General features: G+C 47.5%; 56 protein-coding genes (2 of these 56 cut by a window edge). 16 read left to right on the forward strand and 40 right to left on the reverse strand.

The genetic code is table 11. The features are described 5' to 3' along the window. Positions 1-54 carry the 5' end (the start) of a glycerate kinase gene (locus AC3B4V_RS08550; protein ID WP_214858316.1) on the reverse strand. Its footprint begins 1020 nt before the window's first position, so only the first 54 of its 1074 coding nucleotides appear in the window; its start codon is at positions 52-54; its stop codon lies off the left edge, out of view. A gap of 131 nt (positions 55-185) precedes the next feature. Here AC3B4V_RS08550 and AC3B4V_RS08555 point away from each other — a divergent pair, with 131 nt between their 5' ends. Together AC3B4V_RS08555 and AC3B4V_RS08560 are read left to right on the forward strand one after the other, a co-directional pair. Then, positions 186-875 carry a hypothetical protein gene (locus AC3B4V_RS08555; protein WP_064299334.1) on the forward strand — a complete coding sequence of 230 codons (690 nt, stop codon included), beginning with the start codon at positions 186-188 and terminating at the stop codon, positions 873-875. After that, positions 872-1492, forward strand: coding sequence for a hypothetical protein (locus tag AC3B4V_RS08560; RefSeq protein ID WP_290721398.1), 621 nt, complete (start codon positions 872-874; stop codon positions 1490-1492). The genes AC3B4V_RS08555 and AC3B4V_RS08560 overlap by 4 nt, the downstream gene beginning before the upstream one ends. Before the next feature lie 65 nt (positions 1493-1557). Here the strand turns inward: AC3B4V_RS08560 and AC3B4V_RS08565 are convergent, their stop codons facing one another. Continuing rightward, a complete protein-coding gene (locus AC3B4V_RS08565) occupies positions 1558-2469 on the reverse strand; it encodes a Gfo/Idh/MocA family protein (RefSeq protein WP_488378132.1) in 912 nt (303 codons plus the stop codon). Positions 2470-2641: 172 nt separating this feature from the next. On the opposite strand from AC3B4V_RS08565, the gene AC3B4V_RS08570 reads away from it, so the two are divergent. Together AC3B4V_RS08570 and AC3B4V_RS08575 are read left to right on the forward strand one after the other, a co-directional pair. Next, the gene (locus tag AC3B4V_RS08570) at positions 2642-3895 is read left to right on the forward strand and encodes an SH3 domain-containing protein (RefSeq protein ID WP_058704503.1); all 1254 of its coding nucleotides are present in this window, start codon (positions 2642-2644) and stop codon (positions 3893-3895) included. Between the two features lie 146 nt (positions 3896-4041). Then, the gene (locus AC3B4V_RS08575) at positions 4042-4647 is read left to right on the forward strand and encodes an AmiS/UreI family transporter (RefSeq protein ID WP_347355380.1); all 606 of its coding nucleotides are present in this window, start codon (positions 4042-4044) and stop codon (positions 4645-4647) included. Positions 4648-4933: 286 nt separating this feature from the next. Here the strand turns inward: AC3B4V_RS08575 and AC3B4V_RS08580 are convergent, their stop codons facing one another. Genes AC3B4V_RS08580 through AC3B4V_RS08640 form a run of 13 tightly spaced genes read right to left on the reverse strand, consistent with a single transcriptional unit; the run spans position 4934 to position 19377 of the window. Then, positions 4934-5830: an LCP family glycopolymer transferase gene (locus AC3B4V_RS08580; RefSeq protein WP_373952047.1), complete on the reverse strand. Its 897-nt coding sequence runs from the start codon at positions 5828-5830 to the stop codon at positions 4934-4936. A gap of 29 nt (positions 5831-5859) precedes the next feature. After that, complete coding sequence (locus AC3B4V_RS08585) at positions 5860-6630, reverse strand: hypothetical protein (protein WP_251138124.1); 771 nt, start codon at positions 6628-6630, stop codon at positions 5860-5862. Then, positions 6627-7778: an aminotransferase class I/II-fold pyridoxal phosphate-dependent enzyme gene (locus AC3B4V_RS08590; RefSeq protein WP_488378133.1), complete on the reverse strand. Its 1152-nt coding sequence runs from the start codon at positions 7776-7778 to the stop codon at positions 6627-6629. The genes AC3B4V_RS08585 and AC3B4V_RS08590 overlap by 4 nt, the downstream gene beginning before the upstream one ends. After that, positions 7775-8848, reverse strand: a complete 1074-nt coding sequence (locus AC3B4V_RS08595) for a lipid II:glycine glycyltransferase FemX (protein ID WP_488378134.1) — start codon at positions 8846-8848, stop codon at positions 7775-7777. The genes AC3B4V_RS08590 and AC3B4V_RS08595 overlap by 4 nt, the downstream gene beginning before the upstream one ends. Then, on the reverse strand, positions 8829-9449 hold the full coding sequence (locus AC3B4V_RS08600; RefSeq protein ID WP_214858329.1) for a sugar transferase: 621 nt from the start codon (positions 9447-9449) through the stop codon (positions 8829-8831). Before AC3B4V_RS08600 ends, AC3B4V_RS08595 begins: the two co-directional genes overlap by 20 nt. A gap of 15 nt (positions 9450-9464) precedes the next feature. Beyond that, positions 9465-10574, reverse strand: coding sequence for a glycosyltransferase family 4 protein (locus AC3B4V_RS08605; RefSeq protein ID WP_488378135.1), 1110 nt, complete (start codon positions 10572-10574; stop codon positions 9465-9467). Then, positions 10562-11905 (reverse strand): nucleotide sugar dehydrogenase, encoded by a 1344-nt coding sequence (locus AC3B4V_RS08610; protein WP_488378136.1) that lies wholly within the window; start codon positions 11903-11905, stop codon positions 10562-10564. Before AC3B4V_RS08610 ends, AC3B4V_RS08605 begins: the two co-directional genes overlap by 13 nt. A gap of 12 nt (positions 11906-11917) precedes the next feature. Further along, on the reverse strand, positions 11918-13267 hold the full coding sequence (locus AC3B4V_RS08615) for a phenylacetate--CoA ligase family protein (protein ID WP_488378137.1): 1350 nt from the start codon (positions 13265-13267) through the stop codon (positions 11918-11920). Next, a complete protein-coding gene (locus AC3B4V_RS08620) occupies positions 13257-14291 on the reverse strand; it encodes an NAD-dependent epimerase (protein ID WP_488378138.1) in 1035 nt (344 codons plus the stop codon). The genes AC3B4V_RS08615 and AC3B4V_RS08620 overlap by 11 nt, the downstream gene beginning before the upstream one ends. Further along, positions 14281-15567 carry a hypothetical protein gene (locus AC3B4V_RS08625; RefSeq protein WP_488378139.1) on the reverse strand — a complete coding sequence of 429 codons (1287 nt, stop codon included), beginning with the start codon at positions 15565-15567 and terminating at the stop codon, positions 14281-14283. Before AC3B4V_RS08625 ends, AC3B4V_RS08620 begins: the two co-directional genes overlap by 11 nt. A 12-nt stretch (positions 15568-15579) precedes the next feature. Further along, complete coding sequence (locus tag AC3B4V_RS08630) at positions 15580-16839, reverse strand: oligosaccharide flippase family protein (RefSeq protein WP_023469399.1); 1260 nt, start codon at positions 16837-16839, stop codon at positions 15580-15582. A gap of 15 nt (positions 16840-16854) precedes the next feature. Continuing rightward, a complete protein-coding gene (locus AC3B4V_RS08635; protein WP_488378140.1) occupies positions 16855-18720 on the reverse strand; it encodes a polysaccharide biosynthesis protein in 1866 nt (621 codons plus the stop codon). Positions 18721-18741: 21 nt separating this feature from the next. Beyond that, positions 18742-19377 (reverse strand): YveK family protein, encoded by a 636-nt coding sequence (locus AC3B4V_RS08640; protein WP_231884634.1) that lies wholly within the window; start codon positions 19375-19377, stop codon positions 18742-18744. A 338-nt stretch (positions 19378-19715) separates the two neighbouring features. Between AC3B4V_RS08640 and AC3B4V_RS08645 the strand changes: the two genes are divergently transcribed. Beyond that, positions 19716-20984 carry an O-antigen ligase family protein gene (locus AC3B4V_RS08645; protein WP_488378141.1) on the forward strand — a complete coding sequence of 423 codons (1269 nt, stop codon included), beginning with the start codon at positions 19716-19718 and terminating at the stop codon, positions 20982-20984. 28 nt (positions 20985-21012) lie between these two features. Beyond that, positions 21013-21771, forward strand: a complete 759-nt coding sequence (locus AC3B4V_RS08650; RefSeq protein WP_029342637.1) for a homing endonuclease associated repeat-containing protein — start codon at positions 21013-21015, stop codon at positions 21769-21771. A 64-nt stretch (positions 21772-21835) separates the two neighbouring features. Here the strand turns inward: AC3B4V_RS08650 and AC3B4V_RS08655 are convergent, their stop codons facing one another. Beyond that, positions 21836-22831 (reverse strand): ATP-grasp domain-containing protein, encoded by a 996-nt coding sequence (locus AC3B4V_RS08655; RefSeq protein WP_215147127.1) that lies wholly within the window; start codon positions 22829-22831, stop codon positions 21836-21838. A gap of 16 nt (positions 22832-22847) precedes the next feature. Then, positions 22848-23372 carry a VanZ family protein gene (locus AC3B4V_RS08660; RefSeq protein WP_488378142.1) on the reverse strand — a complete coding sequence of 175 codons (525 nt, stop codon included), beginning with the start codon at positions 23370-23372 and terminating at the stop codon, positions 22848-22850. A 208-nt stretch (positions 23373-23580) separates the two neighbouring features. Between AC3B4V_RS08660 and AC3B4V_RS08665 the strand changes: the two genes are divergently transcribed. Beyond that, positions 23581-24000 carry a helix-turn-helix domain-containing protein gene (locus AC3B4V_RS08665; protein ID WP_488378143.1) on the forward strand — a complete coding sequence of 140 codons (420 nt, stop codon included), beginning with the start codon at positions 23581-23583 and terminating at the stop codon, positions 23998-24000. 39 nt (positions 24001-24039) lie between these two features. On the opposite strand, the gene AC3B4V_RS08670 is transcribed toward AC3B4V_RS08665, so the two are convergent. From AC3B4V_RS08670 to AC3B4V_RS08680, 3 genes are all read right to left on the reverse strand, one after another. Then, a complete protein-coding gene (locus tag AC3B4V_RS08670; RefSeq protein ID WP_488378144.1) occupies positions 24040-24351 on the reverse strand; it encodes a hypothetical protein in 312 nt (103 codons plus the stop codon). Between the two features lie 141 nt (positions 24352-24492). After that, on the reverse strand, positions 24493-25230 hold the full coding sequence (locus AC3B4V_RS08675) for a hypothetical protein (protein ID WP_488378145.1): 738 nt from the start codon (positions 25228-25230) through the stop codon (positions 24493-24495). Further along, positions 25223-26428 (reverse strand): hypothetical protein, encoded by a 1206-nt coding sequence (locus AC3B4V_RS08680; RefSeq protein WP_488378146.1) that lies wholly within the window; start codon positions 26426-26428, stop codon positions 25223-25225. The genes AC3B4V_RS08675 and AC3B4V_RS08680 overlap by 8 nt, the downstream gene beginning before the upstream one ends. 370 nt (positions 26429-26798) lie before the next feature. Between AC3B4V_RS08680 and AC3B4V_RS08685 the strand changes: the two genes are divergently transcribed. Beyond that, on the forward strand, positions 26799-27662 hold the full coding sequence (locus tag AC3B4V_RS08685; protein ID WP_488378147.1) for a helix-turn-helix domain-containing protein: 864 nt from the start codon (positions 26799-26801) through the stop codon (positions 27660-27662). A gap of 17 nt (positions 27663-27679) precedes the next feature. Here AC3B4V_RS08685 and AC3B4V_RS08690 read toward each other — a convergent pair whose 3' ends face one another. Next, positions 27680-28114 (reverse strand): hypothetical protein, encoded by a 435-nt coding sequence (locus tag AC3B4V_RS08690; RefSeq protein ID WP_488378148.1) that lies wholly within the window; start codon positions 28112-28114, stop codon positions 27680-27682. A gap of 292 nt (positions 28115-28406) precedes the next feature. Then, entirely contained in the window at positions 28407-28580 is a 174-nt protein-coding gene (locus AC3B4V_RS08695) for a hypothetical protein (protein ID WP_214805510.1), read from the reverse strand. A 79-nt stretch (positions 28581-28659) separates the two neighbouring features. Here AC3B4V_RS08695 and AC3B4V_RS08700 point away from each other — a divergent pair, with 79 nt between their 5' ends. Continuing rightward, positions 28660-29241 (forward strand): LOG family protein, encoded by a 582-nt coding sequence (locus tag AC3B4V_RS08700; protein WP_488378149.1) that lies wholly within the window; start codon positions 28660-28662, stop codon positions 29239-29241. Positions 29242-29390: 149 nt separating this feature from the next. Here the strand turns inward: AC3B4V_RS08700 and AC3B4V_RS08705 are convergent, their stop codons facing one another. The 3 genes from AC3B4V_RS08705 to AC3B4V_RS08715 all read right to left on the reverse strand — a co-directional run bounded on the left by AC3B4V_RS08705 (position 29391) and on the right by AC3B4V_RS08715 (position 31617). Then, the gene (locus AC3B4V_RS08705; RefSeq protein WP_214805514.1) at positions 29391-30344 is read right to left on the reverse strand and encodes an ABC transporter ATP-binding protein; all 954 of its coding nucleotides are present in this window, start codon (positions 30342-30344) and stop codon (positions 29391-29393) included. A gap of 15 nt (positions 30345-30359) precedes the next feature. Further along, entirely contained in the window at positions 30360-31157 is a 798-nt protein-coding gene (locus AC3B4V_RS08710; RefSeq protein WP_230088492.1) for an ABC transporter permease, read from the reverse strand. A 337-nt stretch (positions 31158-31494) separates the two neighbouring features. Next, positions 31495-31617: a hypothetical protein gene (locus AC3B4V_RS08715; protein WP_255359374.1), complete on the reverse strand. Its 123-nt coding sequence runs from the start codon at positions 31615-31617 to the stop codon at positions 31495-31497. A 371-nt stretch (positions 31618-31988) separates the two neighbouring features. Between AC3B4V_RS08715 and AC3B4V_RS08720 the strand changes: the two genes are divergently transcribed. Beyond that, complete coding sequence (locus AC3B4V_RS08720) at positions 31989-34097, forward strand: 5'-nucleotidase C-terminal domain-containing protein (RefSeq protein ID WP_488378150.1); 2109 nt, start codon at positions 31989-31991, stop codon at positions 34095-34097. Between the two features lie 60 nt (positions 34098-34157). Here the strand turns inward: AC3B4V_RS08720 and AC3B4V_RS08725 are convergent, their stop codons facing one another. Next, positions 34158-35594 (reverse strand): ankyrin repeat domain-containing protein, encoded by a 1437-nt coding sequence (locus tag AC3B4V_RS08725; RefSeq protein ID WP_488378151.1) that lies wholly within the window; start codon positions 35592-35594, stop codon positions 34158-34160. Positions 35595-35968: 374 nt separating this feature from the next. On the opposite strand from AC3B4V_RS08725, the gene AC3B4V_RS08730 reads away from it, so the two are divergent. Further along, positions 35969-36163 carry a hypothetical protein gene (locus tag AC3B4V_RS08730; protein WP_488378152.1) on the forward strand — a complete coding sequence of 65 codons (195 nt, stop codon included), beginning with the start codon at positions 35969-35971 and terminating at the stop codon, positions 36161-36163. A 52-nt stretch (positions 36164-36215) separates the two neighbouring features. Here AC3B4V_RS08730 and AC3B4V_RS08735 read toward each other — a convergent pair whose 3' ends face one another. The 3 genes from AC3B4V_RS08735 to AC3B4V_RS08745 all read right to left on the reverse strand — a co-directional run bounded on the left by AC3B4V_RS08735 (position 36216) and on the right by AC3B4V_RS08745 (position 39681). After that, positions 36216-36728: a VanZ family protein gene (locus AC3B4V_RS08735; protein ID WP_488378153.1), complete on the reverse strand. Its 513-nt coding sequence runs from the start codon at positions 36726-36728 to the stop codon at positions 36216-36218. 170 nt (positions 36729-36898) lie between these two features. Continuing rightward, positions 36899-37918, reverse strand: coding sequence for a Delta(5) desaturase DesA (gene desA / locus AC3B4V_RS08740; protein ID WP_488378154.1), 1020 nt, complete (start codon positions 37916-37918; stop codon positions 36899-36901). 236 nt (positions 37919-38154) lie between these two features. Continuing rightward, positions 38155-39681 carry an FAD-dependent oxidoreductase gene (locus AC3B4V_RS08745; RefSeq protein WP_488378155.1) on the reverse strand — a complete coding sequence of 509 codons (1527 nt, stop codon included), beginning with the start codon at positions 39679-39681 and terminating at the stop codon, positions 38155-38157. A 204-nt stretch (positions 39682-39885) separates the two neighbouring features. On the opposite strand from AC3B4V_RS08745, the gene AC3B4V_RS08750 reads away from it, so the two are divergent. Further along, a complete protein-coding gene (locus AC3B4V_RS08750; RefSeq protein ID WP_488378156.1) occupies positions 39886-40332 on the forward strand; it encodes a hypothetical protein in 447 nt (148 codons plus the stop codon). A 42-nt stretch (positions 40333-40374) separates the two neighbouring features. On the opposite strand, the gene uhpT is transcribed toward AC3B4V_RS08750, so the two are convergent. The 5 genes from uhpT to AC3B4V_RS08775 all read right to left on the reverse strand — a co-directional run bounded on the left by uhpT (position 40375) and on the right by AC3B4V_RS08775 (position 45731). Further along, positions 40375-41784, reverse strand: a complete 1410-nt coding sequence (uhpT, locus tag AC3B4V_RS08755; protein ID WP_488378157.1) for a hexose-6-phosphate:phosphate antiporter UhpT — start codon at positions 41782-41784, stop codon at positions 40375-40377. 35 nt (positions 41785-41819) lie between these two features. Beyond that, positions 41820-42809 carry an ABC transporter substrate-binding protein gene (locus tag AC3B4V_RS08760; protein ID WP_488378158.1) on the reverse strand — a complete coding sequence of 330 codons (990 nt, stop codon included), beginning with the start codon at positions 42807-42809 and terminating at the stop codon, positions 41820-41822. Then, the gene (locus AC3B4V_RS08765) at positions 42806-43582 is read right to left on the reverse strand and encodes a DUF3919 family protein (RefSeq protein ID WP_488378159.1); all 777 of its coding nucleotides are present in this window, start codon (positions 43580-43582) and stop codon (positions 42806-42808) included. The genes AC3B4V_RS08760 and AC3B4V_RS08765 overlap by 4 nt, the downstream gene beginning before the upstream one ends. Before the next feature lie 95 nt (positions 43583-43677). Then, the gene (locus AC3B4V_RS08770) at positions 43678-45063 is read right to left on the reverse strand and encodes a sensor histidine kinase (protein ID WP_488378160.1); all 1386 of its coding nucleotides are present in this window, start codon (positions 45061-45063) and stop codon (positions 43678-43680) included. After that, positions 45060-45731: a response regulator transcription factor gene (locus AC3B4V_RS08775; protein ID WP_488378161.1), complete on the reverse strand. Its 672-nt coding sequence runs from the start codon at positions 45729-45731 to the stop codon at positions 45060-45062. Before AC3B4V_RS08775 ends, AC3B4V_RS08770 begins: the two co-directional genes overlap by 4 nt. A 383-nt stretch (positions 45732-46114) precedes the next feature. On the opposite strand from AC3B4V_RS08775, the gene AC3B4V_RS08780 reads away from it, so the two are divergent. After that, on the forward strand, positions 46115-46549 hold the full coding sequence (locus AC3B4V_RS08780; RefSeq protein ID WP_029342674.1) for a sigma factor: 435 nt from the start codon (positions 46115-46117) through the stop codon (positions 46547-46549). Further along, positions 46546-47379, forward strand: a complete 834-nt coding sequence (locus AC3B4V_RS08785) for a tyrosine-type recombinase/integrase (RefSeq protein WP_488378162.1) — start codon at positions 46546-46548, stop codon at positions 47377-47379. The genes AC3B4V_RS08780 and AC3B4V_RS08785 overlap by 4 nt, the downstream gene beginning before the upstream one ends. Here the strand turns inward: AC3B4V_RS08785 and AC3B4V_RS08790 are convergent. Then, positions 47360-48178: a tyrosine-type recombinase/integrase gene (locus tag AC3B4V_RS08790; RefSeq protein ID WP_488378163.1), complete on the reverse strand. Its 819-nt coding sequence runs from the start codon at positions 48176-48178 to the stop codon at positions 47360-47362. The two genes, AC3B4V_RS08785 and AC3B4V_RS08790, sit on opposite strands and share 20 nt — an antisense overlap. 239 nt (positions 48179-48417) lie before the next feature. On the opposite strand from AC3B4V_RS08790, the gene AC3B4V_RS08795 reads away from it, so the two are divergent. Further along, positions 48418-48861, forward strand: coding sequence for a hypothetical protein (locus AC3B4V_RS08795; RefSeq protein ID WP_488378164.1), 444 nt, complete (start codon positions 48418-48420; stop codon positions 48859-48861). Positions 48862-48997: 136 nt separating this feature from the next. Continuing rightward, positions 48998-51328, forward strand: coding sequence for a bifunctional diguanylate cyclase/phosphodiesterase (locus AC3B4V_RS08800; RefSeq protein ID WP_488378165.1), 2331 nt, complete (start codon positions 48998-49000; stop codon positions 51326-51328). A gap of 272 nt (positions 51329-51600) precedes the next feature. Here AC3B4V_RS08800 and AC3B4V_RS08805 read toward each other — a convergent pair whose 3' ends face one another. From AC3B4V_RS08805 to rfbD, 5 genes are all read right to left on the reverse strand, one after another. Then, on the reverse strand, positions 51601-52071 hold the full coding sequence (locus AC3B4V_RS08805) for a hypothetical protein (RefSeq protein WP_488378166.1): 471 nt from the start codon (positions 52069-52071) through the stop codon (positions 51601-51603). A 140-nt stretch (positions 52072-52211) separates the two neighbouring features. Continuing rightward, on the reverse strand, positions 52212-54623 hold the full coding sequence (locus AC3B4V_RS08810) for a hypothetical protein (protein WP_488378167.1): 2412 nt from the start codon (positions 54621-54623) through the stop codon (positions 52212-52214). A 434-nt stretch (positions 54624-55057) separates the two neighbouring features. Then, a complete protein-coding gene (locus AC3B4V_RS08815; protein ID WP_488378227.1) occupies positions 55058-56224 on the reverse strand; it encodes a nucleotide sugar dehydrogenase in 1167 nt (388 codons plus the stop codon). Between the two features lie 14 nt (positions 56225-56238). Then, on the reverse strand, positions 56239-57261 hold the full coding sequence (locus tag AC3B4V_RS08820) for an NAD-dependent epimerase (protein WP_488378168.1): 1023 nt from the start codon (positions 57259-57261) through the stop codon (positions 56239-56241). Positions 57262-57267: 6 nt separating this feature from the next. Further along, positions 57268-57671 carry the 3' end of a dTDP-4-dehydrorhamnose reductase gene (gene rfbD, locus AC3B4V_RS08825; protein WP_488378169.1) on the reverse strand. The gene runs 445 nt beyond the window's last position, so 404 of the gene's 849 nt are visible here — the last part of the coding sequence; the start codon falls outside the window, past its right edge; the stop codon is at positions 57268-57270.

Consider the following 57671-nt stretch of genomic DNA (forward strand, 5'->3'; position numbering starts at 1 on the left):
GCTCGAAGAAATACTCCCTTTGAATGCATCCATCAAAATCAAGTGACGTCCCATCTGTACGTTCCCCCTAAAAAACTCATATCAAGTTTTGATTGCGTTTCCAATTAATGTTACGATGATACTAATTTTAAATTACCATTACCTTATCTGACATTTCATTTTACATACACAGGAGGTCTTATTTCATGGAACGCTGTTCGTTATGTGGTACACCACTTCGTCAACACGATACGACTTGTTCTCATTGCCAACATCCTGTCATTAAGAAAGAACGACCAGCTGAACCACCCGCTCCGTCCTCTTCACGCACTTGGCTCATTAGCACCTGTCTTTTGCTCTTTCTCGTCGGAGGAGCCGGTTTCCTGTGGTATTCGTTAAAAGATCCCGTTTCGCCGGAAGCCAATCAGACGCCTAGCGTCGAAGCACTCGCTCTTTCTGAATGGTCCGATGAACAAACGGCTTACAATCAAACGTATTCGAAAGATCGGCCACCGACGTCCTATGATGTCCTTCGTTTCGTCCGCCAATACACACGAACGATTCCAGAACTAGCGACGTATTCGAAGAAATACGATTCCATCGAGACATTTTCCGCCATCCAGTTTACGACCTTGAAGGTGTTCGAATCCGAGTTCGACCATCTCGAGCGATTGACGAATGCCGCTGATGCCCCTGTCGCTCCAAGTGTTCTTGCCGTGACATTCCAAAAATTTACGTCAAAAGGTACCACGTATCACTTGCGTACACAGGAAACGTACCAAATCGCGACAGCAACGGGTTCAAAGCCTGTGACCTACCGCGTTCATTATCGTTTGAAAGTGCATACGGATCATCTGCAAATCATTGATGTCAATCGAACGGAGGTGACCTCATGAAACGAGTGCTCCTCTGTCTGCCCCTTTGTCTCCTGATGGCGTGTTCGCCCGAAACATCCAAAATTCAAGATCAGTTCGAACAGCAAACTTACACCCGCGCCGTCGAACAATCGAAACAAGACATCGACGAACCGGCTGCTCGGCTAATGGTTCAGCTTGAGCGACAGCTTGCCGGTTATCAACTGCGTGATGTCTTAAAAACGGCGGAGGCGATCGAACGTCTTCAACTCGCAACGGATCACCCTGTCCGAAAACGAGCAGAAGCCATTGCCCTCAGTGCAAGAGAGACGTTGCAACAGGTCAAACAGTTCGAAGGTACGTATGAAGTTGAACGAAGCACGCTCGAAGATGAGCCGTTCGACGGAACCGGGCGCATCCATGTCTCTTTTGACGAGCAAGATACGTTCATCGCGACGCTTCGCTTTGATCAGTTCGGTCTCCCGGACGCACTCCGAAACGACGAAGAAATCATTCGTTTTGAACCGGATCTCTCCGCTCGTGTCAGTTTATCTGGAGGACAAGTCAGCTATCGCTTCGTCCGTTCGACACTCCGCATGACGTTCGAAGGACCAGGCGGTAAGCGAATCTATCAACTCAAACAACTGTCAGATAAATAACCAGTAAAACGCCGCTTTACTTGAGACGATCCTCGAGTGAAGCGGCGTTTTTTTATGATTTAAATTTAACGTGCTGCTTGAACTTGCTCATACACCTGTTGACATAATTCATGTGTCGCGAGGCTATCAGAAGCTACGACCGACTCGGACGGTTCCCCTTTGACCGTCCGAAGGAACGCATCCAGCATATCGACGAATCCACGGCGCTTTAGCGTCGCTTCCCAGTTATCGAGCGGATACCGAAGCGTGCCTTGTTTCGTCAATTGATCGAGTGTCGTCACGTCCGTTGCGATTCGTTTTTCTTCCGGTCCCATCACCTCGACGCGTTCTTCCGTGATGCCGTTATTGCGGTTCATGACACCGATTGCCGTGATACCGTTTGAGATGAATTGAATCGTTACGTGATGCAGACCGCTTGCGTCTTGCTTACTCTTGACGTGTAGGTCTTCAATTTCACCGCGTCCTGTCAAGAAACGCAGCGTATCCGCGACATGAATGAAGTCGTCGAACAGAAACGGCTTAGCGTCCTCGATGAACGACGTCCGATTCTTTTGCATGAGGACGAGATTCGGATCGTTGACCTCAAGCAAGCGCTGATGCGCTGATGCGAAGCGTCGATTGAATCCCGTGATGAACGGTAGCTGTTTCTCCTCTGACAGACGTGTGAGTTCACGAATCTCTTCGATTTCCATCGAGACCGGCTTATCCACGTAGACGGCGATTCCTGCTTCAAGCGCTTGCCGTGCTTGCTCCGCATGGACGACAGTCGCTGAATGAATCATGACCGCATCGATTCCCTCCTGTACGGCGTCAGCAAACGTCGCGTATGTTCCTGCAAAGCGATAAGCTGCTTGCAACCGTTTTGCTTTCTCGGCATCTCGCGAGATCAGATACACCTCGATATCGGATCGTTCGGCATAGACGGGTAAGTAGGCTTTTTGAGCGATGTCCCCTAGACCAATGACTGCTAATTTCATCTGAACTCCTCCTTTTCCTCTGTTGCTTACATTCCCTATGATACGTCAATTGACACGAAAAGATGGAAATCGGCTCGTTACAGGATTCGAATTCCTTTTTTTGAAAAGAAGTGAATTTCCTTTTTTTGTTTTATGATAAAACCATATTTGAACAAGGAGGGAATGAGTTTTTATGAAGCGCTTGCTCCGTACTAGTCTTACGCTCTTATTATTGTTCGCTTTATGTCTCCCTGCCATACCGGCTCAGGCAGCCAGTTACCAAGTCGTCGTCACTTCGACGATTGGGGCGAACATCCGCTCAAAGCCGAGTACAGCCTCGTCTGCGACGATTGTCCGACGTGCCGCGTACAAGGCAAAATTCACAGCCGTCTCGTATACGAATGGCTGGTATAAGATCAAGGACGGAGGTACATATCGTTATCTATCGAACCAAGTCGCTAAAAAAGTGTCGAGTAGTTCCGTGAAGACGTACAAAATCGTCGTCTACTCGAAAGCTGGAGCGAACGTCCGGACATCACCAAGCACGGCCTCATCAAAGAACATCAAACGACTCGCATCTTACAACTCGAAGTTCAATGCAGTCTCGTACTCGAACGGTTGGTATAAGGTCAAAGGGAAAGTCAATTATTATTACGTCTCTAGCCAAGTCGCCCGAAAAGTGACGACGAGCAGCCCTAAACCGTCAAGCGGCAGTTATCCGGTTGCCTCGATGCGGTACTTCAAGCTTGGATCGTCAAGTTATCAATTGACGAAAGAAAGCTTCGTCCGCCGTTATCCAGCGAGTACGACGAAACTGTTGACGGGAATCGTCGCGTACGATGAAGCAGCACGTAAAGGCACGCTCGATCAAACGTTCACTCTGACGTCTTCGATGTTATCCGTTCCTGCAGGTAGCAGTGTCGCTGGCTTCCGTGCTGGCGATAAAGTCACGATGCGTCAACTTTTGAACGGGATGCTGATCCGCTCTGGTAATGATGCAGCAAAAGCGATCGCTGTCCGGACAGCAGGTTCTGAATCGAAGTTCGTCTCGTACATGAACAGTCGTGCCCGTTCGATCGGGATGAGTGCGAGCCATTTCATGAACCCACACGGCTTCTATCATCCAAGTCATTACACGACGGCTGCTGATATGCAAAAACTCGCGAATACATATGCGAAGTACAGCGCGCTCATGACGATCAGTGGACGAAAATCATACCAGACGACTGTCAAAGGACCGTATGCACGGACATTGACGTGGTATCACACGAACACCTCACTTCCAGGTGATACGCGTGTTTATGCGAGCAAGACCGGTTACACTCCGGAATCTGGCTACACACGTGTCTTCTTCATCAAAAAAGGCTCGACGCGATATGGTCTTGTCACACTGAAAGGATCGTTGTCTCAAACCGAGACGACACTCCGTTCTGTCTTGAACCAATGATCTTTTAATCAACAACCTGATTCCCTTTCCGGGAGTCAGGTTGTTTTTCATTTTGTCTCTAAAATTATGCTTGCGCTGAAAACGAATTCATCTTAGAGTTAAGTTTAGAATCAGACGTCTGACGTCTTAATGAAGGAGAGTTTTACGTGGGAAATGTCAGTTTGTTATTTGGGGGTGTCGCGCTCTTTTTAAATAGTTTGACCTTGTTCGGAAAAGTCGATCTCCGTAGCGCGGGTGTCTTCAGTCTCATCACCGGTTTATTGCAGACGTTCATCGCAACCTATCTCGTCATCGGTGCCGCTGGTGATCCGGCGTTAACGTTCGGATACGCGAGCATCTATCTGTTTGCCTTTACGTACGTTTACGTCGGGATCACGTTCTTGTTCAATCTCGACGGGAGCGGGGTCGGTTGGTTTTCCTTGTTCGTCGCGATTGCCGCATTGTTTTATGCGTTCGTCAGCTTCACGACAAATGACATCACCGGTGGTGTGACCTGGTTGTTCTGGGCATTGCTCTGGAGCTTGTTCTTCCTCGGAATGGGAATGAATCGTCCGATTGATGCGATCACTGCCCGCGTTGCCCTCGTCTTGAGCTGGTTGACGTTGATCGTACCGGCACTGATCGGGCTTCGATTCGGCTACTTCAGTTCGGCATACCAGTGGTTATGGAGCGGCGCTGCTGTTCTGACTGTTGTCTATTTCCTTTACACGATGATGAAATTCTCGATGCTCCGGACGATCCGGTCGTCGTAATAGATACAAGGCATTAAGCCGCTAATATGAAAAGAGGTTCGTTCCCGATCATGTTTTGGGAACGGACCTCTTTTCGTTCGATGTATACAGAACGCTATCATTCATCCGCGACTCCTACAGGAAAAGAAAGTGCCATCAGCACTTTCGTCAGGAATGGATCAGACCCGGCAAATCGCATGTAGTGCGATCTGCCGCGGCTGATTTCCCGCCTGAGGAAAGCGAGGATGATTTTAGCGTTCGTTTCGTCATCAATTAGAACTGATGTTGTTTTTTTGAGTTATTCTCATCATTCTAATGCTTCCTGCAGTTGAGCTTGAACTTCTTTCAACGACTTGTCTGTCGGATGCCAGTAGTAGATTCCGTCCGATTCGATGCCACCTTTCCCGTCGAGCGATAAGGTCTCGACATTTCGTAAAGCATCCCGGTAATCTGTCGCAACGGTCCGAGCGACGGAGAACGGGACGTTCGTCTTGACGTTTTTCCCGAGTGCTTCCAGGACAGCATTAAAGCGACGAATCGAAAAGTCCTCCGTCATCTTATCAGCGACCGCCTGAACGACTTGCCGTTGACGAATCTGTCGTCCGAAATCTCCACGTGGATCATCATAGCGCATCCGCGCATAGGCGAGTGCTTCCTTCCCGTTCAGCGACAGTTCCCCTTTTGGAAACTGCATCTCATAGTACGAGAAATTGATATCGTTCTCGACGGTGACGCCATCAACGGCATTAACGAGATCCGTGAAACCATCTAGATTGATTTCTGCGAAATAATCGAGTCGGATATCAAGCAGATGACTGACCGTATCGAGTGCCATCTGTGGACCACCGAAGGCATAGGCATGATTGATCTTATCGTTTGATCCATTGCCGATGATTTCGGTCTTCAAATCACGTGGGATACTGATCATCTGGCTCTTATTCGTCTTCGGATCAATCGTCACGACGATGATCGTGTCACTGCGTCCCGTCTCGTTTTTTCGTTGATCCACCCCGAGTAAGAGAAAGGAGAGTCCTTTTTTCTGTTCGACAGCCTTCTCTGTCTCGACGCTCGCCTTGACTGGCACCTGTACTTGGACTTCTTGCATCGTCCGACTCGCTTTTTGATAAACGTATCCGCCTGAACCGAAGAGAAGGAGCAGGCATATCCCCGTCAGTGTCAACACGATCCATTTCCACTTCTTCATCATCCATTCTCCTTTTCTTCGATCTGAATTCAGGATGGTCTCTGCGCTTCAAGTACGAGCAAAGCATTGCGCCAGCTACCGAACAAGGCGGTGATGACACCGATGCTTGGTGCATCACGACCGATGCTGAACCGTTGGTAACTTGCGATCGTCAGATTTTCCGTTTCTTGCGCGGCTGTAGCAAGTACGTCGAGTACTTCCTCTTCTCGCCAGCGTTTCCGCGGGAATTCGATGCCGATGATTTCAAGGGCGTTTGACCAAGAGCCGTACCGGCGGGCAATCGTTGCGACGGTCGGACGATTTTGACCAGCCGCCCACTTTGTGTAGGTCTGGCTCGTCAAGACCGGCAAGGCACCTTGCGCTTCAAGTAATGACTCGATGATCCGTTGTTCCATTTCCTGGACGCGTTCCTTCAAGATATCTGCTTCTGACAATGCCTGCTGCCACGAGTTGAATTGATGGACGATATCCGTCAGGCTAGGTGCTTGCTTTTGCTGCGCCCATTCGCGGTACGTCGCGCTCGTAAAAGGATTGAGTTCCTCCCGTGCCTGACGCAAAGCATCAATGATTTCCGACTTCGTGAACGTCAAGCGGGCATGTCCGATGCCAGCTCGTTCCAAGGCGATTTGCCACGACCCAAACAGCATCAGGATTTCCGCGACGCTTGGATGAGTGGTGTTTAGTTGCCAGCGGAAATAGGTATTAGCCGTCAATTCATTTTTCCCGTTCGCAGCGAGACGGAGTGCGTGGATCGCTTCCTCCATATCGCGCATGACGATGTCCCCTTCCCATATATTCATGACTGGACGTTCCGGCGTACGGTCGTCTGCAAGGCGTGACGAACGTTTCGGATGACGACGGCTTGTTCGGTGAACGTCATTTGTGAAGCAGACGGGAGGCAGATCCCGTCTTCAAACAGGCGACGGCTGATATCATCCCCTTCTGCTGTGACGAATGGTACGTCGCGATAGACGGGCTGTAAGTGCATCGGTTTCCAGACCGGGCGGGATTCTGCGTTTGCTTGTTGCAGCGTCTGAATCATTTCATCGCGTTGCGCTTGACCACCTGGTAAGAGGAAAGCACTGAGCCAACGGTTGGCGAATGTTCCGGTCTGCTCGACTTGCGACGTGACGCCATCCGGCGCAAAGGCACGATCGTAACGATCAAAGATTTTCCGCCGCGCATCGACGCGTTGATCGATTACTTCGAGCTGTCCGCGTCCGATCCCAGCAGCGACGTTGCTCATCCGGTAGTTGTAACCGACTTCCGTATGCTCGTAATGGAGGACCGGTTGTCGTGCCTGTGTTCCAAGATAGAAGGCGCGTTCGATCAAGGCTGGATCATGTGCGACGAGCATTCCGCCGCCTGACGTCGTGATGATCTTATTGCCGTTGAATGAGTAGATCCCGAACGTCCCGAACGTCCCCGTCATCCGTCCGTTGACGCGTGTCCCGAGTGACTCTGCCGCGTCTTCGATCAACGGAACATCGTACTCTTCACAGAGCGCAGCGATTTCCTCGATTTGCGCTGCAACGCCGTACAGATGAACGACGATGACGGCTTTCGGAAGTCGCCCCCGTGTTGCCGCCTGGATCAAAGCGCGTCGGAGTGCGACGGGTGACATATTCCACGTCTCCTCTTCCGAATCGATCAGGACGGGACGGGCACCAACGTAGCGAATCGGATTCGTCGAAGCGATGAACGTCAAGGACTGACAGAAGACGTCATCCCCCGTCGTGACACCAAGCGTCGCGAGTGCCAAGTGAATGGCTGCCGTACCACTGCTCGTCGCAAGCGCTGCGCGAGCTCCCGTGTATGCTTGCATCTCTCGTTCGAAGGCGTCGACGTTTGGTCCAAGCGGTGCGACCCAGTTCGTCTCGAGTGCTTCCGTGACGTAACGTGCTTCTCGGCCACTTAAGTGCGGGATGGAGAGCGGGATGTGTTTCATGATGTTTCCTCCCTTCGAGGTGACAGCTGACGGAGCGGCGTCCGGTAGATCGGGAACCATTGTCCTGTCTCGACTTCCGGATGTTGTCGTTTGATTTGTCGTTCGAGCCGGTCATAAATCGTCGGATCAAGAATCGATGTCCCGAGTCCGAAAAACGTTCGATTCGCTTCACCAAAAGATCGTTTGTAGGCGAGTAAGCTATCCTCATCGGATCGTGTCGTTCCGCCACCGAGATGCAGCGCTTGCAGACCAGCTTGTTTTGCCCAGCGAATCATCTCCGCGAATAAGAGGTGATTCGGGCGAAGCGACAAGTAGGCAGGATCTGAAGCACCGAGATGATAATGTGCGAACTGTCGACCCGTCAAGACGATGCATCCAGCGATGATTCGTCCCTCTTGTTCGGCAAGCAACAGGACATTTTTGATCCGTCCTTCGGCGAAGTGATTGAAGTAGGTCTGATCAAAGTAATACCGCGCATCGGCTTGGTGTTTATCCATCGTCATCTGGTAAAGACGGGCGAAGTCGTGGTACTCTTCCGGACGTCCGAGGCGAATCGTGACCCCTTCGCGGCGTGCCTTCCGGATGTTGCGGCGTGTCATTTGCGAGAATCCACCTTCGATCGTCTCGAACGGATCCGTCAGCTCAAGTGTCACGGTCGGCTGCAAGATATCCGTTTGATGGCACCAGTGTTGACCGAGTTCCTGATTGTGAAGCAAGGGGTGGAAACGAACCGTCTCGGTGACGATGCCGGTTTCACTACAGTATTGTTCGAATCGCGCGCGGGCTTCGCGAATCTGATCGAGTGACCAGATACCCGTGAAATAAGGACCACCGTAGCCGTATGGCGTCGTGATGTCTTCAAAGAGTGTTCCTGGAATTGGTCGCCGCAAGTACGGATAGATCAATGTCCCGAACTCCGTCGGATAATAAAATAATTCAGGAATCTCGTCGTGTTCCTTCGCAAGTTCGAAGTAAGCATGTTCGTAGTAACAGTCAAGTTGATAGGTTGCGACGAGCGCGTCCCATTCTCGTGGATCTCGAATCAATCGTTCATCGCTTAGCGACATCATGCGGAACACCTCCGTCGAGACCCTTGAACTCACCCATACCGGTCTGGTGAGCCGTCGAGTTCCCTTCTGACGAGATGACCATCTTGAACGTCTTAAGCAGGATGTAGAGATCCAGTCGGAACGTATGGTTCGCCGCATACCATTGATCTTGTTCGAGGCGTTGTTGCCACGTCGTTGCGTTGCGACCGTGAATCTGTGCCCAGCCTGTCAGACCAGGCAAGACGTCGTGACGTGTCATCTGCTCCTTCGTATAGTGGTTCAAGTAGCTGACGAGCAAGGGACGCGGTCCGACGAAACTCATCTGTCCGCGGAGGATATTAACGAACTGCGGAATCTCATCAAGGCTTAAGCGACGGATCCACTCGAGCGATGCTGGAATCCGGTCCGCATCCGGAAGGAGATTCCCCTCGGCATCCGTTTCATTCGTCATCGTGCGGAATTTATAGATTTTGAACAGCTCGCCCTTATAGCCAGGGCGGACTTGATTGAAGAAGATCGGTCGTCCGAGCTTCGTGTAAATGACTAAAGCGACGACGGCATAAACAGGAAGTAGAATGAGGATGGAGATAAGACTAACCGTGAAGTCGAATAGGCGTTTCATGATGACGTCCTCCTTTTACATAGCTGAAAAGAGATCAAGTTGTCGTTTGATGACGTCGGCTTCGTTGAAATGTTTCATGGCACGGTCAAATCCATTCCGTCCCATCTCGTTGGCACGGTCCGGGTGTTCGACAAGTGTGTTCATTCGTTTAGCAAGTTTTGCGATGTCGCGAACTTCGACGAGATATCCCGTTTTCCCCTCGACGACCTCTTCGCGGCAGCCGCGGATATTTGTTGCAATGACGGGCTTTGCGCTCGCCATCGCTTCAATGATTGATCGTGGAACGCCTTCGCGATGCGACGGTAAGACGAAGGCATCGACTTGTTGGAACAAGCTCGGTACATCTTCGACGAATCCGAGGTAATCGACGTTTGGAATCTCACGAATCCGTCGTAAGAAGAGATGCTTCGTCGTCTGATCGCGCTCGCTTGCCATCATCTCACCGGCAATGACGAGACGAGCTTCCGGATGACGATAGACGACATCCTCGAACGCATCGAGCAGTTCGAGAATCCCCTTCTCTTCGACGATCCGACCGATGAACAAGAACGTAAACGGTGCGCCTGCTTCACGCGGGCGTGGATAGAAGCGCGTTAAGTCGATGCCATTTCCAAGGTGCATCAGACGCGTATTTGCTTTGAAGCGTTTGCGCTGGGCGAGTTGATAATCTTCCTCGCTTTGAAGGAGCAGATAATCGGTTGCGAAACGCGCCAGCCACTTCTCGACGGAGTATGTCAGCTGATACGTCATCCGCCCCATCTTCTCGTGGAAGTAAAAGCCGTGTGCCGTATAGACGATATGCTTCGTTCCGGCCCGCTTCGCGGCAACGCGCCCGAGGGCGGCGGCGACCGGTGTGTGGACATGGACGGCGTCGTAGCCGTCCTCCTTCAAGATTCGTGTGATTTCACGGATCGTCCGCCAATTACTCGTCCAGTCGATCCGGCGCTCGATCGGAATATCATGCATCCGGAATCCCTTCGCTGTGAGTTTTGCTGAGGCACCGGTGTCGGCACAGGCGATACCGACGTCGTGCCCGGCGTTTTGTAAAGCGAGTAAGAGCGGCTGCAACATCGTCTCTGCCGTCGTATCAAGAGCACAGACTTGAAGGATTTTTAGAGGCGCCATACGTGGACCCCCTCTGGCTGTTCTGACCGTGGCAACATCCCTTTGATGTCGACGACGATGCCGCGTCCGACTTTGAGTAGATGTTGTGCAAGATTCCAACCGCCTTCGACGTATTCTTCGTGCGAGACGGCGAAGATGACGACGTCCGCCGGTTTAAGTTCGCTCATTTCGAGCAAGTCGATGCCATACTCACGTTTCGCCTCACTCTTTTCGACGAGTCGGTCCGTTACTTGGACGTCGATGCCGAACTCTTCGATTTCCCGGACAAGGTTCGCGACTTTCGAGTTGCGGATGTCGCTGACGTTCTCCTTGAACGATAAGCCGAGGATCGTGACGCGAGCGCCGAGGACCGGCATGTTTTGTTTAATCAAGTTCTTGACGAGCGCTGTTGCGATGAAGCGTCCCATCGTATCGTTGATCCGGCGTCCTGCAAGGATGACTTCCGGATGATAGCCGAGTGACTCGGCTTTCATCGTCAGATAGAATGGATCGACGCCGATACAGTGACCACCGACGAGACCTGGACGGAACGGAAGGAAGTTCCATTTCGTTCCGGCTGCTTCGAGAACCTCGAGTGTATCGATGTCCATCCGATCGAAGATGATTGCCAGTTCGTTCATCAAGGCGATGTTGAGATCGCGTTGTGTGTTTTCGATGATTTTTGCCGCTTCCGCGACCTTGATCGACGACGCACGGTGGACTCCGGCTTCAACGACCGCTTCGTAGACTTCAGCGACGATGTCGAGTGTTTGTTCATCCTGGGCAGATACGATTTTTTTGATCGTCTTGAACGTGTGCTCATGGTCGCCCGGGTTGATCCGTTCCGGTGAGTAGCCGACGAAAAAGTCGACGCCAGCGCGTAAGCCGGATGCTTCTTCAAGAACGGGAATGCAATCTTCTTCCGTCGCTCCCGGGTAGACCGTTGACTCGTAGACGACGATGTCGCCTTTATTGAGCTGGCGACCAACAAGATGTGAGGCCCGTAAGAGTGGTGTTAAGTCCGGCTGGTTCTGCGCATTGATTGGTGTTGGAACGGCGATGATGATGAAGTCGCTTGCTTGCAGTGCTGCTGGATCAGAGACGTAATCGACGATTGCGTTCTTCAACGTAAACGGACTCAGTTCGAGTGTTGCGTCGATGCCTTCTTGCAGCTCTTGGATTCGTTGTTCTTTGATGTCAAAGCCGATCACGCCTGTTTTTTCACCGAACGCGACGGCGACGGGAAGTCCGACATACCCGAGTCCGACGACGGCAATCGAACGGTTGGCAATGGGAAGTGCACCGGTATGGGCTGCTGTCGTATCTACGATGTGTTTGACTGCCTTGTTCATGGTGGGTTCCTCCTATTTCATCGACTGTTTGACGATCAACGTTTTTCCGTTCGGTTCTTGTTTGACTTGTTCGACCGGCTCGAGAACGATCTTCATTCCGGAGCCGAGCAACTTACGCATCTCGTTCAAGAGGATCTGTTCGTGTTTCGGATGGAAGCGTTTGGCGTCTGGAATATACCGGAGTGTCACGTGATTCAACGCGTGCTGCTCGACTTGAAGTCGCAAGACCGAGTTCGGTAGTTCGCGGGCAATCGTCGTGATGTCCCCTTCGAACACTTTGCCCCGCTTTTCGCTGACGATGTAACTCGTTCCCCGACCATCGATCGAAGCGATGACCGGTCCGTTTAGTCCACAACTACATGTCTCGTCACTCAGTGTCATCCGGTCACCGATCCGGTAACGAATCAGTGGCGTGCCGCGTGTCGTAAAACACGTGACGACGACTTCGCCGTCCTCTCCATACGGTTCGATGATGCCCGTCTCATGATGCAGATGAAGTTTTCGATGACTGCATTCTGAAATGATCGGTGCGCCTTCCGATGAACCGTATTGATCAAAGACCGGTGCGTTGAAGGCTTCCTCGAGAACCGAGCGCATTTCCTCCGTCACCGTTTCCGACGTCGGGAAGATGGCGATCAGCGAGCTCTCCAGTCGAATGTGATGCTTTAGCATATAGCGGGCGATTTCAACCATCGCCGTCGGTGTGCCGTCGAGCGCTCGTGGCTGAAAGCGATTCAGTTCCTCGATATAAGCTGGAAAGTTCTCTTCCTTCATGTGAAAGATTGAAAGCAATAACTGATTGAGTGGTCGGTTCATCCGCCAGAAAATCGGTTTCTTTTGATCGACGGCCGTCAGTGTCCGACCGGTGAAGCTCGCTCTGCGCATCCCGGCATGGAAGCCGTGACGTTCCTTGAAGTAGTCGAGATGCGCCATCCGTTCCTGGACGTCCTCGCGCATGAACGCGACTTGGAGCGACTTTCCGCTCGTTCCGCCCGTCCGTCCTCGAACCGGCGCATCGACGCGGGACATGAACGCATCGTTGTTTTGGCGAAGCGTCTCTTTTTCAAGGATCGGAATCGTCTTCAGCTGCTCGAGTGACGTCAACGGTAACTGGATGTCATGTTCGTGAAAGAGTTGTGTGTAGTACGGTGTATGCGTCACGACGAAAGCGAGGAAGGCATTCAGGCGATCGAGTTGTTCCGCTTTATAATCCTGCGTCCGATCCTTCATTCGAAGTTCCTTCATCTTCTGTTCATAGAAGGGACCGTATCGTTCTTGCATCAACTTGCGACCGTATAACGATGTCAGCCAATTTTGTATGAAGATCGGAGAGCGGTAGTAGAATTCCTCCTTAAGCGCCATCTTGGATTTCCTCCTTCAGCAAGTAGTGACTCTCATACCAGTCGATGAATGCGTTGACGCCAGCTTCGACCGTCGTCTGTGGTCGGTACCCAATCGTCTCGAAGAGTGAGGAGACGTCAGCAAAGCTTTCTGGAACGTCGCCTGGCTGTAACGGCATCCCGTTCTTGATCGCGGTCTTACCGAGGCGTCGTTCAATCAAGGCGACGAATTCATTTAAGCGAATCGGGCTATGGCTACCGATGTTGTAGACACGATACGGAACGTTACTGCGATCCGGTAAGGGATTCGAGGCATCGAACGCTCCGTCGACTTCCGGTTCAGTCTGGAACAGGCGATAGATACTTTCGATGATATCGTCGACGTAAGTGAAGTCCCGTCCCATCTCACCATAGTTGTAGAGATCAATCGGTTCGCCCTTCGCAATTGCCTCCGTGAACTTGAACAGTGCCATATCCGGGCGTCCCCACGGACCGTAGACGCTGAAGAAGCGAAGTCCTGTCGTCTTGATCCCGTAGAGACTGCTGTAGGTATGAGCCATCAGTTCGTTCGCTTTTTTCGAAGCGGCGTAAAGACTTAGCGGATGATCGACGGCATCCGTCGTCGCGAACGGCATCTTCGTATTCGATCCGTAGACGGAACTGGAGGAAGCGTAAATCAATTGTTCGACTGGGTAATGCCGACACGCCTCTAGAATCGAGAGAAAGCCGACGATGTTTGACGTCATGTAGACGTCCGGTCGATCGATGCTGTACCGTACCCCTGCTTGTGCTGCCAGGTGGAGAACGAGATCGATCGATTCCTGTTCGAAAATCTGCGCGACGGCTGCCGTCTCTTCGAGTGAGACCCGGTAAAACGTGTAGTTCGTTCCGAGTTCAGCGAGCCGTGCTTCTTTTAACGTCGGGTCGTAATAGTCGTTCACTTCATCGAGTCCGATGACCCGGTAACCCTCCCGGATGAAACGACGTGCGGCGTGAAATCCAATGAAGCCTGCGATACCTGTAATTAAGATCGTTTTATTCGGCACGGTGTTCGACCTCCTCGAAGTAGTGGCGCGCTTGCCAGCGCATGTAGTGAACGGATGTGTAGACGATGAGTAACATCGGGAACAACTTATACCGGTGTCGGATGGCCGTTCCGACATTGCCGGTTCCAAGACCGAAGATGACGGCGTTAAGCGCAAAGAGAAGGAAAAAGAAGAAGAGGACGCTGCCGAACGGATGCTGACGGATCAGTTTAAAGGACCGGACGATCGCAAAACAGGCGATGAAGTAGAAGACGGCGTCAAGGAAGAAAATCAGAATGTTCATGACGCTCGACCATTGCCACGGGAACGGTGAGAACAGAAAGTAGATCGTCCGAATCGGTGAGTAGAGAATCATGTCAGCTGGACCTGTCACCATCAATCCGTTCAGATAAGCGGAGCCGCCACGGTCGTAACTCATCCCGCTGAATAACTGTCCGTTTTCTGAGACGTGAGTGAACTTCGCGAACAAGACGTCCTGGAAGCTGTAGACGATGAAGCCGACGATCAGCACTTGAAAGATCAGTCGTTGCACCTTAGTCGGTTCAAAGTCCATTCGTCGTGTCTCATGGCTATAAAACGAGAAATAGACGAGTAAGACGATAATCCCGACAGCAAGACCGGAGTGAAACATCGTACTGACGAAGTAGCCGAGATACGCGAGCGTCATATACCATCCGGACTTCTCTTCCGTCCAGCGCACCATGTAGTAGAGTGTGTAGACGATGCCAAGGGCGACAATCTGGTCACGCAAGAGAATCGGTGAGAGCAATAATCCTTGTGGGAAGAACGCAAAGATCAGTGTTGCTGCGAACACGTAGCGTTCCGGTAAGCGTAACCGTTGCAGCGTCTTCGCTAGGATGACGACAGCGACGACACCGAGGATGACGTTCAAGAACTGAGCGAGAATCCGTTCCGGACCGAACATCAGGTAGAAGATTCCGAGAAACTTGGAATAGGTGCCGCGAACGACATCATTGAAGGTCGACGGATCGGTGAAGATTTGGACACCTTCGAGATGAAAGGCTTCCGTGTCGTCACCACTGTGCGGCGGTAAACGAAACATCTCAAGATCGATGAACATCAGGACCAGTCGGACGAAGAAAGCGGTGATGAAAACGAGAAAGAGTGGCGTCGTCTCTGCTTGACGGAGTAGATAATAGAGAAACAACACCGCGTTGATGAGCAGCAAGGCGGTCACGTAGGTGTCCGGGAAGAGCGACCGGGCGAATTGACAAACGAGCGCTTCGATGACTATGAGTAGTAGGATTGGTCGCATCTTCTTCCCTCCTTAGCTGCTTTGTTCGACGACGAGCGTGACGTCCCGTGGATATAAGGACCGATACAGTGCCGGTAACAATAGGACGATTTGAGTGACAGCGCAGAGGGTGTAAGCGATCGTCGCACCGTATAGACCATACAGCGGAATCAACAAGCTACAGGCGATGAGATTGACGACGACACTGCCGAAGATCGAGATCGTCTGGATTCGGAACTGCTGGAAGCCGGTCAAGAGTGCCTGAATGACGGTCGAGTTGTAGAAAAAGAGTGAGGCGACCATCATCAAGACGAAAATCAGATGGTATTGAACGAACGATGCATTATAGAAAATCGTCAAGCCCCACTTACCAAAGAAGATTGCTCCGATGATCAACAGGATCCCGACGACGTTCGTCATCAGTAACATCGAACGAGTCAGCTTGCGCAGTTCCGGTAAACTTTGGCGTTCACCCGTCTCAGACGAGAAGTTCGGTAGCAAGACGGCAATCAAGGAGTGGATGAACAGACTACCAAGTACGAGTAGATAGGCGATGCTGGCGTAATAACCGAGCTCTTCCGTTCCGATTGCGTGACCGACGAACAATCGTGGGATGTTTGCGTTCAAGGCGATCAGGAGAGCGACGAATCCGAGTGGCATCGCCTTAAGGAACAGCTCCTTACCTGATCGGTACCGTAAGTCGAGTGCTTGATTGTCAAAGCCGCGACCGACGCGGCGAATCGTCGGTAAGTCGTATGCGAGTAGCATGATCAAGTTTCCGGCGATCAAGGCGAGTACGAATCCATGAATCGAATGGGTCGTAAAGAGGACAAGTGCTGCGCCCGAGACGTTCAAGAGACTCCGGAAGATTTTCGAGACGGCGACTTCCTTGAAAGCAGTGTGTCCTTGCAAGAAACCATAAGCGAGATCAGCGAATGACTCCATGTATTTATTGAGGTAGACGAGCAGTGTCAGGAGTAAAATGTCCGCTTCACCGAAGAAATAATAGACTCCAAGGAGGACGAACACACCTGCCGAGAGGAGTGAAAAACGAGTCTTGATGAAGAGCCAGAAGTTCGTCAGTCCAGCCCGTTCTGCCGTCAGGATCGTACTGGCGTTCAGCCAACAGAACATGACGATCGGTGCGGTGATGGCAAGGGCGTAGTTGAAATAACCGATGTTGAGCGGTGTACTCCATTTGATCAGGAGCGTCAAAATCATCCATTGATGAAGCGAATACGCCGTATCGGCAATGAAGATGAGATTGAAGCGGGACAGCCGGGCCGTTTTCATCGTTCTCCCTCCTCTCTATTTGCGAGCGATCCGCATCGTCGGTGCGACCGGGTCGGCATCGGTTTCGTTCGTGACGTCTAACAAATACTGGCGAAGTACCTCGTCCTGACCGAGCGCTTGAGCGATTTCCCGCAAGTACGGGTCGACAGATCCAAAAGGTCGAGTCTTCCCGACAAGGATCTTGTCAAAGACGAGTTCGTCATGCACTTCATCGCGAGCGAGCAGTTCCTCGTAGAGTTTCTCGCCTTTTCGAATGCCGCTGTAGACGATCGGAATCTGCTCTTCCGTGAAGCCACTCAAGTGAATCAAGTTCTTCGCCAGTGTCGTGATGTGGACTGGTTCCCCCATATCGAGAACGAACACTTCGCCACCTTTCGCGAGGACACTCGCTTGAATGACGAGACGACTCGCTTCCGGGATCGTCATGAAGTAGCGTGTCATCCGGGGATCGGTGATCGTGATCGGTCCGCCTTTGGCGATTTGTTCCTTGAACAGTGGAATGACGGAACCACGGCTCCCGAGGACGTTGCCGAACCGGACGACGGCGAACGTCGTCTCGCTGTTACGCGCCATCTGCTGGATGACCATCTCGGCGATTCGTTTTGTCGCCCCCATCACACTCGTCGGGTTGACGGCCTTATCGGTCGAAATCATGACGAAGCGTTTGACACCAGCTGCTTCCGCCGCTCGAGCGACGTTGCGTGTGCCGTAGATGTTGTTCTTGACGGCTTCGCTTGGGTTATCCTCCATCAGCGGTACGTGCTTGTGGGCTGCCGCGTGATAGACGAGATCTGGTTCGAACCGTCGCATGACTTCAAGCATCCGATCACTATCCTGAACATCGGCGATGACGGATTCGAACTGGATGTCTCGGCTGAGACACTCGAGCTCCCGGCGGATCAGGTAGATGCTGTTTTCGCCGTGTCCGAGAAGGATGAGCCGTTCAGGACGGAAGCGAATCAGTTGCCTGCAAATCTCGGAACCAATCGAACCACCAGCACCGGTGACGAGGACGGTCGCGCTATGAACGCTTCGTTCGATTTCCGTAATATCGAGTTCGACCGGTTCTCGACCGAGTAAATCGGCGATTGAGACTTCACGGATTTGTTTGATCGAGACCTTTCCGGACGCCAGTTCGACGAGCATCGGTAACGTATGCGCTTCGACTTGGGTTTGTTTGATCCGGTTCAGCAATTCAACCCGTTGCGGATAAGGTAACGATGGGATTGCCAGGACGACCGCTTCAATTTTTTGTTCCTCGATGATGCATTCGAGTTGGTCGATTGCTCCGATGACGGGAACACCGTGAATCCGCATCCCGCGTAGTTCAAGCGAATCATCAAGTAAGCCGGCGACGTTTAAGATGTGCGACTTCTTTTGCTTCAGTTCTTTTGTGATCATCTGACCGGAAGCACCGGCACCGATAATGAGTGTTCGTTTGCCGAGCGTCTTATTGTCAGGAACGAGTCTTAAGCTACGTCCACGAATCAACAGACGGACGAATAAGATTCCGTTCAAAACGAGACCGGTCTGCAAGAAGATCGCTCGTTCGACCGCAAAGTCGAACAACGCGTATTCAAGACCAAGTAAGACGAAACTGCTGGCGAGAACGACGACGAGGAGAACGGCGAGATCACGAAGACTCGCGTAACGCCAGATGATTTGATAGAAGCGCATCCAGTGTGCAACGAACGTAAGGGCGACCCACTGGATGAGAGCGATTTCGAGTGCGTCCTGCAACTCGAAGTTGACGGTGAGATGGAGCGGATTAAAGAAGTAGAACGTAACGACAGTCGCGAGTGCGATGATTCCGGCGTCGATCAGGCGAAGGAGTCCGATCTTCAACTGCCGACGGTACGGGGTGAGCGGGGAATGCTGCATGACGGTGTCTCCTCTCCTCTCTCATGAATGACTGCGGGGAATCGCTTTCGGATAACTATCAGTGGATTCGCGTGTCGCTTCCTTTTTGCTTAACGAGCGAGAATAAACGATCAAGAGTCCGAGCATCAGACCAAGGACGCCACCGATGCCTGTATTCATCAGAATGTTCGGTGACACGGGTTTCGTTGGAATCCGTGCGCTCGAGAACACTTCCGTCTTACTCGTGTTGATCAGTTGCGGGAGGTAATCCTGGAAGACTTCCGTCATCGTATTCGCCTGGATAGCTGCCTGCTCCGCTGAACGATCCTTGACGGATAAGGCGATGACTTGCGAATCGAGATTGCTCGAGACCGTCAGACGATCCGTCAAATCGAATAACCGCTTGTCGGTGACGTTCATCTTTTGGGCGACCTGATCGACGACCTCTGGGCTTCGTAGGATATCTTGATAGGTACTGACGAGTGTCGGCGTCGATGTCGCCTCTGCGTTCGCTTGAGGAACGACGAGGATGTAGGCTGTCGCCTCGTATGTCTTCGGGATGACATACGTGCTAAGCGCATATCCGGCTCCCGCAAAGAGAATCATGAAGAGTGCGAGTAACCACCAGCCGCGTCGGAGCGTCGTCAAATGATCTCCGAAGGTTTTTCTTTGATGCATCGAGCTCACTGTTGTTCACCTCTTTCTGACTTGACCGAATGGATGGACATTGGTTATGTCTACACCTTATTTCCAATCGGTTCCTAAAACAATTAGAGCTTGGTGGAAATGATTATATTTTTTTCGGTAGCTATCTCGCTTGCGTGACACTAGTTCACAGCATGAATTCATATCACGAAAAAAACGCGATTCACGAAAAAATGATCACGGTTTCCTTAATATTTTTTCATTTATCTGCATGATGTTTTGAAAGATAAGGGTAAATACCAATTTGATGATTAAAAAGTGCTTAAATCGGTAATAAGTCCTATATGAAGGGTGGATAGTCTTTAGAAATCATGTTAAAATCAGCCAATATACCCACATCGTTTGCCTTATCCATCCTAGTCGTTTGGATCATGCTCGATGCTTGGATTCGTCCCTTATCGTTTACGGACGAAGTGTTGCCGAAACAGTGGTCCCTTTGGTTGCTTCCCATCTATATCGTTCTGTTCAGCGTCTGTTGGTTCATTTTACGACCGTTCTATCGTGCCAATCGAGCGACTGGGCATCAAATTGTAATCATTTTTCTGATTTATCTGACATTTCATATCATTTTTTTCTTTTTTAACGCGAATACAGATCGTGTTCTCGCTTCGCTTTACCTCATCTCGACTTGGCTATTCGTTGGCATCGTCTCTTCGCTCTCGCGTACATCGATCGAACAATGGCAACGGCTTTTGTGTCACTTTCTTTATGGACAGGCCGTCTTTCTCGCTTCCTATGCCCTCATCGTCTCATTTGGTTCAGAGTATGTCCCGGTCGAAAACCTGCAATGGCTTCGGATCGGTCCCTTATCGTTTCCACAATTGTACGTCGGGGAACAAAGCTCATTCCTTCGCCTCGCTGGTCTGATGAACAATCCGAATACGTTTGCAGCGTGGCTTGTTCCAGGCGGACTGTTTGCTTGGTTCTATCTACTCAAACAGTTCCCACGTCGGCAAAGCTTTCTACATGCTGTTCTCCTCCTTCTCATCACCATCGCCCTACTTCGAAGTGGTTCGCAGACAGGAATCTATTCTTTTCTCCTCCTTGCTCTTTTGACGAGTATTCGAATGGTTGAAGGAACGAGACGCAGGATGCAGGTGACAGCATGTTACGTAACGGGAAGCTTGATTCTCCTAGCTGTTTTTGCGTTTCAAGGACTGCTTCCCCGTTTGCTCAGTCTCAACGGACGATTTACGCTTTGGCAAGCAGGATGGCGCGCTTCCACTGATTCGCTTTGGTTCGGACACGGGATTGGAAGTGCCCCACGCGGTCTGCAGGAACAACTGAACGAACAAGTTCTCTATACGTTCCACAGCACACCGATCACCCATCTTTATGAATTCGGACTCATCGGTTGTTTGCTGTACGGTGCAGTCTTTCTGTATCTGTTCTATCGACTGTTTCGGATTCAGACGACGGATCTCACGTTTCTCGCCCTGTTGCTTACTGGCTGGCTCGGACTACTTCAATTCACGGAAAGCATTCTCGTAAGACCGAGTGGATTTTATTTCATTTGGCTCAGTCTTCTCGCTTATACGTCGCTTCGTCGACTTCCACCTCACGACAGTACCCACACCTAGAGCACCTACACGAAAGGGGTATGACATCATGAAGAAATGGACAGAACAACAAGTCATCGATAGCCTAATCGAAGCTAGTATCGAATATCCCGCTCTCGACGCAAAGACGTATGCACGTTGGTCGATTGGAAAAGATATTCCGTCGATCACGACGATCATCAATGTATTCGGCTCTTGGCGTGAAGCACTCCAAGCGGCCGGTCTCTCATCGATTCGTCCGTACTTTTCAGATGAAGAGATCCTTGCTTTCATCAAGGAAGCATCAACACGCTTACACCCTTTCCATAGCAACAGCTACCGGGAATGGGCAAAGGCGAAACATGGACCATCCTTGACATTGATCAACTTACGTTTCGGTTCTTGGTCACGTGCGCTCGAAGAAGCACAGATCGAGATGACACGTTCCATCTCGATGACGGAAGAACGCATCATCACAGCCTTACTCGAAGCTTCCGATGTCCTCCCCCGTCTGACGACACAGACGTATGCCATTTGGGCACAGGAAAATGGACATCCGACAGTCGCGACGATTGCCCGTAAATACGGTTCATGGGCAGATGCCCTCGCTTGCCTCGACATCGCACCGCCTCGCCGGAAATGGGTCGAAGAAGATGTCCTTGAAGCACTGCGGCAGGCGCAAGAAGAATTACCTTCCCTCAGTATCATTCATTACCGGAAATGGGCAGAAGGTCGCTCGGTTCCGAGTACCTCGACGATCAACGCCCTCTTCGGTAGCTGGACCTCCGCCGTGCAATGCCTCAAGCGTGCACGCGTCTCTCTTTCTTGATTCTGCTCTTCTACCTAAAAGGAGTGACCCGGTATCACTACCAGGTCACTCCTTTTTCGCGCGCTTATGGTTTTTTAATTTGCTCAAGCAGAGACGCAGGCAACAGCGTCACCGTGTCGTGTTTCAATAAATAGATGTCTTCCGCATAAGCTCCGATGCGTCGGGAATTACGTTGTCCCTGCAGATTGTTTCGGATCGCTTTCGGAAAATTGACGCCGCATTCATAAGCATGTGGATATCCCCCACCGAATCGCGGATTGATCTCTGATAAGTAGAGCGTTCCGTCAACATCAAACAGGTCGAAATCAAGCGGACCGACAAGACCGGTTCCATGTAAAACGTGCTCGACCAGTTCAAAGACATCGTCGCGTTTGATGGAGCGACTCTTATCCGTTTCCCCTGCACGCATGACGAGTTTCTCCTTAATGAAGATATCCGTCACTTCATGCGTCAACCAGTCGACATAGACGTCAACACCGAGCTCCTGCCCTCTTAAGTATTCTTGAATCAATAAATCCGGATGAACAGCAAACAGTCCTTCAACGACTTCAAGAGAGGAGACCGCCTGAACATGGAGACTGGCACTCCCATTGCGTGGTTTGACGAAGACCGGGAACTGGACCTCCCCTTGCGCAAGTGCGCTCCGGAATGCTTCGAGCGTCACATATGTCCGCGCATGCGCAATCCCTTCCGCGACACAGTACGTATACATCGCGTATTTGTCGAAACAGAGACGACAGGCATCCATCGGTGAGACGAGGACCGTGACACCGATTGCTTCAAACCGTTCCGCCGCCGCTGCGAGCAATTCCAGTTCAGGATCAATCAATGACAAGAGCGCCGTCACCTGTTCGCGCTGACACAACTCTAGCAAATGATCGATATAATCCGGTGCATCGATGCAGGGAACGAGATGATGGCGTTCTGTCATATAGAGACCCGGTGCGAGTGAACTACAATCCGCAGTACTGACGTGACCGTCCGGCATCTCACGGACGAAATACTCGACTAGCTTCGTCCGGCGACCGACGCTCGTCATCAACAAATGGGAAGTCTTCATAGGGCAGTCTCCTTCGTTAAAAGTGATGCCTGTTCTTTTCGTGCTGGAAGGAAACACTTCCTGCTTGGCGTCGTACTTTTTTCCTATAGATGAGGATATAACATCCGATTCCAATCAAGGCGCCAGTTCCATCGAGTAAGACGTCTTGGATGAGTCCCGTCCGGTCCCCTGTCAAGATTTGATGAAATTCATCAAAGACAGCGACCATGATCGCTAACGAATAGGCAAACAAGACGGCAAGTCCTGGTGTCAGACGACGACGTGTCAAATCAATCAATCCGATCCCTAATACGAGAAATGTCGAGACATGGGCAGCTTTTCGGATGAAAAACTCAATGAAGCCACTTCGTCCAAGGGCAGCGACACTAACTTCTCCATGATAGGAAAAGGAGATGAAACGCAGATGATCGACGAATCCTAACGGAATGAATCGCGATAACCCTGGTTTGATGGATTGCGCTTGATACGGCATCGAACTTGAGATGAAGAGGATTAACAGGATGGCGAGCACGATATAGCCCGACCATGTGATTTTTTTCATAAAAACGCTCCTTTTTTGAATATCGTCTTAGGATAGCACGTTCCAGAAAAATAAGGATATTTAGTATTAAATTTATTTTACTATTTTAATCCATATATTTTTTTCGCTTCCTTTAAAAACTAATATTTACATTTATGAGGTTTCTTTTATAATTATAATGGTTAATTAGTACTATACACGATGACCCGAAGAATAGGAGTGGAGTGCCATGAATCGTGCACTGGGTAAGAAAATCATGCAATTGCGTAAACAACACAAGTATACTCAAAAGTTTTTAGCTGAACGGTGTGGGGAAACAGCAACGGACATCTCCGCTTACGAACGTGGTCAGCGCATGCCCTCTCCTCAAGTCTTGGAACGACTAGCACTTGCCTTAGACACGACGATCATTGATCTTATTGATCCGAAATATGTACAGCATCCGTCATTGAACGAGTTCATGCAACAAGCGCTTGAACCGACGCAACCGCTTGATCTAAAGCTCATTCTCGAGGATCTGCTCGTGCATCTTAGTTTGTCGAAAGAAATTTATTTCGACGGTCGCTTGGTAGCCCAAACCGTCCGGGACGAGATGGCAACATCGATTGATCAAGCGTTGAAGCGTGGTCTCGCCTCGATTGAAGCCTGACAAAAAAAGGTACCGGAAATCACATTCCGGTACCTTTTTCTATTCGGTTTGGACGATATGGTTGATGTACAATTGTCCTTCTTCATATGTCGCCTCCAACAACTGACGAAAAAACGTGTTCTCACTCGTTTTCTCGGATACGAATACGCGTGCGTAGCGCTGATGCGCCTGCGCGAGTACGCTGAATTTCAGGGTACGGACCGGTGAAGAGAAGAACAATTGTCGACCGGGATGTCCAAAGGCGTCAGTTGCTTTCGATTCTTCTAAGAAGTGAAAAGATTCGTCTGGAAACAAGGTCTCAATGAACGATAGACAGCTTTGCTGAAAGGTACTTCCGCTCTGATTTTCCATGATGTGCCCGGCTCCTCTTTCTCATGATGTACTTCGAATCGTGAAAAGGAAACTACTCTATCACATTACCCAGTCTTTAGACCTATCCAAACCAGTATATTACATATATTTTTAATTGTATCGTTAAATTATATTATTCGACTACTGTTTTTCGAATTCCAGTACCAGCATCGTTTTTCCTTCATACAAAAATTGTCCATGATAGCGTGATAACATCGCAAATTCAAACAACGTGTTTGGTTCGTATAGATATTCGACCGCATAACTGACCTTTTCCTCTTTCCCCGATTTGAGGTAGGCGTTAAACAATAAACGTTCGCCATCGACTTGATAGCCATAAAACAGCAACGTCTTTTGAAAACGTCGCGTCGCAATCGGATGCGCCATCGATTTTAGATGATCGACACGATACAAGGACACGAGCAGTCGTCCACTTGGTCGTAGCAATTGACGGATGTTGCGGAAGAACAACAGCAGCTCCCCACGCGTATAACGTAAAATCGTCGTTCCCGGTAAGATGATCCGGTCAAAGTACTCAGGACCGACGACGTCCGTCACGTCATGACTCCAGCCGTAAATCTTATGTTGATACTTCTCTGCAATCTGTTTCGTCCGTGCAGCTTCCGGTTCGATCAGATAAAGATCATACCCTTCATCCGATAAGAGATTGAAGAGCGCCGGATCAAACGTTCCATGAAACAGGATCCGCTCTCCTTTTCGTAAATAACGTCGATACAGCATCAACTCATCGACCTCAGTTAACTGTTGCGCTTCCTGATACAGTTGACCGAATCGTTCATCTGCCTGAACATGATTCAGCACCTCGACGCGCGAGTAGCTCCCTTTACGCAAGAATGGACCAAATAAGACATCACCCATGATACATCAACTCCTTGTAGTGCTGAATCGCTTCTGCATAATCTGCGCCGAGTCGCTCCGGTAATATGTCGAACTGTTCCTTTTGATCCGCTTCGAGAATCCAGAGGAATGCTTCGTTCGTCTCAAATAAACGTAACGTCGTCCGGTCGAACGCAAAACAGCCTTCCTCGTTTTGAATGCCGATTAACGTCAACGGTCCGATCCGCCCGGATGTCCGAGGTAATTCGAGATCAGAGTACGGTGTGATGAAACGACTCGTTCCCTGAAACGTTCCGGCAAGTTGATACAGCAACGGAAACAGCTCTAATTCAGTTTGTGATGCCAGCGCGTCAGGTTGAGGTTGCTGCTCCCAGAAAGACTCGATATCAACGGATAGGTCTGCGCTCAACTGAATCGTCTTCTGTCGATCGGCGTAAATCCCGTCCGCAAAGAAGAACAGTCGATGCGAGACGCGCAATCCACTTAACGTCGCATAATCGAGGATCCCTATCGATTGTTCATTTTGAATCCGTCCCGTTTGTTGCCAGTCCACTAATCGCTCTGATAGCGCGTCACGCGATAAGACTGTTAGTTGCGAATCAAGCGAGGGCGAGAGACGATCGGAAAACGTCAACAGAATCGGTGTCCGGCTCATCAGTTCGATGATCGGTAGGTCGTGGCGCATCGGATGATCAAAATAGATGACACTGTTGATCGTCATCGCATGGAAATTGCTTGCCGGAATCTTCTCCAGTAATGAGCTGTCCTCGATGTAGACATGACGTAACGGTTGCGGATGATGTGGTACCGACGCTGGGTACACACCTGTCATCAATGAGAGGAGCGAATGATGGACAGCTGGAACGGATGCAGAAGCAGACATGTCTTCCTGCGGCAAGAAGAGACCATTCAGGAAATCCGGTTGTCCGAACAAGACTTCTCCATTTGGACGAATCAAGTGGAATTGGACATGCAACATCTCGTGTTGCAAATACGCGACGAGTCGCAATGTCCGTTCGCCTTCCCCTTGGAGGACGAAGACGTAATGCTCATACTCCTGAAAATCCATATAATCGAGTAAATCATGGAACGTATGTGTGTCGTAATCAAACGCGTCGAGCGAGATACGGTGCGTTTCACAAAACGTCTGCAGATCGAGCGATGGTAGAGAACGTTGCAGCCAGCCGTCTTGTTCTGATAAAAGCGATAATCCGATCATGTCCTCTCTCCTTTCTCATCAAATGATTGAAAAAAGGGCTTCATTCTAATAGCCGAATGAAGTCCTTTTGTGTGGATTAAGCCGATTTAACATTTGCCTTAGGTTTCGTAGCAGTCCGGTCCATTTCCCGATGAGCGAGGGGGGCGACGGAGACGGTAGCAGGATTGAGACACCAAGCGCATGAAGTCATGTTACGTCGCGTTTCTTTTAAGATGAGTGTCATGGGTGTACCCCTTTCTGAATCAAGTGAGATGGTCGTTGAAACATTGATACGAAATCAAGTAAATCAGTAGTATCTAGTTCGGTTCGCTTCTATAATAGAAGTTGGTACCCTATATCAGTTCAATCTCCACGAAAGGACGAGGAGCCGATGGATCAATTCATGTCACCGCAAATCGGCTTAGCATTACGCCGACTGCGGAAGAAACATAATCTGACACAAAAGGATTTAGCGAACGGAATTTGCAGTCAAGCAGAGATCAGTAAGATTGAGAGTGGCACACATTCACCGACGGTCGAATTGCTGTATGCGTTATCGCGTCGATTACAGGTGCCAATGACACTTTTTTTAAGTGAACATAGCTCGGTAGAATCTCTTCGAATCATAGACGATGAGCTTTTAACAAAATTTCAAAATAACGATCATATGGAGATATACAAATTATCTAAGAAGCAAATGGAATTAATCAATCCTAACAGTGAATTAGCAGCATTGTACTCTTATTACATGCACTTAAGCGCTGTTAAGATAGGTAAAATCGATTATCGAACCTGTGTCGTTGAACTTCAGAGATTATCCGAAAAATGTATTAAATTTTTCTATTCACCAAGAATGATCTTTCGTATAAAGTCTGCTATTGCTACGATGTATTATGAAAACGATAATCTAAATCACGGTTTTAAAGCTTACGAAGATTTACTTTCTTTAAGCTATGATAGTGATGAATTGCTTGTTGAAAAAATACGACTTCTTTACAACGTATCCAAAGTACTAGTTGCTATGAAAAAGAACGAGGAAGCTTTAAAGTATGTCGAAGACGGAATTTATCTGAGTCTTCGTTTTAAAGACATGTCTCTTTTAGGGCAACTATATTACCAAAAGGCTTATGCATTAGAAATGATTGATCCTTTAAATTCTGCTTGTAGAGAAGCCTATTCAAAGGCGTATACATTATTCGATATTTTAGGAATGAATGAATATAAACAAATACTAGTCACGAATAATAAAGTATAGCCCTTTCGTAGTTATTATTAGCGTGCTTGAACATACTCCCCTGGGAGAAGGTCTTTATTACCAGCGACGTTCTTCACTGAATATTCGCCTGGAAGAAGATCTTTCGCAAGGTTCTTCACTGAATATTCGCCTGGAAGAAGGTCTTTCGCAACGTTCTTCATTGAATATTCGCCTGGAAGAAGGTCTTTCGCAACGTTCTTCACTGAATATTCGCCTGGAAGAAGATCTTTCGCAAGGTTCTTCACTGAATATTCGCCCGGAAGGAGGTCCTTCGCAAGATTTTTCACTGAATATTCGCCCGGAAGGAGGTCCTTCGCAAGATTTTTCACTGAATATTCGCCCGGCAAGAGGTCTTTTGCAACTTGTGTAGTGTTATTTGATACTGACACACCAAGTCCTAATACTAATAAAGCACTTGTGCTTGCTACGACTAATTTATTTTTCAAGTTCATTTAAATAACCTCCTATTATTTTTCGTATGGCTTCGTAACAACATCATATAACCTTAGACCCCCTCTGAATATTCGAATACGAATAATTATGGTATTTTACACATTATTTTCACTTTCTATGACTTTCGACTCGAGTCATATGTCCTGAATACTGTGTGTTTTTTACAAATCATCCATCAATGTGTCGAACTTGTGTATGAAAATAGATTTTTTTGAATATTCCATCATTATGAAATTCCATAACAGATAAAAAGAGAGCTCATCCAACTCCTACGAGTCGAACGAGCTCTCTTTATTTTGAGGATTGTCGTAACGCAATGACGTAAAAGATACCGAGGATGACAATCACACCTAGTAGTATTGAACTAATCGTCGTTCGTGTCGACGTATCCGGCATCCATATCCCAAGTCCTAAATTGATTGCTGCGATAATTAGGACGAGCCAAACAATCGTACGTGGTCGCATATCGATCTCCTTTCTGGTCTACTCTGCCGTCCGATCACCGAATATGCTATGGTGAAGATAACGAAGGAGGTTCTGTTTCATGAATAGACTTGCTGTATTTTGTGGTTCCAAAGATGGTGCTCACCCAGTCTTTCGCGAGGAAGCGGGTACGCTTGGTCAAACGCTCGCCGCGCGCGGCATCGGACTCGTATACGGCGGTTCCCGCGTTGGGACGATGGGCGCTGTTGCGGACGCTACGCTCGCTGCTCAAGGTCAGGCCATCGGTGTCTTACCTCATTTTCTACAAGAAAAGGAACTTGCCCACCCTGGACTGACTGAACTGCATCTCGTTCACTCGATGCACGAGCGAAAAGCGAAGATGTCAGAACTCGCTGACGGCTTCATCATTCTTCCGGGTGGTCCCGGTACGATGGAGGAATTTTTTGAAGTCTTTACGTGGGCGCAACTCGGTCTACACGAAAAGCCGTGTGGTGTACTCAACATCGAAGGATACTATGATCCCTTAATCACCCTATTTGACACGATGGAACGTCAAGGATTCCTGATTCCGGAACACCGTGCGATGCTGATCGTCGAGTCAAATCCTGATTGTCTCCTTGAACGCTTCGCGACGTATGAAGCTCCCCATGTCAAAACCTATATGGATCGCTCACAAACCTGATGCAAACGGAGTCTTTGACTCCGTTTTTTTGTATGGATGCTTAACTCTTCCGATTCTACTTCTCTCTCGTTACTCATTTTCTCTACACTGACGTAAGAATCCTACTTTACCGCACAAAAAAACCAGATGCGCATGCACCTGGCTTAACATTAAAAGAACTTCAAGATTGCATCACTGAGATTCGTCAAAGACGGTGTCTCATCAATGACCATCAAACTCCCGGCTGCAAGGACGAGTAACCCAAGACCTGATAAAATCCACCCTGGATGTTTGACCGTGTCCTCTGAGTCCGTGTTTTCTTTACCCGATCGCGCATTCGCTGCTTGTTCTTTCAAGCGATCGCGACGGTATTGATGCTGTTCCTCTTTCGACCACTTCTTATACTCTGCGAGGAACTTCTTATACTCCGGTAAGACATCCTTCGTCGTTCCGTCGAGGCGGACTTGACCGTACTCGAGCCAGACGACCCGCTCACAGAAGCTCTTGATTTGCGAGAGCGAGTGACTGACGAAGATGATTGTCTTCCCTTCCTCCTTGAATTCGTTCATCTTATCGATACAGCGGTTGTAGAAAGTTTGGTCCCCGACCGATAACGCTTCATCGACGATCAGGATATCAGCGTCGACATTGACCGCGATCGCGAAGCCGAGACGCGACTTCATCCCACTCGAGTACTTCTTGATTGGCTGATCGATGAAGTCACCGATATCCGCGAAATCGATGATGCCGGGCATCCGACGCTCGATTTCCGCATCATCCATCCCGAGCATGAGACACTTCAAGCGAATGTTCTCCCGCCCCGTCAGGACGTTCTTCAAACCTTGTGAAACAGCGATGATCGCAACTTCACCATTGATCGCGACGTCTCCTTCGTTTGCATAGATGATGCCTGAGATCAAGTTCGATAACGTCGATTTACCAGATCCATTGATACCGACGAGTCCGACGACTTCTCCCGATCCGATCTCGAGCGAGACATCGCGTAGTGCAGTGAATGTTTTAACGCTCTTGCTTTGATTCTTGAACAAGAGCTTGAATTTTTCTTTCGTAGTCGTGACCATGTCGAAGCGTTTCGTGACATGGTCGAGTTTAATCATAGACATGGCGATTTCCTTCCCTTAGACGAGCTCAGTGAATGATTTACGGAACTTGATGTGCAAGAATGTTCCCGCTGTGAACAACAGGAGTGTCACACTCCAGAAATACAGACCGGTCGGCCACTCCTGCCAGACCCAATGCCCTCCGAGCAAGCTTGCTCGGTATCCCTCGACGAGATAAAAGACCGGGTTCAAACGAAGGACGCCGTGTAAGAAGTCCGGGAACCGTTCAATGTTCCAGAGGATCGGTGTCATATAAAAGAGCATCCGCATCATCGATTGCAAGAAGAGCTGAATGTCCTTGACGAGTGTGATGAGTGTTGAAAAACAAAGTGAGAACGCATAGACGAAAATGTACGTCGCGATCATATAATACGGCAACTGAAGTAACTTCCATGTAATCGGGATACCGTTTGCGATAATGACGATGAAGACGATCAAGAGCATCGCGAAATGTTGATACATCCGCGATAGGATGACATACGATGGAATCGCGCTCATCGGGAAACGCATCTTCGTCACCATTGCGAGACGACTATTGATCGAGTTCGAGCCACGAAGTAACGCGTCATTGATGAAGAACCAAACGACGATTCCGCAAAGGAGCCAGACGATGAATGGAATGTCACCATCCACGTTTTTATTTCCTTTAAGACCGACACCGAAGACGAACCAATAGATGAAGATTTGGAGACCCGGATTGAGGAGCTCCCATAAAAGGCCAAGGCGTTGTTCTGCATGCGCTGATTTGATTTCATATCGCGCCAACCGGCGAATCAAGGGGAAATTCTCCACCTGTTCCCGGATGATACTTCTCATTTCTTTCAGCATAAGTGTAAGTTCCTTCCGATTCATGATACATGTATTTTATTTTCATATTCGTTGATTCCACTCAAAAAAAGACAGATGCCGTCCGCGATTGCTCAAACGAACGCTCTCTCCGCGTGAACGGGTCCTTGCCCGGTCGATTCTGACTCGCCTCCTTCGTCCACTCATTCGTGCATGGCAGAAGCAATACTTCCTATATACACTTAATCAATTCTAGCTATCGTGAAAAAGCGTGTCAATGTATTGGACGAACCGACACCAAACTGTAGTTTTTCAGGCACGACAAAAACCGGCGGGTCCACCACCGGTCATCTCCTAGTTTGTTTCCTTACGCATGATTAAAATGTGGAAACTCAATCGTCGTCGGTGGTGATGCGAGCCCCCATACGAGGAGGACGGTGATCACACAAATAATGCCGACGAGGACACCGCCTCGAATCGTATCATTCATCTATCGTTGCCTCTTTTCATCCGAACTGTCTGCATACTGATATCATACAATATTTAGCAATTCAGGACCACTAAAAAATCGACATTTAATGGTAATGTTTAACGATTGGTAATATTCTTTCGTTTCATTTTTATTTGAGACAAGATATAATGAAAGCGTTATCATTTATCTTTGAAGACGAACGTTCGGATTCTAAAGCTTACGAACAAACGACTTCCGTGGGTTGTCTTGTCGTCGGACCTAAGAATTTACGTTATTTACAAAAGGTTCATCCCACGAAGCTTTCCGAACCCTTTATAGTAGAAGAAGAGGTCAACGATCGCATCGCGACCTTGCATTCATACCCCACTCTTGAAGGAGGATTTTTACGTATGTACAAATCAAAACCGCTTTACGCGGCAGCTGTTGCTGTCGCCTTGACGACATCGGCAATCGTGCCAGTTGCTCAAACGACAGTTTCGGCTGCAACGCATGTTAAAGTCAAAACGGTCAAACTCAAGTCACTCGTCTTCACGAAAGGTGCTCCGGTCAAACTCCCTGCTACATATAAAGGTGAGAAGATCACGTGGAAATCTTACGATCGCCACGTGTTCAACCGTTATCAAACGGTCAAAGGCACATACGGTAAGAAAAAGAATCCGATTGAAGTCAAAATCTATATTCAGAACTACGCAGTAAAGATCATTGAAAAAGTGGAAGCTCAAACGATCTATGTCGATCAAAAGCCAGAATTACCAAAAACACTAGGCATTCTTTATGCAACAGGTCGCATTCAAGACAAACCTGTCCGGTGGTCGAAGGTCGATACGAGCGAAGCGGGTGTGAAATATGCGGTCGCAAGTTATACACGTCTCGGAAAAACAGTCACATTAAAAGCTAAGATCACAGTGCTCGACGTCAACACGGATGACTTCTCGATTGGTTTAATGCATACGAACGATACACATGCAAACCTCGATGATGCACCAAAGAGAGCAACGGTCATTAAACAATTAAGATCGTCTTATCGAGCAGAAGGTATTCCTTCTCTACTTCTTGATGCTGGTGACGTTTTCTCGGGATCACTCTACTTCAACAAGTTCCTTGGTCAAGCTGATCTTGAACTGATGAACTACATGAAGTACGACATGATGACATTCGGTAACCACGAGTTTGATCTCGGCGATACAGATAACAACATTGCTTTGAAAAACTTCGTCACGAAAGCACGATTCCCGTTCATCACGGCGAACGTCGACTTCAGTAAAAACGAACTCTTCAACGGTCTGCAAAAGAAAACGATCACAGCCGGACCAGAGCGTGGCAAAATCTATCAAGGAATCATCAAGGAATATAAAGGACAAAAAATCGGCTTCTTCGGTTTAACGACAGAAGAAACGGCTGATATTGCAAGCCCAGGCACGGTGGCGTTCGCGAACTATATCGCTAGTGCTAAAGAAGCTGTTAAAAAACTTGAAGATCGCGGTGTAAATAAGATTGTTGCGTTGACACACATTGGTTTTGACGATAACGAAGCTGTTGATAATGATAAATTATTAGCTAAAAATGTTGAGGGGATTGACGTTATTATCGGCGGTCACTCTCATACACAATTAGACTCTCCAGTCATTTTTGATAGTGAAAACACGCCAGGAAAGAAAGATACAACATTAGTCGCGCAGGCATTCCAGTATGGCAAATTCCTAGGTAACTTAAACTTAACGTTTGATTATAAAGGACAACTCACAGATTATAAAGGATCATTAATTGAAGTCGGAAAAGCAGAAGCAGATGTGGAAGCTGCTAAAATCCTTAAACCGTATGCCGATCAAATCGCTGAGTTGAAAAATGAAGAAGTTGGCGCAAATATCGTCAATGCTTTACCAAATCCTCGCGTCAAAGGTGAGAACTTGATCAGCGTTCGTAATAGCGAAACAGCGCTTGGTAACTTGATCACAGACGGTATGCTCAAAAAAGCGAAGGAGTATAATCCAGAGACAGTCATCGCAATGCAAAACGGTGGAGGTATCCGTGAAGCAATTGATGCCGGTCCACTTACAGTCGGTGAGGTCTTGACGACGCTACCGTTCGGTAACACACTCGCAACAGTCAAATTGACTGGTACAGAGATCAAAGAATTGCTTGAAATCAGCGTTGGTGTTGCACCTGTCGAAAACGGCGGTTTCCTACATGTTTCTGGTATGAAATTCGAATATGATAGCACAAAAGCTAAAGGTGAGCGTGTCACGAAAATGGAAGTCAAAAATGGTGACACGTACGATCTTATTGATCCAGCAAAAACGTATGTCATCGCAACGAATGCATTCACAGCTAAAGGTGGGGACGGTCTGACTACATTTAAGACTGCCTATGAAAACAACCGCGTCACAGACCTTGGTCTCTCAGATTGGGAAAACCTACGTGATTATGCAAAATCACTTGGTCAAGTCGATTACAAAATCGAAGGTCGCATCGTCGATACGTCAAAACTTCCAAACTAATACGAACAAAAACAACCGCAGGTCTTCTCGATTCGTTCGAGAGAGCCTGCGGTTGTTTTATTATAGTGTCTGCGCTGAGTTTTGCTTCAACAGCTCAATGATTTCATCAAGTTCATACTCTTGCGCCAACATGAGTGGCGTGAAGCCATCTGCGTTTTTTATCGATGGATCAGCACCATGCTCGAGTAAGAGCTTGACGGTCTCTTTCCCTTCCCCTTCAATAGCATGATGCAGAGGCGTGAACTTGTCGGCATCTTGTTGATTGACCTTTTCGCCTCGTTTCAAGTACAGGTCGACGAGCTCATCATTGTTACTAAAGACTGCCGTAATGAACGGTCGCTCGCCGAACTCATTGACAGCATCGACATCACTGCCCGCTGCAAGCAATTCCTTGAAGACCGATTCGAGTCCCGTGCTCGATTTCCGGTATCCGAGATAATGCAACGCCGTATCGCCATCGGCATCGACTGCCTTCATATCACTTTCCGGAATCAATCGATGAATGTCTTCGAGTTTCCCTTTTTGAATCGCTGCCATCAACGCTGTCTCGTTGAGATCCTGACCATTTGTCTTCGCCGTGACGTTCTCGTCACTCGCTTCTTTTTTTGCCTCAATCGCTCCTCCGTCTAACAACATACCTGCAGTCGTACCGACGAGGAACAATGCGAGTAGAATGCTACCTGCGACGACGAAGCCTTGACCATATCGAAAGAGTGGGCGCGGACGTTCGATTGGCTCACCCGTTAAGAGCAACCGTTCGAGTAAAGAAAGTTCGGTTCGTAACGCTTCATACAATAAGATGGAAAACGTCCGCTGTTGCCGTTTCTCGTCGATATAGCCCCCTATCTCTGTCGTTGCTAGGAGTGTTGGTCCGAGCACATCCTCAAACATGGCTTGTCGCGCGTACACGGGTGAAACAAGGGGTAGCACCATCTGATGACGGGTCCGAGCACATGCCCGCATGTAAGCCGGACGTAAAAACGGGACCCAGCTCCCGATCCACAGTAGAATTTGCTTTTCCTGATGGTTACGCTTGATCCGCGCTAGTTCAAGCAAGAGTCGAAAACGCCGCGTCTCGCTCAATTCTTGATACGTCGCCGGAAGAACAATTAAGTATTTTTGAAATAAACCGATGACGTAAGGTCGCTCCGTGTCATCTCGGAAGTAGATTTCCGGGACACGCCACAGTTGCAATTGTTCTGCATGCTTAGCGACTTGCGCAACTGTTTCCGGATATTGTTCAGCGCTCAATCGAACACTTTCACTTCGAATCCGGGACACGCGATACCATTGGCGCATCCATAACAGGCACAGGATACTGAGCATCACCAGGAGAGCATAGATACCAATTTTCGCCGTTTCAAACACCAATCCGATAATCCCTCCGACCGTCAGAATTGAAACCGTTAATAACAGGCTGAAATAAACCGTCTCTCTCCGTGTCACGGCCGTTCTGATTCGACGTGCTTGATCGATTCGTTCATTCTTCTGCTCCATAAGTCACCTCCTTGCTTTCACGTTTTACCTACCTCTTCTTATCTTACCGGTAATTCCCTTGAAGTTCCAAGGGAATCCTTTCCTAACATACCAAAAAAGTTTTCTGACAACTTATATTTTAAGTGTACCAATGATAACGAAATTATCTTACCTTATTATTCATTTAATCTGGAATAAAATTTCAAACAATATATTAATCAGCTATTTTTATTGATTTATCAGCATTTACACGCAATTCACACAATAAATCAACCTGCCATTTGGACCATTAACTTTTTGTTGATAGGTGGTACAATAGTCACTTTTTTATATTGCAGAAAAATTTGGAATACCATATAATAACTAACAGGAAGAAGATTATGGGAGTGAATAATTTGGGATTATTTAATTTAATCAAAAAAGACTATACGGTCCAGTATCAAGTATTACGCGGAGATGAAATCATCGATACGGATCGATTGAACGTTCGAGCTAGCGATCATACGACAGCACGAAAAAAAGCCGACAACATGTTAAGAAAAGAATTCGGACGCACTCAGTACAAAATCGAGTGGGTACAACGATTCTAATCGCTAAAATAACCCATCGCCTCAGTCGTATGATTGAGACGATGGGTTATTTTCATGCCTGCTGTTTTTCTTGTTCGCGAACGATCTGATCTGCTTTTAGATATAGTCGCATCATTGTATACAACAGGATACCGACGAGTGCTCCACTGCCATCAATCAATACGTCACCGACGAGTGGGGTTCGTCCGCCCGTCAATAACTGATGAAATTCATCTAAGACACCAATCGTCATCGCGGTCGTAAAAGCGAAAAACGCAGCTGGTATCGCCGCATATCCGCGGTCTCGCAAGAGATGAACGAAGCTGATGCCGAGAATGAAGAACAAGCCGGCATGCATCCCCTTCCGGATGAAAAACTCAAGAAAAGCAGCCGGTCCAAGTGACGCGACGCTAATCGGAACTTCGTAGTGGAAGGACACGAACGAGAAGGCATAGACCCAGTCGAGCGGAATATGGCTCGTCAAAAACGGAATAAGCGATTGTTGCTGATACGTCATCGAACTAAAGACGAACAAGGAAAGTAAGATGGCTCCTCCTATATAAGCGGCAATCGGTATACGGCGCATCATGCACTCCCCTTTCTATTCGTTCATCCTAACACGGATGAATCGGATGGGCATACGCCATAAGACGGACCTATTTCTTCAATGATACCATGAAGTACATTCAAATTACTTTTTTTGGAAATAAAAACGTATCAAAAAACACCCCATCCAAGTGGACGAGGTGCAGTTCCTTACAACGATGACGTCTTTGGTTCGCGTAAGAGGTGTTTGATGTCATGGAACGTCACGAACGTTCTGTTCTTCGCATCGTATAGTTTATAGCGAAGCGACTTCAGGCTCGAGAATAAACCGATCTTCGTCGCCTTCTGAAGTGGTGGTGTCGAGACATGCGCTTTTTCGAGATGATAGTTCGGGACGCGCGGGCTGAGATGGTGGACATGATGGAAGCCAATGTTTCCTGTCACCCATTGTAAGACCTTCGGCAACTCGTAATACGAACTACCTTCGATTGCCGCCTTGACGTAATCCCATTCACTCTCATCCTCGAAGTACGAGTCTTCGAACGTATGTTGAACGTAGAATAACCAGATTCCAAGGACGCCTGCTGTGAACATCGTCGTTCCTTGGATGATCAAGAAGGCTTGCCAGCCGATGAAGTAAATCAGGATACCGTACAGGACGATAAGCGACGCATTGATGACATGTGTGTTGATGCGTTCTTTTTTACGAGCATCCTTCCGGTTGAAGCGGCTCGAGACGAGAATCAATAAGAGCGGTCCAAGACCGAACATGACGAGTGGATTCCGGTACAGACGATACTTGAGACGTGTGAAGCGTGACGCTTCGATGTACTCTTCAATCGTCATAACCCAGATGTCACCGACGCCACGCTTATCGAGATTTCCACTTGATGCGTGGTGGATCGAATGCTCTCGCTTCCATTTCTCATACGGGAATAACGTCAAAATTCCGGTGATCGTTCCGACGACAGCATTCGCTTTCTTATTCTTGAAGAATGAACCGTGCGTACAATCATGGAAGATGATGAACATCCGGACGACGAATCCAGCGGCGAGGATCGCCAAAGGAATCGCGAGAAACACAGATAGCTTCAGGGCCTGATATGCCAGAAACCATAGGACGAGAAATGGCAGGATCGTGTTGATCATCTGCCGGACGCTGGCTTTGATGTCCGCCTTTTCAAACGGCGACACATGTTTGCGCAGCTGGGCAATCTTTTCTTTACTCATAGTGGTGCTTCCTCCTCGGGTTGTTTCAGCGTTCACGACGCTAAGTAAAATAGTGAAACTAAAATATGAAACCAGTGAGCGGTGGTCGTGACGGTGCCTCTACAACACGATTTAAAAGCGGCACTCTAATTGTTTAGCGCTAAAATATTTTTAATACCAGGTAATTATATCACATATCATAAATGGTCTACGGAATATTTTTTTAAAATTTAAAAAGCAGAGACAAATGCCTCTACTTAATCGATCGATTTGAGTGGATTGACAGCTGGCCCCTCTAGCACCTCTCCTGTCGGACCGAATCGTGAACCATGACACGGACAATCCCATGACCGTTCTGCCTCATTCCATTTCGTATCGCACCCCATATGGGTACAGGTCGTAGAGACGAGATGAAGGTCCCCTTCCGAATCCCGGTATCCACCGACCGTCTTCCCATGATAGGTGACGAGTCCACCTTCGTCCGGCTGTAACTCGTCAGCACGACGACGCGCCTTCGTCAGCTTTCCTTTGACAAGCTCGATGGCGACGTCCGCGTTGTTCTTGACGAACTGCGTTGCGTCCTTCGTCTTTAGCTTCGAACGGGTCGGGTCAAATAAATGGCGAAAACGATTGGGTGTTCCCGTTAATAAATCGCTCAGCAACAATCCGGCTGCGATACCGTTCGTCATCCCCCACTTCGCAAAACCGGTCGCAACGAACACGTTCGGATCATCTGCCGTCATTTGTCCGATATAGGGGATTTTATCGAGCGTGATCAAGTCTTGTGCTGACCAAAACTGCTCGAACGACTCGACATGAAACTCACTACGTGCAAAGTCAGCAAGATGTTCATAGCGTTGCATCGTCTCCGTCTCGTGACCGGACAAATGATTCTCACCGCCAAACAAACCAAGCAGACGCCCGTCTCCTGTTCGCGTGTGACGCAGAGAACGACTCGGTTGATCGTCACTCATGAACATCCCGTCCGGAAACGCCTCGTCGACCTGCCCCGATACGATATACGAGCGATGGACTTCGAGTTTTGAGAAGTATAAGCCCTTGAAGTCATGAAACGGAAAATGGGTCGCGATGACGACCTTCTTCGCCTCGATTCGGTGACCGTTCTCCAGGATGACAGTTGGCGTCCGATTCGATTCGAGCGATACGGCACGTGTCTGTTCATACAATTTCCCACCTTGATGAACGATTTGTCGCGCAAGTCCTTGAAGATATTTGACGGGATGGAACTGCGCTTGATCGCGCAGGACGACCGCTTGCTTGACATCGTACGGCAACTTACTTCGGACTTCTTCCGTCGCCTCACCACCATTTAATCTCAATCGTTCATAGGCACGGACTTCCCGTTCCATCGCTTGCTCTTTTGACGTTGCCGCGTAGAGATAAGCGTCTTGCGTTTCGAGTTCGCAGGCGATGTCGAGTCGTTCCACCTGATGACGTAAAAACGAGATCGCTTCCTCGTTCGCCTCATAATATAGTCGCGCTGACTCCTCGCCGACGGTGCGTATCAGCGTGTCATAGATCAAACCGTGCTGTGAGGAAACTTTAGCCGTCGTATAACCCGTCGTTCCGGCAGCAACGTCACCCGCTTCGATCACAGCGACATCATATCCCCGTTCCGTCAGTTGTATTGCCGTGACAAGTCCAGCAATCCCAGCCCCAATGACGACGACATCATGCTTGGCATCTTGATTTAAAACGGGATAGGAAGTAGCAGGTGCGCTTTGTTTCCAATAAGACGATGGAAATCCAGATAAGTAAGGCATTAAAAAACTCCTTTCGAAAAAATACGACAGATCGACATGGTTAATCGTTCCCTGAACGGCACAAAAACATGCGTAAATCATATTGTTTTAAAAAGAAGCTCTAATTTAAAGGAATTAATTTACTTCTGTAAAAAATAATATGGAATAATTAGGTTTTCATTCGTTTATAATAAGGTTAAGAAGCATAAGAGAGGAGTTTACTTCATGAAACTGGGGCGCCATATAATTGAGACCTTTCGTCGTTTTACGCTTGCAGCAAGTATTGACGAATACGACCTTGCCAGTGTGCTGACAAAAGAAATTCCAGAACTGACAGATATCTGCGTCACAATCCGACCGACTCACCTTCACCTTCAAGCCGCTGTACCGTTGACACGTTATGGTCTAGAGCGTGACTTACCGGTCGAATTAACGCTCCAATTGCGGGCAGTCGATAAACACACCATCACGTTCGAAGTCTTTGACGTCTGTCCTCATGATACCGAATCCTTCAATGAAACCTACCTCATTCGTCCACCTTATCTGCGTTATGCAAACCGACTTCTAACCGTCGATCTTTCCTTCTATTTTCCTTTCCGTCATGCCCGTTACCGTTCGATTCGTCACGTTAAACTGGAAGAAGGTTTTCTGCTTGCCTATTTATCTCATTAAAAGAGCACCCTCTCCTAAATTAGGCGAGGGTGTTCATGTTTGTTAAGAACTCAACTTATCCGCATGACGCTCTAGCAGTCCGAGGCGACGAATCTTTTTCTCCTCGACGACGGCGACAATCGCGAGGGCGATCAAACCGAAGAGTAACGCCGCATTGAAGATGACAAATGTATCACTCCAGCCGTGTAATGTAACCGAACCAATCGTTAGACCGTTCGTTTCTGGGTCAGCGATTTTCGCTAGACCGACTTTTGCGATCGAATCACCGAACAAGTAACCGAACGTACCGACCATCCCGTTCGTGACCGTCGTCGCTTGTTTTGGTGCGAAGCTGATGACCGAGACACCGATCAAGAGCTGTGGTCCGTAGATGAGCGCACCGAGTGCAAATAGTGACGCGTAAATCATAAGTTCACTCGTACCGTAACGATAGCCGAGGACCGCGACAGCCGTCAGTAAGAGACAAATCGCTGCGACGAGCGCCCGGCGTCCTTTCAGTAAATCGGACACGTAACCCCAAATCATACTGCCACATAAGGCGCCGATCTCAAAGAAGAAGATCGTATTGACTGCACTCTCTGTGCTGAAGTGCAAGTGTTCCGTGACATAGAGCGGCGCCCAGTTATCAATCCCGATTCGAACGATGTAAACGAAAACGTTCGCGATACAGAGCGTCCAGATCCAGGGGTTCGAGATGACGTACGTCTTGAAGATTTGCCATTTCGTCATACTTTCAGCAGCGATATTTTCCGGTTCAATCGGTTCCTCGAAGATTTCTTCACTTCGATTCCACCCGAGTTCCTCCGGATCATCCTTCCCGATGAACAGACCGACGATTCCGATGACGAGCGCGATCGCAGCTGGGAAGATGAACATCCCGACGACACTTCCGTTGAAGAAGACGTTCGCTCCCCACAGTGCGAGACCACCGGCAATCGCTCCACCGATGTTGTGCGAGACATTCCAGAAGCCGAGGTAGCGCCCACGTTTTTCAAACGGTGTCCAGCGCGCGATTGTCGAATACGACGACGGTCCCCCGACCGATTGGAAGAACCCACTGAGTCCCCATAAAACCATCAAGAGACCGACCGGACTTCCACCGGCACTCATCAAGAGTCCCATCGCAGTGACAATTAGAGAAGATAAGATCAATAAGAACGAGATGACACGTTTCGTATTTTTCCCGTCAACGAAGTAGCCGAGCAACGTTTTTCCGATTCCGTATGTAATCGAGAAGGCGAAGCCGATATAACCAAGTTCCGTCGTCGTAAAGCCCAGTTCCTCTTTCAAGAGCGGTTGCGCTGCCTTGAAGTTGTTTCGGATGAGATACATCGCCATATATGAGAAGAAGACGACTAAGAAGGCCTTTAAGAATTGTTGTAACCATTGTTTCCGTTGTACTTCAATTGGTATGCCGGCATTCGGCAATTTTTTGATGCTGAAGAAGCCCATCTTCCATTTCCCCTATCTGAATCAAAGTCTTCGCATCATTTGTCTTGGAGCTGATTGAATCGACGGAGATAGTCCCGGTAATCGGCGACGATATCCTGTCCGACATTTTGCTGGATCGGTTGTGTCTTCGCGATCGCATAGGTCGGCGTACCGAACGAGACTTTCCGAAGGATCGCCTGACCGTCTGCTGAGAGTACGAAACGCATGAAGGCGTTCGCCTGCTTTTGTTGCGTCCGTCCTTTCAGCTTTGAAATCGCGTTGATCGAGTACGTATCGAGTGGAATGCTTTTGACCGGATAATACTTTTCACGCAGCGATTGTTGATCCCCGATGAAATTGACCCCAAGCATCGCTTCCCCACTGGCGACATACGACGTCGGTGCAAAGCCGTTCGCCGTGAATAGTCGCGTTCGCTCGATTAGCTGGCGTAAGACATCTTCCGCCTTCGTTCCGTATCCGTCAAAGACCGCTTGCAGGATCGTCGCACCGGTACCAGAATGATTCGGATCCGGCAAAATCAACTCGTTCTGATATCGCTTCGCCGTCAAGTCAGCGAGCGTTTTCGGATAAGTTGCTGCCCCGAACCGCTCGTTCCAAACGTCTGTATTGATGACGATTGCTAAGCGTTCGACTTCATAGCCGATCCAGTAGCGGTCCGGATCTTGTAGTTCTGCTTGATCCATGTCGCTCGGGAACGGTGTCGACAACCCGCGTTGCTTGAGCGTCTGGTGAGCATCCCACGTTCCGCCGATGATGACGTCGGCACGCGGATGATCCGCTTCCTTCGTCACACGCCGGACGAGTTCTTCCGTCGAGAGACGCACGAACTCATACGTACAACCCGCCTGCTCACAATATGACGACAGCAAGGCGCGACCGATATCCTCTTTCGCAGAGACATACGCCGTCAAATGCGGAACGGTTTCCCGTGCGGCTGTCCCCTGCTTCGTCTGTTCATTGTTGCGGACAATCCAAATGCTCATGAGACAAATGATACTCAGCAAGAAGAGCATTCCTTTTCTCATCGATCTGCCTCCTTCCCGGTCGGCAGGAGTTGTCCTTTTAAATAGAAAGTGTTTCCATTGTCATCATCCATGTACTGGACGCTGAACAATGTCTCGTACACGGTGATATTCATTAAGTTGGCACGCATGTTCTGCTCATTCTTGAACCGCTGGAGCTTGAGAATGCGCGGCTGTCCCTGACTGGCATCGAGTGCCTGACCGACTTCTTCATAGTCCGTCATCAGCTCCGCCTGCGCCAGGCGACGCTTAACGTCTTCTCGCTCACGTGCAGTCAAAGAACGAGACCGTCCTGCTGCATACACGGTCACGGCTTCCGCCTCAGCGAACTGACGCGCGAGCTGTTCTGGTTCGTGATAGGCGTTCAAGAAGCGTGCTTTTAATGTCGTCGTCTGGGTGCTAGGACGTTGCGCGACACATTTTCCATTCAGCGTCATACTTTCCCCGAGCGAGAACGTCCATGTCGTTCCGTTCAAGAAACGGAGCGTTCCGGTAAACGTCGCCGTACCCGCCGGACAAGTCCCGTTTGTCACCGTCTTCATTTGCTTCAATAGCGTCGTGATGCGCTGGACTTCCGTTCCATCTTCTACCGTCTGCTCCCCCCATGCCCGGTGACGTAACGTCAACTCGGTCGGGAGCGAGTCATCGGAAGCATTCAGTCGTTTCGGTCCATCGAGGACGTGTAAGCGTCCGAAGACCGTCTGCTGAAGCAAAAGAAGACCGAGGGCAAACAAGATGCCCATTAGGAAGAGATAAGCGATGGTCGATGCTTTCATGATTCCTCTCCTTGCTTGATTCTTAGATTACGGGGCAATTGTTTCGTAAATCCGGTCGAATTGTTTCGTAAATGTATCATTTGTAAGCGATTACATCATGTCTGATTCGCTAACCGGAAGGTCAATGTGATACGTGTTCCGCTTACATCACTTTCAAGTGCAAAATCGCCACCTTGTTCCTGCATCAGACGCCGACAGAGCGGTAGACCGAGTCCATTTCCACTTGCCGTCGTCAGACTATGTTGCTCCTTCTTCCATTCGGCAAGCACTGCTGGATCAACACCAATTCCGTCATCTGTCATGAGGAGTTGTAGGGTCGTATCTGTACTGACGGTCGAAAACGTCACCGTCATCGCGTCACTGTATTTGACGGCATTCTCGAGAAGATTCAACAAGATTTGTTTCGTCTGGTCCGGTTCCCCGAGCACGTAGATCGGCGGAACATCCTGCTTAACTTGAATTCCTTGTCCATCGAGACGCAACTGCATGATGAATAAGGTATCTTCGAGCAATGCATCGAGCGCGAACATCGTCGACGTCATGTGACGTTCGTTGCGTTGTTGTTTCGCCTGTTCGAGATTATGCGAGACGAGTCGCAATAAGCGCTGGCTCTCGACTTCGATGTAGTGATAACAATGTGCCGCTTCGTCTGGCGGTAGTTTCGGAATCAACTCGACATAGCCCATGATAGCCGTCATCGGTGTTCGGAGTTCATGGGTGATGTGATCGATGAACGTCTGTTGGTCGCTTCGTTGTTGTTCGAGCTGTCCGATGTTGTGCTGAATTGCGTCAGCAAGCGTCGAGAAGTCAGCCGCCAGTCGGTTCAACTCCTCATATGGATACGTCGGTAACGCGTGCGCATAGTGTCCTTTCGTCAAGGCGTGCGAGACGCTCCGTAAATCATCGATCGGCCCGATCAACGTCTTTGCCATCCGCCGCGCTGTCCAAACAGCAATCACGATCAAGATCAGAAAGACGCCCGTGAAAACGTAGGTGAATTGCCGCAGCAGTTCGGCTTCCGTCCGCAGATCGACGAGAAAACGGACCGAACCGATGACATCTGTCTTACCGTACAGCGGACTTGAGAAGAATAGCACCGGAACATCGGTCTCTTTGAGGAACAGATAACTCGATTTTCCTTTTAGAGCTTGATCAATGTCTCCCGCGAGGAGCGGCAATTGATCACGTTCCGAATCAGCGAGCAGTTCCGCGTTTGGTCCAAACAGCTGGACGCGCGCATCGAATCGGTCTGCGAGATAGGAAGCGATCGGGACTGCCGTATCGGCGAGCGAGTCCGTCTCTTCGCTCGCGAGGTAGTTCATCGTGTAGAGCTCCGCTTCCCGACTCAGTTTTTGGACGGACTCGACGGCGTTCTCATACAGATTCGATTGAATGAAGGCATAGAGAATCAAGAAGAGGACGAGCAATGCCGGAACTAGGAGCAAGACGAAGTTTTCCGTGATGACTTGGCGTAGCTTCATGCGTCGATCCACTTGTAGCCAACACCGTAAATCGTCTTGATTCGTTCGCCTTGTGCTCCGAGTTTCTTCCGTAAGCGCTGGACCATGATATCGACGGCGCGGGTCTGACCCGAGAAGTCAAAGCCCCAGACTTGTTCGAGCAGTTCATCTCGCTCAAAGACCCGTTTCGGATGCGTTAGGAAAAGTACGAGCAATGCATACTCCCGGTACGTCAGTGGCAATGGTTGACCGTCGAGCCGAATGACTCGTTCTTCGGGATCAACAGATAAGAACGGATCAGTTGCGACAGGTACGGATGGCGCGACCGCCTTCGTGCGTTTCAATAGGTTTTTGACACGCAAGACGAGCTCCGTTCCATTGAACGGTTTGGTCATATAGTCATCCGCTCCGAGCTGCAGACCGATGATTTTATCGTTCATCTGATCACGTGCTGTCAGCATCAAGATTGGTAAGTCAGGCGTCGTCTGTCGAAGTTTTGGAATCAATTCGAAACCGGTCGTATCCGGTAGCATCAAATCGAGGACGATCAAATCAAAGGGTTGTGTTGTCTGCAAGGCGAGTGCTGCTGCTCCATCAGCTGCCGTCTCGACCGTCTGACCATCGAGTTCGAGTTGCAGTTTAACGAGATGTCGGATGCTCGCCTCATCATCGATGACAAGAATATGCATAGGAATTCCTTCTTTCTAGACTAATTTTTCTGTTCCCTAGCGTATCATGGAATCGTTTACATGGTCATTTAAAATTTAATACTACAAATTCTCTTCTCTAAGAAATACAAACAATTTAGTTTTTCATAAATATTTATAGTTATTTTCCGAACACCCCAGCGGATAAGTAGAGTTATCCGCCGGGCGCAACGCTCTATTTCTTCAATCATGCCAACGGTTTCTTTAACTTTCGATGAGCGTAAGCCGTGTGATTTTCCATCCTTCCGTCCATTCGCTTCAGATAAACCCGCATTCTAGCGCGATCGCTTTCAGGATAACTCTACTTATACTAAAACTACCGCGGAATACATAACAGATATGCATATCTGAAGAAACGGATACTCATGAACGATTTACTACGTAACTGGATTCCCCTCGTCAACTCCCTCCTGTCCCGCCTCTCGATCCACCCGAATGAACATGATGAATGCCGGCAAGCTGCCCTCCTCCGACTTTGGAAATCAATCGAAGAAGGCAAGGTCATGACCGTCACCTTCGCCCGGATTCGGGCGAAGGGCGCGATGCTCGACTACTTAGCGACCCGTAACCGGACGCTTGCGACTGAAGTTGCGGTCGAGACGATGCCGGAGCTTCCTCGGACACCGAACGTCTCCTTTCATTATCTCCTCAGCGAACTTAAACGGGATCTGTCGAATAAAGAGTACACGTTTCTCGAAGCCTTGATGCACGGCACGGAAGAGACGCTCGGTTACTCACCGGCACGACTCCGTTCATTGAAGTCGGAACTCCGGCAGAAAGTCCAGTTCCTTCTCGGATGATGATCTATTACCAAGAACGCTTACTCGCGATCATCGAACAGGCGGACTATCGTCCCTTGACGAAAAAAGCCTATCGCTCCGACGTACGGCATCTCTGTCGTCACGTCGAACGGATCGACATTCCGTCGCTGCAACGCTATGGTAAGTTCCTGCGCGACACTTACGCCCCAGCAACTGCCGCTCGACGACTACATGCGCTCTCCATCCTGTTCGATCAACTCGTCGCGGAACGTTCGCTCGGGGCGAATCCGTTGGATCGCGTCAAAAAACCGATTCCTGCACCCTACCGACGACTTGCCTTCACTTACGACGACGTCCACCGTGTCCTCGAGACGATTCGTGACGAGACCGTCTACGCCTTTAGCTTTCTTCTCCTGCACACGGGACTACGGTTTTCGGAAGCCCGTGACTTACAGCTCGCAGATGTCGATTTTGCACGCGATCAGTTACTCGTCCGGAGTGGTAAAGGCAATCAATCCCGTCAAGTTCCGCTGCATCATGCGTTGCGTGATGTCCTGACGCGTTATATCGAGACGATTCGTCCTGATGTCCTGCCGCTGTTTTGTGAAGATAGTGGACGACCGGTCAATCCTGCAAAGCTTCGCCGTGTCTTAAAAGAAGCAAGTGAACGATGTCTCGGACGGATTCTGCGACCGCATGACATCCGGGTCACGTTCGCAACGACACTTTATCATGTGCATCAGACGGACATTCTGACCATCATGCGCTTACTCGGTCACAGCGATGTCCGGACGACCCAACACTACGTTTTACCATTGCACGATATTGCCCATACGTCAGTCAATCGCCTCAAGCGGACAGACGATTAAGAACGTCCCGGACGTGATTCGTCTGGCTACGGATATATCCTTCCGTCGTCGAGATGCTGGCGTGACCAAGCAGACGCTTTATATCGAGTAACTTCAACCCTGCCTGCTGATAGAGATAGGTCGCATAGGCGATCCGTAACATATGCGGACGGATGTGACGCTTCAAGGACGTAAATCCGACCTTGCGAAGCGCCTTCCTTGCCGCATGTTCATTGATCATCCGTCCCGTGACGGATTGAAACAAATAGCCGGTCGTGCGACCTGTAAGAAACAGAACGATCTTTTCGCGAAGAGCTTCCCCGATTGGAACGGTCCGTGTCCGCCCACCTTTCCCTTGACGAACATACAGTTCATTATTCGCTAAATCAAAATCCTGTACCGTCAACAAACGGGCCTCCATGAAGCGGAGGCCCGTTTGGCTGAGCACCTCGAAGAAGAGGCGATAGGTTGGATCTTGAATCTGTCGAATCACGGGGATCAACTCTTCACTATCATAATAGGCCTCATCTTGAAGACGTTGATGGACGATCGGACGGATCTCGACCATCGGATTCTTCTTGATCCGTCGTCGCTCGACGAGGACATTTCCGAGCCGGTGTAAGGCATGATACCGTCGCAGGATCGTCGACGGCTTGTAATGTGCTTTCATCCAGTGAAAGTAGCGTCGTAAGGACGCGACTGACCAATCAATCTGATGCAAGCGCATTTGCCGAAGATCACTTCGGTATGCCTTGATCGTATGGGCTGATCGCGAGCAGTCAGTCAATAAATACTGATCGAGATAGTCATAGTGGGTCATAGCTGGTTCCTCCTTTTTGTAGGGACTGACATGACAGCCAATGGAGTGCACGATTGATTTTCGATGAAATATCAAGAATCGCTTTCCCTAAACAATCAATGCACGAAAAACAAAAATAAGGAAAAAAGTTACAATCATATTGAATCTATGTTCTGTAGAGCAGAAGAGACAGCATACCTTTCTTTACCCTGAACGACAGCGCATTGATTCCCTCCACTAATCGATAAAGGAGCTTACATATGAATACGGATAACGACTATCTTGGCAATCCATCAGATATTCTCGTCACGACGTATGTGACGGAAGAAGACTTGCGCGACATCATCGCAACCGAATTTAAAGATTTTTGGCACCCGAAACTACGCATCACGCCACATGAGCTCGTGATTACCGGATCGACCGTCTCAAAAGAACATCGATTTGCCCATCATAAATCGTTCACCCTCACGATTGCCCCGTTTCGCATCCGTCATAACATCATCTCGTTTCATATCTATGACATCAGCCCAGCATCCCAAGAACAGACGATTTTGAATCTGCTAAAGGCAAACCCAAACTTGTCTTACAGCTATCACATGATTCATGTCCATCTTCAACCATGCGACTTCGGAAATCCGTATTTCCATACGCTTCAGTATACGAAATTAATGGATCATAAAATCCTCGTCGGTCTTCATCTATAATCGATACGCTTTGAATTTCCCTCACCTGCAGATGTTATTTGAAAAAAATGTATATGATTGAATGAAAAAGGGTATCTAGATTACACCTTTACCATTCGATTAAACATTCCACTCTGCCGAGGTGACTCCATCCATCATGCCAAACCATACGATGCATGCTCATACTGACTTTTTACTTGTCACGTTATCTTATCTGATTGCCGCAACATCCGCCTACATCGCAATTGAACTCGCGGGACGCGTCAAAACGGCGACCGATCGTTCGAAACATCTTTGGTTGATTGCCGGTGGATCAATTTTAGGTCTCGGCATCTGGTCGATGCATTTCGTCGCGATGCTTGGTCACGGTACCTTGAAGGATGCGACCTACTCGTTCCCGCTCGTCTTTCTGTCGGTCATCATCGCGATGACGGGATGTATCCTTGGCTTTTATCTCGTCGCCAGTCGCATGTCCCGTGAATCATTCGTTCTCGGCGGTTTTTTGATGGGAAGTGCGATTGCTGGCATGCATTATGTCGGGATCGCCGCTTTACAGGGAATGACTCTGCAGTATCATGCTGGGTACGTCTTACTCTCGATCTTGATTGCGATTGCTGCTTCTTGGACCGCACTCTGGATCGGTTTCTTTTCGCGTTACGCAAAGCAACAGATGTTGGTGCAGACGAAAGTCTTCTTTGCTCTCATCATGGGCATCGCGATTTCCGGGATGCATCACGTTGGGATGCTCGGTTTAGAGTTTCAGATGATTCCATCGTTCACGAGTGATCAAGTCATCGAACCAACGATGCTGTTGACACTTGTTTCGATCGTCACGCTCTTTTTGTTCATCGTCTTCTTCGCTTCCGTCTTATTTGACCTCCAATTACGTAAACGTGACTTCATTCAAGCGACGATTCTTGAATCAACTGAAGATGGTGTCGTGACGACGAATCCTGATGGTCTGATCCAATATGCGAACTCGCTGTTCCATGATTTTTTCCCGGAACGTCATCCATACTTAACGGAGCATGACGTAGCTTTACGTCTTGATGTGCCCGATCATACGAAACAGATGTTACACGTCGACGAACGCATCCTTGAAGTCGTCAATCATCCGCTGAAAGGGGAGAACTTGAATCAGACACTGTGGTTCTTCCGCAACGTCACCGATCAAGTCTCGTCCCAGCAGCAACTCGAACACCTTGCCTTTCATGACCGGTTGACGAATTTACCGAATCGAGACAAAATTACACTCTTCATCGAAGAACAGATTAGACAAGAAATTCCTGTATCCTGCCTCGCGCTCAGTATGGACCGTTGGCGTTCGCTGAGTGATATGCTCGGACATAAAGGTGTCGAGAGTCTGTTGCTGCAAATTGCAGAACGTCTGCAAGCGACGATTCACGCGCGTGATGTCCTAGCACGCCTTGATTCATCCGAATTTCTTGTTCTCCTGGTTGACGAACGCTGTCAGCTGGCGACACAAAAAGCCGAAAAGTGTTACGCTGCCTTATCGCAACCATTTGATATCGATGGGACCGTCATTACGCTGACGATGCGCGCAGGGATTAGTCATTACCCGGAAGACGCAGAAACAGCAGAAGAACTGATCGAGTACGCGAAACTGGCACTACACGCTTCGTTTACTGAAGCGCAAAACACGATCAAGGAATTTAAGGTCGAGAATCGAAACGATATCTTACGGACCGTCCAGATCGAAAAATTCATGACGGAGGCACTCGAAGCAGAAGCCTTCGAGCTCGTCTATCAACCAAAGATCGAAGTGATTACGAAACGCATGACCGGTGTTGAAGTGTTAGCGCGCTGGACGCATGATGAGCTTGGCTTCGTCTCACCAGCTGAGTTCATTCCAGTCGCTGAAAATACCGGAGTGATTCACGCCTTAGGTGACTGGGTGTTACGCACCGCCTGCCTACGCTGGGTCGCATGGCAAGATCAAACACTGGAATCATTCTCGATTGCTGTTAACGTCTCCCCACTTCAGTTCGCGAGTCAAAAGTTCTTACGCCGTGTCGAAACGATTCTCGCAGAGACAGGAATGAATCCCGCATACCTGGAGCTCGAAATCACGGAGTCCGCCGCCTTATCCTATGAGACAGCGACCTATGAAAAATTAGCACGACTGCAAGAACTCGGCATTCGTGTTTCCCTCGACGACTTTGGTACCGGGTACTCGTCCTTCAAGCAGCTTCGATCATTGCCGATTCAGTTGTTGAAGATTGATCGTTCGTTCATCAGTTCGTTATTTGACGGTAAGAATCAACAGGCCATCGTCCAATCGATGATTCAACTCGGACATAATTTAGAGATGGAAGTCTTGATTGAAGGGGTGGAGACATCCGACCAAGCGGACTGGCTCGCGCAAGAAGGCTGCGATTATTTCCAGGGCTATTATTTCAGTCGACCGTTAAAAGAAGAGGATCTTTTTCTTTATCTAAATACACCTTTATCGAGTGACAGCGCATAATAAATTTATGTATGCGAAAAAGTAATAGAAGTATCCAGATTTATTATCTATTCCAATGTGCTTAAAGTAAAAGCGAAAGTAAAAGCGCTAGATTTATTGCAAGAAACGCAATACGGCTCTCTTCTTCATCTAATGCTTGATTCTGAGAAAATTAAAGTCGAATTAGGTGTTTAATCCTCCAAAAAATTTACTCGAAATAAATGTGACACACTGATTCATCATCTAGTGTGTCGCTTTTCAAGTATCATTTTTCGTATTCACCTAAAACTGATTTACTTGATTAACACATGAATTGTTTCCGTGTAGGCTGGACCTTGGATGTCGTCATGGAAAACCGATTCCGACCGAACATGATAAAAATAAGTCCCAGGAGAGCTGGTCTTCGTTCTGATGAGGAATGCTTCTGGTTTATCACCGTCCACTCGGAATAGGTACTTGCGAACTTGCTTTTGAACTCCTTTTGAATCAATTTTGAACATGAGAACATTTGTAAATTGACGTTGATCATCTCGATAAGGAGATTTAAAAAATACGGTATGGTAAGTTGTCTTTCCTACACGTTCTTGACTCCACGTATAGCTATGTCTTCTCATTCCTTCATTCTTTTCTAACCCTGGAAAAGTAAGTTGTGTATATCCCATCGCAACGATTTTTGCATCTGCTATTTTAGAATTCGTGAGTACTCCAATAAAAACTAAACTGAACACCAAAATCATTCGAAAATTTCTATTTATTTGTCTCATATTTCTATCCTCCTTATTTACTCTTTTTGTAGTGATGAGATTTGCTGTCGTAATATTTTTTTGATTATTCTATATATATTTTTGTTTATTCGAACTTAAGATGTAGTTATAGAAATCCTTTTTTGACGTTAATCATCCCACTATTTCTTTTTCCGAATCAAGACTTTTTTAGAAACCGATTGTGTATTATCAACCTCATTTTTCAGGATAATTTTAACTGATTTAGTTCCTTTTTTTATAGGAACGACTAGCTTCACTTTGAAGGTTCCGTTATTTGAAGGCTTAACTGCGTATTTTTTATCATTAACAATCAACTCAAAAGATGTTTTACCGGAATTTGTTCCTTTGATTTCTTTGTCTCCAACATATACATTTTGCAATTGCACTTTTGGAAAATTTGTATTCATCACTTTGAACGTTGACCATTGTGAACCTTTTTGACTAACGTTAGTAGCTCGAACCATAATTTTATTAATCGCATTCTTCTTGAAAGGAATTTGTTTTTCAGGAGTATTAACAAAGTACAATTGTCCTACAGGTGAAAATATTTTTTCTTTAATTAATTTGTCATTTGAAAAATATTTAATTTCAATCTTGTTTAGTCTGTCATCTGAAAGCAAACCAAATCCGGGATCTGTATCTGCAATATACTTTGACGCTAAGCGAATCTTAGGTAGAGTAACATCGTCAATTCTTTGATAATATGCATCTTTTATCAGACTATTTTCGCTTGTGATAGTTGCTTCAAAATTCCCAAAATAATCAATTCGAAATGGAGATTTTTCGTCTAACTTAATTTTAAAGATGCCGCTAGCATCTGCTTTTGTCTTATAATCTCTTCTCATCATATAAGAAGACTCATAATTTCGAAAAATAGGTACGTTAAGAAGAACACTAGCAAACGGACTTGTTCGACCTACTAAAGTTGTTGAGTTACTTTTTCCCGTATAATATTCCGGTTTTAAATTTCGTTTAAATATTCCTTTTAGTACAAGTGAATTAAAATCATTGTCTGTTTTTGATAGTGTTAACGTATAGTGATCACCGTCTTGAATCTCAGTAAAATTAATTTGTTTCAATTCCTGTCTCCATTGATCGAACATTAGCTGTTTGAAGTCCCATTCTCCATTTGATTTTTCAATTAAGAGCTCTGCCTTCAAATGAGCATCTTTTCCATACATAGGGTTAAAAACAATTAATTCACCATTTTGAAACTTTAAAGTAGGTTTTGGAATTTCTCTATTATCTATTACATTAAGGTGCTTAATTATTTGGTAACTGTTATCTTTCATTTTTAAAGATATTTGATATCCTAAATTATAGGAGTTTGGAAGCTTTAAATTAATCTGACCTGCTGCGTCTGAAGTAAAGTTTATCGCCAGCCCATTATCTGCTTTAATTTCGAACTCTTTGTTTGGAAGTGTTTTACCTATCAATTCGGTATTTTTAGAAGTTAGGGGTTGCACCAATGAAAACGGGAAAGATTCGACATTGAAACCGGTATCGAAAAATACTTCGATAGTGGATTGCCCGTTTCGGATGACCTTTAATTCGTGTGTCGGATTTTCTGAGAGCAACAGAGAACAGCTAAATATACTCATCGCATCCAATGAACAGTCTTTCTGATCTAGCTGTACTTGCGCATCAGAATAGGTTTTTACTCTAACCGTATTGTCTCTAATATCATGTGTGAAATAAATCGGCTTCTCTTTCTTTGGTAGAAAAGGAGCAATTTGAATTTTTCGATTATATAAGGGAACGTTCGATCGCGCATCTTGTATCGTAAACGCTGCTCCTTCTTCTAATTCGGATGGAGACAACGGAATGTGAACATCAATTTTTCCATCTGATTCTAGTTCAATAAATTGCTTTATATTACCCTTCTGGTCTAAGACCTTTAACAGACCGTATGGCCAAGCTTTCCCTTTTAATCGTGAGCCTTCGACATCAAATGAATCAAGACTTAATGCTTCTGATTCATTTGCCTGTTTCGTCACTACCTTACTTTTTTCACCATTTCCATATAAATCGTCTCGACCAAAGAATTTCAGCTCATCAGATTGCTTTTTGGGTACCCGTAGTGAACCATTCCCGGAATAAGTTTGTCCTTCATAGATTACATAGATTTTGTAATCGTCTTTACTTTCGAACACAAACTGATTGTCCTGAATTCCAAGATAGGAAGGCGGCGGAATGCGATTCGGATCATCTATATCAGCGTCAGTCGCGTTCTGAGTGATTGTTTTTTGCTCGAATCCATCCTTGTCTTTTTGAAAGAGAACAATTTTTTCATTTTCGACAGATTGTTTCAATGAAATTGAGAATTCTCCTTTTTTATTGCTTTTCACCGTAAATAATTGATGCTTGAATTGAAGATATGCTTTATCCTCCGGTTGAATCTTTCCATAAATCGTTGAACTACTTTTTTGAAAAGGAAGTATAGTAAAAGAAGACTCTGTTGCTTCGATTCTAGACGGTAGACATAATAAGATGAGATATATACTTAATAAAAGACCTACTCGCCTAATTTTGATTTTGCTAATATTTTTCATGTTCTGTTTCCTCCACTAAATATTAATTTTACTAGTATCACGCAATCCACAAGCTTAATAAGAATACACATCATCTCATTTTAATTGTTAATAAAATTCCATTTTAAATTATACATGTCAACAAAATTATTTCCCTGATTTATAATTTAAAAATATATAACAAGTTATCTGCATCATGTATGATTAATATCTCCTACTAATTGAACAATTTAATTATTTCAACTTCCTACCTAAAAAAAAGATTTTATCCGCTATTGATTCCCCCAATAATTCTAACTAATTCTTTACACATGATTTTAATGTTCTATTTTTAATTAAACCACTTCTATATTCGCTTACAGAGAGATTCAGTAAACTAAAAAACCATCTAAGAATTAAACTCAGATGGTCTTCCAATAGTAGTATTATTATATTTTTACTAACATCAAACATCATTAATCTCTACTATACAAATCTCGCGTATAAACCTTCTCTTCCACATCACTCAACTCTGAATGCATTCGATTCGAAATGATGATATCCGATTCTTGCTTAAACGCTTCAAGATCACGAATGACACGTGAGTTATAGAACGTATCTTCCGTCAAGACTGGTTCGAAGACAGTCACTTCAATTCCTTTTGCCTTGATCCGTTTCATGATGCCTTGGATGGATGACGCACGGAAGTTATCCGAATCCGTCTTCATCGTCAGACGATAGACACCGACGACTTTTGGATTTTGTTTGATGATCGTATCCGCAATGTAGTCTTTCCGTGTCCGGTTCGCTTCGACGATTGCACCGATGATGTTGTTAGGAACATCCTCATAGTTCGCAAGCAGCTGCTTCGTATCTTTCGGTAAGCAGTACCCACCATAACCGAATGATGGATTGTTGTAGTGATTCCCAATCCGGCTATCGAGACCGACACCTTCGATGATTTGCTTTGTATCTAAATTTCGTACTTCCGCATATGTATCAAGTTCATTAAAGAACGCGACACGCATCGCAAGATAGGTGTTTGAAAAGAGCTTGATCGCTTCTGCTTCCGTCGAGTCAGTCAATAAGACAGGGACGTCTTTCTTCACTGCCCCTTGCAGTAATAAGTCAGCGAACTGTTGCGCACGCTCTGACCGTTCACCGACGACGATACGCGATGGATAGAGGTTGTCATGTAACGCCTGTCCTTCACGCAAGAACTCTGGTGAGAAGACGATGTTCGATGTATCAAATTTTTCTTTTAATTCTTGTGTATAACCTACTGGTACGGTCGACTTGATGACCATCGTGGCATCCGGATTAATCGCAAGTACCGTTGCGACGACGCTTTCGACTGTCCGTGTGTTAAAGTAATTGCGCACCGGATCATAATCTGTCGGCGTTGCGATGACGACGAATTCTGCTTCTTTGTAGGCTTCGAAGTTATCTGTCGTCGCGTGTAAGTTCAATTCCTTATGTTGAAGGAAGTTTTCGATTTCTGCGTCAACAATTGGTGACTTACGGTTGTTAACCATTTCGACCCGTTCTTTAATGATATCAATCGATGTGACTTCATTATGCTGGGCGAGTAATACGGCCATCGATAGACCAACGTATCCTGTTCCTGCTACCGTGATTTTCAATGATCTCATCCTTTTCACAACTTTACATTGTAATATTCTTTATACCAATCGACGAATTTCCCAAGTCCACCCTCGATACTTGTACTCGGCTTGAATTCAATATCTCGTTCTAGTTCCGAAACGTCAGCGTATGTACGAAGAACATCTCCTGGTTGCATTTCCATGTATTGTTTGTTCGCTTCTTTTCCAATCTTCTCTTCCAATACATTTATAAATTTCATGAGTTGAACGGGCTGGTTATTCCCGATATTGTAGACACGGTATGGGGCAAAGCTCGCACCTAATTCATCCGTACTTTCATCCCACTCCAGATTTGGTTCCGGTGCTCGTGGAATTAATTTTGTAATTCCTTCTACGATGTCATCGATATACGTGAAATCGCGTTCCATTTTCCCATGATTAAAGACCTTAATTGATTTTCCTTCAATAATATCTTTTGTAAAGGAGAAATAAGCCATATCTGGGCGTCCCCATGGTCCATATACCGTGAAGAACCGAAGACCCGTTGTTGGAATACTATATAAATGACTATATGTATGAGCCATTAATTCATTCGATTTCTTTGTCGCGGCATATAGGCTAACAGGGTGATCGACGTTATGATTAGTAGAAAATGGTGCTACTTTATTTCCACCATATACAGAACTAGAGGAAGCATACAATAAATGCCGAACTGGATAATGACGACACGCTTCTAAAATATTCAGAAACCCTGTTAAATTCGAATCGAGATACGCATATGGATTTTCAATCGAGTAACGCACACCCGCTTGAGCAGCTAAGTTAATAACATATTGAGGGCGATATTGTTCGAAGACTTCATCCACCTTATTTTTATTTATTAAATCACATTCGATGAAGGTAAAATTGTCTAAACGCTCTAATTGTTGAAGGCGATCTTTTTTCAATTGTAGCTCATAATAGTCATTTAAATTATCCAGCCCAAGTACTGCATGTCCGAGACTCGTCAACCGATTAGTTAGATGCATCCCAATGAACCCTGCCGCACCAGTTATAAGAATTGTACTTTGATTCATCGTATCTCACCCACTTATTTGTTTTTTAAAACGTTCTAACGCATTACTCCAAGTTGGAATATCATAATCAATTTTTTGAGCTGAAGTCAGGTCTAAAATTGAATGTTTCGGACGTAGCGCTTTTTGAGGGAATTCATCTGATGTACATTCGTGAATGACCGTCTGTTTTTCTTTTAATATTTCTTTCGCAAATGTATTCCATGAACATACATCGTCATTCGAGAAGTGATAAATTCCACCTCTTACATTCTGATTTACGATAAACCACATGAAGCGTGCTAGGTCTTCTGAAAATGTAGGTCTTCCGAGCTGATCAGAAACCACCTTTAACTCATTTCGGGTTTCCGAAAGTTTCAACATCGTGTATACAAAATTATGACCATGGATTCCGAATACCCACGATGTCCGAA

Source organism: Exiguobacterium sp. E17S (genome assembly GCF_057772545.1).

Coding starts and splice junctions, on each gene's coding strand:
- AC3B4V_RS08555 (WP_064299334.1), top strand. CDS start 186: ATGGAACGCTGTTCGTTATGTGGTACACCACTTCGTCAACACGATACG.
- AC3B4V_RS08560 (WP_290721398.1), top strand. CDS start 872: ATGAAACGAGTGCTCCTCTGTCTGCCCCTTTGTCTCCTGATGGCGTGT.
- AC3B4V_RS08565 (WP_488378132.1), bottom strand. CDS start 2,469: ATGAAATTAGCAGTCATTGGTCTAGGGGACATCGCTCAAAAAGCCTAC.
- AC3B4V_RS08570 (WP_058704503.1), top strand. CDS start 2,642: ATGAAGCGCTTGCTCCGTACTAGTCTTACGCTCTTATTATTGTTCGCT.
- AC3B4V_RS08580 (WP_373952047.1), bottom strand. CDS start 5,830: ATGAAGAAGTGGAAATGGATCGTGTTGACACTGACGGGGATATGCCTG.
- AC3B4V_RS08585 (WP_251138124.1), bottom strand. CDS start 6,630: ATGAATATATGGGAAGGGGACATCGTCATGCGCGATATGGAGGAAGCG.
- AC3B4V_RS08590 (WP_488378133.1), bottom strand. CDS start 7,778: ATGAAACACATCCCGCTCTCCATCCCGCACTTAAGTGGCCGAGAAGCA.
- AC3B4V_RS08595 (WP_488378134.1), bottom strand. CDS start 8,848: ATGATGTCGCTAAGCGATGAACGATTGATTCGAGATCCACGAGAATGG.
- AC3B4V_RS08600 (WP_214858329.1), bottom strand. CDS start 9,449: ATGAAACGCCTATTCGACTTCACGGTTAGTCTTATCTCCATCCTCATT.
- AC3B4V_RS08605 (WP_488378135.1), bottom strand. CDS start 10,574: ATGGCGCCTCTAAAAATCCTTCAAGTCTGTGCTCTTGATACGACGGCA.
- AC3B4V_RS08610 (WP_488378136.1), bottom strand. CDS start 11,905: ATGAACAAGGCAGTCAAACACATCGTAGATACGACAGCAGCCCATACC.
- AC3B4V_RS08615 (WP_488378137.1), bottom strand. CDS start 13,267: ATGGCGCTTAAGGAGGAATTCTACTACCGCTCTCCGATCTTCATACAA.
- AC3B4V_RS08625 (WP_488378139.1), bottom strand. CDS start 15,567: ATGCGACCAATCCTACTACTCATAGTCATCGAAGCGCTCGTTTGTCAA.
- AC3B4V_RS08630 (WP_023469399.1), bottom strand. CDS start 16,839: ATGAAAACGGCCCGGCTGTCCCGCTTCAATCTCATCTTCATTGCCGAT.
- AC3B4V_RS08635 (WP_488378140.1), bottom strand. CDS start 18,720: ATGCAGCATTCCCCGCTCACCCCGTACCGTCGGCAGTTGAAGATCGGA.
- AC3B4V_RS08640 (WP_231884634.1), bottom strand. CDS start 19,377: ATGCATCAAAGAAAAACCTTCGGAGATCATTTGACGACGCTCCGACGC.
- AC3B4V_RS08645 (WP_488378141.1), top strand. CDS start 19,716: ATGTTAAAATCAGCCAATATACCCACATCGTTTGCCTTATCCATCCTA.
- AC3B4V_RS08650 (WP_029342637.1), top strand. CDS start 21,013: ATGAAGAAATGGACAGAACAACAAGTCATCGATAGCCTAATCGAAGCT.
- AC3B4V_RS08655 (WP_215147127.1), bottom strand. CDS start 22,831: ATGAAGACTTCCCATTTGTTGATGACGAGCGTCGGTCGCCGGACGAAG.
- AC3B4V_RS08660 (WP_488378142.1), bottom strand. CDS start 23,372: ATGAAAAAAATCACATGGTCGGGCTATATCGTGCTCGCCATCCTGTTA.
- AC3B4V_RS08665 (WP_488378143.1), top strand. CDS start 23,581: ATGAATCGTGCACTGGGTAAGAAAATCATGCAATTGCGTAAACAACAC.
- AC3B4V_RS08670 (WP_488378144.1), bottom strand. CDS start 24,351: ATGGAAAATCAGAGCGGAAGTACCTTTCAGCAAAGCTGTCTATCGTTC.
- AC3B4V_RS08675 (WP_488378145.1), bottom strand. CDS start 25,230: ATGGGTGATGTCTTATTTGGTCCATTCTTGCGTAAAGGGAGCTACTCG.
- AC3B4V_RS08680 (WP_488378146.1), bottom strand. CDS start 26,428: ATGATCGGATTATCGCTTTTATCAGAACAAGACGGCTGGCTGCAACGT.
- AC3B4V_RS08685 (WP_488378147.1), top strand. CDS start 26,799: ATGGATCAATTCATGTCACCGCAAATCGGCTTAGCATTACGCCGACTG.
- AC3B4V_RS08690 (WP_488378148.1), bottom strand. CDS start 28,114: ATGAACTTGAAAAATAAATTAGTCGTAGCAAGCACAAGTGCTTTATTA.
- AC3B4V_RS08695 (WP_214805510.1), bottom strand. CDS start 28,580: ATGCGACCACGTACGATTGTTTGGCTCGTCCTAATTATCGCAGCAATC.
- AC3B4V_RS08700 (WP_488378149.1), top strand. CDS start 28,660: ATGAATAGACTTGCTGTATTTTGTGGTTCCAAAGATGGTGCTCACCCA.
- AC3B4V_RS08705 (WP_214805514.1), bottom strand. CDS start 30,344: ATGTCTATGATTAAACTCGACCATGTCACGAAACGCTTCGACATGGTC.
- AC3B4V_RS08710 (WP_230088492.1), bottom strand. CDS start 31,157: ATGAGAAGTATCATCCGGGAACAGGTGGAGAATTTCCCCTTGATTCGC.
- AC3B4V_RS08715 (WP_255359374.1), bottom strand. CDS start 31,617: ATGAATGATACGATTCGAGGCGGTGTCCTCGTCGGCATTATTTGTGTG.
- AC3B4V_RS08720 (WP_488378150.1), top strand. CDS start 31,989: ATGTACAAATCAAAACCGCTTTACGCGGCAGCTGTTGCTGTCGCCTTG.
- AC3B4V_RS08725 (WP_488378151.1), bottom strand. CDS start 35,594: ATGGAGCAGAAGAATGAACGAATCGATCAAGCACGTCGAATCAGAACG.
- AC3B4V_RS08735 (WP_488378153.1), bottom strand. CDS start 36,728: ATGCGCCGTATACCGATTGCCGCTTATATAGGAGGAGCCATCTTACTT.
- desA (WP_488378154.1), bottom strand. CDS start 37,918: ATGAGTAAAGAAAAGATTGCCCAGCTGCGCAAACATGTGTCGCCGTTT.
- AC3B4V_RS08745 (WP_488378155.1), bottom strand. CDS start 39,681: ATGCCTTACTTATCTGGATTTCCATCGTCTTATTGGAAACAAAGCGCA.
- AC3B4V_RS08750 (WP_488378156.1), top strand. CDS start 39,886: ATGAAACTGGGGCGCCATATAATTGAGACCTTTCGTCGTTTTACGCTT.
- uhpT (WP_488378157.1), bottom strand. CDS start 41,784: ATGGGCTTCTTCAGCATCAAAAAATTGCCGAATGCCGGCATACCAATT.
- AC3B4V_RS08760 (WP_488378158.1), bottom strand. CDS start 42,809: ATGAGAAAAGGAATGCTCTTCTTGCTGAGTATCATTTGTCTCATGAGC.
- AC3B4V_RS08765 (WP_488378159.1), bottom strand. CDS start 43,582: ATGAAAGCATCGACCATCGCTTATCTCTTCCTAATGGGCATCTTGTTT.
- AC3B4V_RS08770 (WP_488378160.1), bottom strand. CDS start 45,063: ATGAAGCTACGCCAAGTCATCACGGAAAACTTCGTCTTGCTCCTAGTT.
- AC3B4V_RS08775 (WP_488378161.1), bottom strand. CDS start 45,731: ATGCATATTCTTGTCATCGATGATGAGGCGAGCATCCGACATCTCGTT.
- AC3B4V_RS08780 (WP_029342674.1), top strand. CDS start 46,115: ATGAACGATTTACTACGTAACTGGATTCCCCTCGTCAACTCCCTCCTG.
- AC3B4V_RS08785 (WP_488378162.1), top strand. CDS start 46,546: ATGATGATCTATTACCAAGAACGCTTACTCGCGATCATCGAACAGGCG.
- AC3B4V_RS08790 (WP_488378163.1), bottom strand. CDS start 48,178: ATGACCCACTATGACTATCTCGATCAGTATTTATTGACTGACTGCTCG.
- AC3B4V_RS08795 (WP_488378164.1), top strand. CDS start 48,418: ATGAATACGGATAACGACTATCTTGGCAATCCATCAGATATTCTCGTC.
- AC3B4V_RS08800 (WP_488378165.1), top strand. CDS start 48,998: ATGCCAAACCATACGATGCATGCTCATACTGACTTTTTACTTGTCACG.
- AC3B4V_RS08805 (WP_488378166.1), bottom strand. CDS start 52,071: ATGAGACAAATAAATAGAAATTTTCGAATGATTTTGGTGTTCAGTTTA.
- AC3B4V_RS08810 (WP_488378167.1), bottom strand. CDS start 54,623: ATGAAAAATATTAGCAAAATCAAAATTAGGCGAGTAGGTCTTTTATTA.
- AC3B4V_RS08820 (WP_488378168.1), bottom strand. CDS start 57,261: ATGAATCAAAGTACAATTCTTATAACTGGTGCGGCAGGGTTCATTGGG.